Annotated in this window: 57 protein-coding genes and 1 pseudogene (2 of these 58 running past the window's edge); 27 read left to right on the top strand and 31 right to left on the bottom strand. The window is 64.7% G+C overall.

From position 1 onward, the window contains the following. Together ABIC03_RS30135 and ABIC03_RS30130 are read left to right on the top strand one after the other, a co-directional pair. A protein-coding gene (locus tag ABIC03_RS30135; RefSeq protein WP_354063458.1) for an ATP-binding protein crosses the window boundary here: on the top strand, nt 1-31 show its end. It extends 1349 nt beyond the left edge of the window; 31 of the gene's 1380 nt are visible here — the last part of the coding sequence; its start codon lies beyond the left edge, outside the window; its stop codon occupies nt 29-31. After that, nucleotides 21-554 (top strand): response regulator transcription factor, encoded by a 534-nt coding sequence (locus ABIC03_RS30130; RefSeq protein WP_007599266.1) that lies wholly within the window; start codon nt 21-23, stop codon nt 552-554. Before ABIC03_RS30135 ends, ABIC03_RS30130 begins: the two co-directional genes overlap by 11 nt. A gap of 182 nt (nt 555-736) precedes the next feature. Here ABIC03_RS30130 and ABIC03_RS30125 read toward each other — a convergent pair whose 3' ends face one another. The 5 genes from ABIC03_RS30125 to ABIC03_RS30105 all read right to left on the bottom strand — a co-directional run bounded on the left by ABIC03_RS30125 (nt 737) and on the right by ABIC03_RS30105 (nt 7549). After that, on the bottom strand, nt 737-1579 hold the full coding sequence (locus ABIC03_RS30125; RefSeq protein WP_354063456.1) for a CarD family transcriptional regulator: 843 nt from the start codon (nt 1577-1579) through the stop codon (nt 737-739). Between the two features lie 344 nt (nt 1580-1923). Continuing rightward, complete coding sequence (gene fdxA / locus ABIC03_RS30120; RefSeq protein WP_354063454.1) at nt 1924-2262, bottom strand: ferredoxin FdxA; 339 nt, start codon at nt 2260-2262, stop codon at nt 1924-1926. Nucleotides 2263-2394: 132 nt separating this feature from the next. Further along, the gene (locus ABIC03_RS30115; protein WP_354063698.1) at nt 2395-2664 is read right to left on the bottom strand and encodes an RNA-binding S4 domain-containing protein; all 270 of its coding nucleotides are present in this window, start codon (nt 2662-2664) and stop codon (nt 2395-2397) included. An 84-nt stretch (nt 2665-2748) separates the two neighbouring features. Continuing rightward, nucleotides 2749-6147, bottom strand: a complete 3399-nt coding sequence (locus ABIC03_RS30110; RefSeq protein WP_354063452.1) for a helicase-related protein — start codon at nt 6145-6147, stop codon at nt 2749-2751. A 592-nt stretch (nt 6148-6739) separates the two neighbouring features. Next, nucleotides 6740-7549 (bottom strand): DUF3108 domain-containing protein, encoded by an 810-nt coding sequence (locus ABIC03_RS30105; RefSeq protein ID WP_354063450.1) that lies wholly within the window; start codon nt 7547-7549, stop codon nt 6740-6742. Between the two features lie 709 nt (nt 7550-8258). Here ABIC03_RS30105 and rpmB point away from each other — a divergent pair. The 4 genes from rpmB to ABIC03_RS30085 all read left to right on the top strand — a co-directional run bounded on the left by rpmB (nt 8259) and on the right by ABIC03_RS30085 (nt 10107). Further along, on the top strand, nt 8259-8570 hold the full coding sequence (gene rpmB, locus ABIC03_RS30100) for a 50S ribosomal protein L28 (RefSeq protein WP_026232426.1): 312 nt from the start codon (nt 8259-8261) through the stop codon (nt 8568-8570). A 216-nt stretch (nt 8571-8786) separates the two neighbouring features. Beyond that, nucleotides 8787-9305 carry a lysozyme inhibitor LprI family protein gene (locus ABIC03_RS30095; RefSeq protein ID WP_354063448.1) on the top strand — a complete coding sequence of 173 codons (519 nt, stop codon included), beginning with the start codon at nt 8787-8789 and terminating at the stop codon, nt 9303-9305. A 26-nt stretch (nt 9306-9331) separates the two neighbouring features. Then, the gene (locus tag ABIC03_RS30090) at nt 9332-9568 is read left to right on the top strand and encodes a hypothetical protein (protein ID WP_275172746.1); all 237 of its coding nucleotides are present in this window, start codon (nt 9332-9334) and stop codon (nt 9566-9568) included. Continuing rightward, entirely contained in the window at nt 9565-10107 is a 543-nt protein-coding gene (locus tag ABIC03_RS30085; protein ID WP_354063446.1) for a hypothetical protein, read from the top strand. Before ABIC03_RS30090 ends, ABIC03_RS30085 begins: the two co-directional genes overlap by 4 nt. 26 nt (nt 10108-10133) lie before the next feature. On the opposite strand, the gene ABIC03_RS30080 is transcribed toward ABIC03_RS30085, so the two are convergent. The 3 genes from ABIC03_RS30080 to ABIC03_RS30070 all read right to left on the bottom strand — a co-directional run bounded on the left by ABIC03_RS30080 (nt 10134) and on the right by ABIC03_RS30070 (nt 11131). Continuing rightward, complete coding sequence (locus tag ABIC03_RS30080; protein WP_018452941.1) at nt 10134-10412, bottom strand: DUF1488 family protein; 279 nt, start codon at nt 10410-10412, stop codon at nt 10134-10136. A gap of 163 nt (nt 10413-10575) precedes the next feature. After that, complete coding sequence (locus tag ABIC03_RS30075) at nt 10576-10872, bottom strand: hypothetical protein (protein ID WP_007599252.1); 297 nt, start codon at nt 10870-10872, stop codon at nt 10576-10578. A 1-nt stretch (nt 10873) separates the two neighbouring features. Next, the gene (locus ABIC03_RS30070; protein WP_354063443.1) at nt 10874-11131 is read right to left on the bottom strand and encodes a hypothetical protein; all 258 of its coding nucleotides are present in this window, start codon (nt 11129-11131) and stop codon (nt 10874-10876) included. 360 nt (nt 11132-11491) lie between these two features. On the opposite strand from ABIC03_RS30070, the gene ABIC03_RS30065 reads away from it, so the two are divergent. From ABIC03_RS30065 to ABIC03_RS30055, 3 genes and pseudogenes are all read left to right on the top strand, one after another. After that, nucleotides 11492-11623 carry a hypothetical protein gene (locus ABIC03_RS30065; RefSeq protein WP_354063441.1) on the top strand — a complete coding sequence of 44 codons (132 nt, stop codon included), beginning with the start codon at nt 11492-11494 and terminating at the stop codon, nt 11621-11623. Nucleotides 11624-11928: 305 nt separating this feature from the next. Continuing rightward, nucleotides 11929-13270 (top strand): annotated as a pseudogene (locus ABIC03_RS30060) (T6SS phospholipase effector Tle1-like catalytic domain-containing protein). A gap of 304 nt (nt 13271-13574) precedes the next feature. Beyond that, nucleotides 13575-13820 carry a PilZ domain-containing protein gene (locus tag ABIC03_RS30055; protein ID WP_007599245.1) on the top strand — a complete coding sequence of 82 codons (246 nt, stop codon included), beginning with the start codon at nt 13575-13577 and terminating at the stop codon, nt 13818-13820. Between the two features lie 183 nt (nt 13821-14003). Here ABIC03_RS30055 and ABIC03_RS30050 read toward each other — a convergent pair whose 3' ends face one another. The 5 genes from ABIC03_RS30050 to cobS form a co-directional block, all read right to left on the bottom strand. Beyond that, a complete protein-coding gene (locus ABIC03_RS30050; RefSeq protein WP_275172742.1) occupies nt 14004-14411 on the bottom strand; it encodes a hypothetical protein in 408 nt (135 codons plus the stop codon). 309 nt (nt 14412-14720) lie between these two features. Continuing rightward, nucleotides 14721-15833 (bottom strand): NADH:flavin oxidoreductase/NADH oxidase, encoded by a 1113-nt coding sequence (locus tag ABIC03_RS30045; RefSeq protein WP_354063438.1) that lies wholly within the window; start codon nt 15831-15833, stop codon nt 14721-14723. 113 nt (nt 15834-15946) lie between these two features. Beyond that, nucleotides 15947-17008, bottom strand: coding sequence for an esterase-like activity of phytase family protein (locus ABIC03_RS30040; RefSeq protein WP_354063436.1), 1062 nt, complete (start codon nt 17006-17008; stop codon nt 15947-15949). Further along, on the bottom strand, nt 17005-18909 hold the full coding sequence (gene cobT, locus ABIC03_RS30035) for a cobaltochelatase subunit CobT (protein WP_027567980.1): 1905 nt from the start codon (nt 18907-18909) through the stop codon (nt 17005-17007). Before cobT ends, ABIC03_RS30040 begins: the two co-directional genes overlap by 4 nt. Nucleotides 18910-19092: 183 nt before the next feature. Further along, nucleotides 19093-20091, bottom strand: coding sequence for a cobaltochelatase subunit CobS (gene cobS / locus ABIC03_RS30030; RefSeq protein ID WP_275172738.1), 999 nt, complete (start codon nt 20089-20091; stop codon nt 19093-19095). Nucleotides 20092-20399: 308 nt separating this feature from the next. Between cobS and ABIC03_RS30025 the strand changes: the two genes are divergently transcribed. Beyond that, the gene (locus tag ABIC03_RS30025; RefSeq protein WP_354063433.1) at nt 20400-21059 is read left to right on the top strand and encodes a DedA family protein; all 660 of its coding nucleotides are present in this window, start codon (nt 20400-20402) and stop codon (nt 21057-21059) included. Between the two features lie 21 nt (nt 21060-21080). Here ABIC03_RS30025 and ABIC03_RS30020 read toward each other — a convergent pair whose 3' ends face one another. Further along, a complete protein-coding gene (locus ABIC03_RS30020) occupies nt 21081-21506 on the bottom strand; it encodes a nuclear transport factor 2 family protein (RefSeq protein WP_354063431.1) in 426 nt (141 codons plus the stop codon). Further along, nucleotides 21503-22105, bottom strand: a complete 603-nt coding sequence (locus ABIC03_RS30015; protein ID WP_354063429.1) for an NADPH-dependent F420 reductase — start codon at nt 22103-22105, stop codon at nt 21503-21505. Before ABIC03_RS30015 ends, ABIC03_RS30020 begins: the two co-directional genes overlap by 4 nt. A gap of 128 nt (nt 22106-22233) precedes the next feature. Between ABIC03_RS30015 and ABIC03_RS30010 the strand changes: the two genes are divergently transcribed. After that, entirely contained in the window at nt 22234-23163 is a 930-nt protein-coding gene (locus tag ABIC03_RS30010; RefSeq protein ID WP_275172735.1) for a LysR family transcriptional regulator, read from the top strand. Between the two features lie 22 nt (nt 23164-23185). Here ABIC03_RS30010 and ABIC03_RS30005 read toward each other — a convergent pair whose 3' ends face one another. Beyond that, nucleotides 23186-24415 (bottom strand): citrate synthase family protein, encoded by a 1230-nt coding sequence (locus tag ABIC03_RS30005; protein WP_275172734.1) that lies wholly within the window; start codon nt 24413-24415, stop codon nt 23186-23188. Between the two features lie 74 nt (nt 24416-24489). Between ABIC03_RS30005 and ABIC03_RS30000 the strand changes: the two genes are divergently transcribed. Next, nucleotides 24490-25584: a citrate synthase/methylcitrate synthase gene (locus ABIC03_RS30000; RefSeq protein WP_354063426.1), complete on the top strand. Its 1095-nt coding sequence runs from the start codon at nt 24490-24492 to the stop codon at nt 25582-25584. 198 nt (nt 25585-25782) lie between these two features. On the opposite strand, the gene ABIC03_RS29995 is transcribed toward ABIC03_RS30000, so the two are convergent. Continuing rightward, nucleotides 25783-26418 carry a J domain-containing protein gene (locus tag ABIC03_RS29995; RefSeq protein WP_007599228.1) on the bottom strand — a complete coding sequence of 212 codons (636 nt, stop codon included), beginning with the start codon at nt 26416-26418 and terminating at the stop codon, nt 25783-25785. A 159-nt stretch (nt 26419-26577) separates the two neighbouring features. Here ABIC03_RS29995 and ABIC03_RS29990 point away from each other — a divergent pair, with 159 nt between their 5' ends. Further along, nucleotides 26578-26847: a BolA family protein gene (locus ABIC03_RS29990; RefSeq protein WP_354063424.1), complete on the top strand. Its 270-nt coding sequence runs from the start codon at nt 26578-26580 to the stop codon at nt 26845-26847. Nucleotides 26848-26959: 112 nt separating this feature from the next. Here the strand turns inward: ABIC03_RS29990 and ABIC03_RS29985 are convergent, their stop codons facing one another. From ABIC03_RS29985 to ABIC03_RS29975, 3 genes are all read right to left on the bottom strand, one after another. Further along, nucleotides 26960-28264, bottom strand: a complete 1305-nt coding sequence (locus ABIC03_RS29985; RefSeq protein ID WP_275172731.1) for an HlyC/CorC family transporter — start codon at nt 28262-28264, stop codon at nt 26960-26962. A gap of 92 nt (nt 28265-28356) precedes the next feature. Beyond that, nucleotides 28357-29505, bottom strand: a complete 1149-nt coding sequence (gene aroB / locus ABIC03_RS29980) for a 3-dehydroquinate synthase (RefSeq protein WP_354063422.1) — start codon at nt 29503-29505, stop codon at nt 28357-28359. Beyond that, entirely contained in the window at nt 29502-30125 is a 624-nt protein-coding gene (locus ABIC03_RS29975; RefSeq protein ID WP_354063420.1) for a shikimate kinase, read from the bottom strand. The genes aroB and ABIC03_RS29975 overlap by 4 nt, the downstream gene beginning before the upstream one ends. A 184-nt stretch (nt 30126-30309) precedes the next feature. Between ABIC03_RS29975 and ABIC03_RS29970 the strand changes: the two genes are divergently transcribed. The 6 genes from ABIC03_RS29970 (at nt 30310) to ABIC03_RS29945 (ending at nt 35358) form a co-directional block, all read left to right on the top strand. After that, nucleotides 30310-30456 (top strand): histidine kinase, encoded by a 147-nt coding sequence (locus ABIC03_RS29970; RefSeq protein ID WP_354063696.1) that lies wholly within the window; start codon nt 30310-30312, stop codon nt 30454-30456. 17 nt (nt 30457-30473) lie between these two features. Beyond that, nucleotides 30474-31457: a site-specific tyrosine recombinase XerD gene (gene xerD, locus ABIC03_RS29965; RefSeq protein WP_354063418.1), complete on the top strand. Its 984-nt coding sequence runs from the start codon at nt 30474-30476 to the stop codon at nt 31455-31457. A 201-nt stretch (nt 31458-31658) separates the two neighbouring features. Beyond that, a complete protein-coding gene (locus ABIC03_RS29960) occupies nt 31659-32621 on the top strand; it encodes an acetyl-CoA carboxylase carboxyltransferase subunit alpha (protein WP_007599220.1) in 963 nt (320 codons plus the stop codon). Nucleotides 32622-33036: 415 nt separating this feature from the next. Continuing rightward, the gene (locus ABIC03_RS29955) at nt 33037-34569 is read left to right on the top strand and encodes a L,D-transpeptidase family protein (RefSeq protein WP_354063416.1); all 1533 of its coding nucleotides are present in this window, start codon (nt 33037-33039) and stop codon (nt 34567-34569) included. Between the two features lie 148 nt (nt 34570-34717). Further along, entirely contained in the window at nt 34718-34948 is a 231-nt protein-coding gene (locus tag ABIC03_RS29950; RefSeq protein WP_354063414.1) for an AbrB/MazE/SpoVT family DNA-binding domain-containing protein, read from the top strand. Further along, the gene (locus ABIC03_RS29945; protein ID WP_354063412.1) at nt 34945-35358 is read left to right on the top strand and encodes a PIN domain-containing protein; all 414 of its coding nucleotides are present in this window, start codon (nt 34945-34947) and stop codon (nt 35356-35358) included. The genes ABIC03_RS29950 and ABIC03_RS29945 overlap by 4 nt, the downstream gene beginning before the upstream one ends. Nucleotides 35359-35500: 142 nt before the next feature. Here ABIC03_RS29945 and ABIC03_RS29940 read toward each other — a convergent pair whose 3' ends face one another. From ABIC03_RS29940 to ABIC03_RS29910, 7 genes are all read right to left on the bottom strand, one after another. Then, a complete protein-coding gene (locus tag ABIC03_RS29940) occupies nt 35501-36196 on the bottom strand; it encodes a branched-chain amino acid ABC transporter ATP-binding protein (protein WP_354063410.1) in 696 nt (231 codons plus the stop codon). Then, nucleotides 36189-36923 carry an ABC transporter ATP-binding protein gene (locus ABIC03_RS29935; RefSeq protein ID WP_354063408.1) on the bottom strand — a complete coding sequence of 245 codons (735 nt, stop codon included), beginning with the start codon at nt 36921-36923 and terminating at the stop codon, nt 36189-36191. Before ABIC03_RS29935 ends, ABIC03_RS29940 begins: the two co-directional genes overlap by 8 nt. Beyond that, nucleotides 36910-38016 (bottom strand): branched-chain amino acid ABC transporter permease, encoded by a 1107-nt coding sequence (locus ABIC03_RS29930; protein WP_354063406.1) that lies wholly within the window; start codon nt 38014-38016, stop codon nt 36910-36912. Before ABIC03_RS29930 ends, ABIC03_RS29935 begins: the two co-directional genes overlap by 14 nt. 6 nt (nt 38017-38022) lie before the next feature. Further along, nucleotides 38023-39240, bottom strand: a complete 1218-nt coding sequence (locus ABIC03_RS29925; protein ID WP_354063404.1) for a substrate-binding protein — start codon at nt 39238-39240, stop codon at nt 38023-38025. A gap of 4 nt (nt 39241-39244) precedes the next feature. Beyond that, a complete protein-coding gene (locus ABIC03_RS29920) occupies nt 39245-40102 on the bottom strand; it encodes a branched-chain amino acid ABC transporter permease (protein WP_275172720.1) in 858 nt (285 codons plus the stop codon). Between the two features lie 96 nt (nt 40103-40198). Continuing rightward, complete coding sequence (locus tag ABIC03_RS29915; protein ID WP_354063402.1) at nt 40199-41713, bottom strand: amidase; 1515 nt, start codon at nt 41711-41713, stop codon at nt 40199-40201. Nucleotides 41714-41888: 175 nt separating this feature from the next. Beyond that, nucleotides 41889-43076 (bottom strand): substrate-binding domain-containing protein, encoded by a 1188-nt coding sequence (locus ABIC03_RS29910; protein WP_275172718.1) that lies wholly within the window; start codon nt 43074-43076, stop codon nt 41889-41891. Between the two features lie 178 nt (nt 43077-43254). On the opposite strand from ABIC03_RS29910, the gene ABIC03_RS29905 reads away from it, so the two are divergent. After that, nucleotides 43255-43689, top strand: a complete 435-nt coding sequence (locus ABIC03_RS29905) for a MarR family winged helix-turn-helix transcriptional regulator (protein ID WP_007599198.1) — start codon at nt 43255-43257, stop codon at nt 43687-43689. A gap of 214 nt (nt 43690-43903) precedes the next feature. On the opposite strand, the gene secA is transcribed toward ABIC03_RS29905, so the two are convergent. After that, a complete protein-coding gene (secA, locus tag ABIC03_RS29900) occupies nt 43904-46744 on the bottom strand; it encodes a preprotein translocase subunit SecA (RefSeq protein ID WP_354063399.1) in 2841 nt (946 codons plus the stop codon). A gap of 361 nt (nt 46745-47105) precedes the next feature. On the opposite strand from secA, the gene ABIC03_RS29895 reads away from it, so the two are divergent. Further along, nucleotides 47106-48023: a peptidylprolyl isomerase gene (locus ABIC03_RS29895; RefSeq protein ID WP_275172716.1), complete on the top strand. Its 918-nt coding sequence runs from the start codon at nt 47106-47108 to the stop codon at nt 48021-48023. Between the two features lie 104 nt (nt 48024-48127). Next, the gene (argJ, locus tag ABIC03_RS29890) at nt 48128-49369 is read left to right on the top strand and encodes a bifunctional glutamate N-acetyltransferase/amino-acid acetyltransferase ArgJ (RefSeq protein WP_354063397.1); all 1242 of its coding nucleotides are present in this window, start codon (nt 48128-48130) and stop codon (nt 49367-49369) included. Between the two features lie 93 nt (nt 49370-49462). Here argJ and ABIC03_RS29885 read toward each other — a convergent pair whose 3' ends face one another. Continuing rightward, nucleotides 49463-50818, bottom strand: coding sequence for a TadE/TadG family type IV pilus assembly protein (locus ABIC03_RS29885; RefSeq protein ID WP_275172714.1), 1356 nt, complete (start codon nt 50816-50818; stop codon nt 49463-49465). Between the two features lie 139 nt (nt 50819-50957). Between ABIC03_RS29885 and ABIC03_RS29880 the strand changes: the two genes are divergently transcribed. After that, entirely contained in the window at nt 50958-51368 is a 411-nt protein-coding gene (locus ABIC03_RS29880) for a (deoxy)nucleoside triphosphate pyrophosphohydrolase (protein ID WP_354063394.1), read from the top strand. Between the two features lie 127 nt (nt 51369-51495). Here the strand turns inward: ABIC03_RS29880 and ABIC03_RS29875 are convergent, their stop codons facing one another. After that, nucleotides 51496-52365 carry a methyltransferase domain-containing protein gene (locus tag ABIC03_RS29875; protein WP_354063392.1) on the bottom strand — a complete coding sequence of 290 codons (870 nt, stop codon included), beginning with the start codon at nt 52363-52365 and terminating at the stop codon, nt 51496-51498. 196 nt (nt 52366-52561) lie between these two features. Here ABIC03_RS29875 and ABIC03_RS29870 point away from each other — a divergent pair, with 196 nt between their 5' ends. From ABIC03_RS29870 to ABIC03_RS29855, 4 genes are read left to right on the top strand one after another with little or no spacing between them, the layout of a single operon-like run. Further along, nucleotides 52562-53359: a ComF family protein gene (locus ABIC03_RS29870; protein WP_354063390.1), complete on the top strand. Its 798-nt coding sequence runs from the start codon at nt 52562-52564 to the stop codon at nt 53357-53359. Nucleotides 53360-53406: 47 nt separating this feature from the next. Then, a complete protein-coding gene (gene grxC / locus ABIC03_RS29865; protein ID WP_354063694.1) occupies nt 53407-53682 on the top strand; it encodes a glutaredoxin 3 in 276 nt (91 codons plus the stop codon). Then, complete coding sequence (locus tag ABIC03_RS29860) at nt 53679-54557, top strand: carbon-nitrogen hydrolase family protein (protein ID WP_275172711.1); 879 nt, start codon at nt 53679-53681, stop codon at nt 54555-54557. Before grxC ends, ABIC03_RS29860 begins: the two co-directional genes overlap by 4 nt. Then, nucleotides 54554-55039 (top strand): DUF1178 family protein, encoded by a 486-nt coding sequence (locus ABIC03_RS29855; protein WP_354063388.1) that lies wholly within the window; start codon nt 54554-54556, stop codon nt 55037-55039. The genes ABIC03_RS29860 and ABIC03_RS29855 overlap by 4 nt, the downstream gene beginning before the upstream one ends. Here ABIC03_RS29855 and ABIC03_RS29850 read toward each other — a convergent pair. Then, nucleotides 55036-55353 carry the 3' end of an EamA family transporter gene (locus tag ABIC03_RS29850; RefSeq protein ID WP_354063386.1) on the bottom strand. The gene runs 582 nt beyond the window's last position, so 318 of the gene's 900 nt are visible here — the last part of the coding sequence; the start codon falls outside the window, past its right edge; it ends in the stop codon at nt 55036-55038. The genes ABIC03_RS29855 and ABIC03_RS29850 overlap by 4 nt on opposite strands.

The raw sequence follows: 55353 nt of genomic DNA, 5'->3' as shown, positions 1-55353 counted from the left end.
GCTCGCGATCGGAGGCAGTTTTGACGCCTGACCGTTCGCTCATCGTCGTCGAGGACGATGCCGGCTTCGCCCGCACCCTGAAGCGTTCGTTCGAGCGCCGCGACTACGAGGTCGTGCTCGCCGCCTCGATCGAGGACGTGCGGAAGGTCCTGGAGGAGCGATCGTTCGGCTATGCCGTCGTCGACCTCAAGCTCGGCGGCGCCTCGGGGCTGGCCTGCGTCGAGCTGTTGCACACGCACGATCCGGAGATGCTGATCGTGGTGCTGACGGGCTTTGCCAGCATCTCCACCGCCGTCGAGGCCATCAAGCTCGGCGCATGCCACTATCTGGCAAAGCCGTCGAACACCGACGACATCGAGGCCGCCTTCAACAAGGCTGCAGGCAATGCCGAGGTCGCGCTCGACGCCCGGCCGACATCGATCAAAACGCTGGAATGGGAACGCATCCACCAGACCCTGATCGAGACCGATTTCAACATCTCGGAAGCGGCAAGACGGCTCGGGATGCACCGTCGGACGCTGGCGCGGAAGCTCGAGAAGCGGCCGGTGAAGTGAGGTTGGTCAACTTTGTAGGGTGGGTTAGCGAAGCGTAACCCACCACTTCTTTGCGGCAGCATGGTGGGTTACGCCTTCGGCTAGCCCACCCTACGGACCGAGCAAGATCATCCGGCGCCCAAAACAAAAAGCCCGGCCAAGCGGCCGGGCTTTTGCTTGGTTGTGATGAACGCGCGAGACGCTTACGCGGCCTCGTCGGCGACCGTGGCGCCGCCATCGGTCTCGTCGCTATCGCCCTCGGCGTCCGCATCGGCCTCGCCTTCGGCGGCTTCAGACTTGGCGCCGGTGCGGCGCGGGCTCTTGGCGAGTTGGGCCTCGATCTCCTTGACCGCTTCGGTCTCGGTCGAGTGCTGCACCACCGCGATCTCGCGGGAGAGACGGTCGAGCGCGGCTTCATAGAGCTGGCGTTCGCTGTAGGACTGCTCGGGCTGCGACTCGGAGCGATAGAGGTCGCGCACGACTTCCGCGATCGCGACGATGTCGCCCGAATTGATCTTCGCTTCGTATTCCTGGGCGCGGCGCGACCACATGGTGCGCTTGACGCGGGCACGGCCCTTCAGTGTCTCGAGCGCACGCTTCACCAGCGCGGGCTCCGACAGCTTGCGCATGCCGACATTGGCGACCTTGGCGGTCGGCACGCGCAGCGTCATCTTGTCCTTGATGAAGTTGATGACGAACAGCTCGAGCTTCGCACCGGCGATCTCCTGCTCCTCGATGGCCAGAATCTGGCCGACGCCGTGAGCGGGATAGACGACGAATTCGTTGGCCTTGAAGCCCTGGCGCTGGGTCACGACCTTCTTTTCCTCGACCTTCGGCGCAGCAGCCGCGGGCTTCACGGCCGGCTTGGCGACAGCGACAGGAGCCTTGGCAGGAGCAGCCGCAACAGGAGCCTTCGGCGCGGCGGGCTTGGCAGCGGGAGCCTTGGCAGCGGGTGCCTTGGTTACAGCGGGCTTGGCGGCAGGCTTGGCGGCAACAGGCTTGGCAACGGTCGCTTTCGCGGCCGGCTTGGCAGTCTTGTGAGGCATTGCGCTTCTTTTGTTCTTCGAGGACTTTGCAGCCGGCGCCTTCGTCGCGGTCCGACCCTTGGATGCGCTACGGCTGGCCGCGGCGACTTTCTTGGCGTCCTTATGGGAAGCCTTCGCTGAAGTACTCTTTTTACGCGTTTTCTGTGACACAGCCTGCGCGCGGAAACTGCCACGCCCCTGTTCGACATTTGGTTTCACGGGAACCCAACGGGGCCGACGGGGCTAACCAGGGTTCGGCTCAATGTGCCCAATATAGCACATTTCCCGCAAAAATCAATGATTTAGGGGTCTTAAGGGCTGGTTTTCGGCGGTTACGCCGCTAATAGGGTTAAGTTTGACCCGAATTAGTCGCCGGAGCCGGGGTTCGGCGAGAAATACTTGTCGAACTTGCCCTCCATGCCGTCGAAATCCTTGGCGTCGACGGGTGATTCTTTCTTCTGGGTGATGTTCGGCCAGCTCTTGGCGTAGTCGGCGTTGACCGTGAGCCACTTTTCCAGGCCCGGTTCCGTGTCCGGCTTGATGGCATCGGCGGGGCATTCCGGCTCGCACACGCCGCAGTCGATGCACTCGTCAGGATGGATGACGAGCATGTTCTCGCCCTCGTAGAAACAATCGACCGGGCAGACCTCGACGCAGTCGGTGTACTTGCACTTGATGCACGCTTCAGTGACGACGTAAGTCATCCAACGCTCCGAAAAGCTCTTTTAAAAGTCGCGGCTTGCGTAGCGCGGATGGCCCGGCGCCGCAAGCTCAGGAACGGCCGATCATGACGGCTTTATGCGCTTGATCGACCAAGAAATGAATTCAAAGCGCAATTAATTGCGCTGAGAATTCGGATGGCCTTCGCTCAGCTCTTCGTAGAGCACACGAGCCGAGGCAGCATCGCCGCGGCGCTCGTTAAAGGCGACGACTCTCAAGACGCGCACGGTGCGATCGAGCGCGACGGTGAGCACGTCGCCGATCTTGATCGCATGCCCCGGCGATTTCTCGCGTGCGCCGTTGACGCGAACATGGCCGGACTCGACAAGCTCGGCAGCGGAGGTGCGCGCCTTCACCACCCGCGCGTGCCACAGCCATTTGTCGATGCGCTGCCGCTCGGTCGTGACTCTATTCCTTCTGACGCGTTTTCTTCACGCGAACCGCTCCGCACTTCGCTTGAAAACGCTACGCTACTCCTTGCGCCCGGACAGCTGTTCTTTCAGCGCGGCGAGCTTCGCGAAGGGCGAGTTCGGATCGACCGGACGATCGCGTTCGCGCGGGGTGGCGCTCGATGCGTAGGGGCGCAGCGACGGTCCGCCCTGGCGGTCGCGGCCCTTGTCGCGGTCGCGGCCGCGGTTGTCGCGGCCCTTGTCGCGATCGCCGCCGAACTTGCCCTTGTTGCGATCCTTGTTGTCGCGGTCCTTGTTGCCGCCATTCTTGCCTTCGAAGCGACGGTTCTTGTCGTCGCGCCCCTCGGGACGTGGCGCGCCTTCGGCGCCGCCTTCGCGCGGCTTGCGGAAGTCTCTGCCACCATCGCGACGATGACCGCCGCCATGGCGATGACGCTCACCGCGCTTCTCGCCGTCGGCGGCCGGCGCGGCTTCGCCTTCGGCAGGAGCAGTGCCGGCTTCCGCAGTCGCCTGCGGACGCGGCTGGTGATGGCGCTGGTTGCGATGGCGCTCGTGGCGCGGTTTGCGATCGTCGTGACGGCCGGCGGGACGCCAGACCTCGATGAGCTCGGGCTCGGCGGGCGTGGCCGCGGCCTCCACGGGTGCTGCCGCATCGGCCGATGCCGCGGCTTCGGCTGCAGCAGTCTCGGCAGATGCGGTTTCGGCGGGAGCGGCTTCAGCAGGAGCGGCAGCCTCAGCGGAGACTGCAGCTTCTTCCTCCGGTGGCGCGATGCCGGGAGCGTCTTCCGGCGTGACGGAAGCCTCAAGCACCGGCTCATCCTGCGCGGGCTCGTCGTGCTGCTCCATCCCTGGCGCATCTTCGACGGTCACAGGCTCGGCGGCGGCTTCGATCGAGGCATCCGCAGGCGCTGCGGCGTCCTCGACCGGCGTCTCTGCCGGAGCTTCGGTGCTTGCTTCCGCAGCCGGCGTTTCCGCAACAACCGGCTTCGCCGGCAGCGGCGGACGCTTGTCCATGCGATAGCCGAGCGCACGCAGCACCGAGGCAAAATCTTCGCCGGCCGAACCGGTGAGCGAGGTCATCGCCTGCGTCACCACAAAACTGCGGCCGTCGAATGCACCGGCGGGCTTTTCGCCGGACGCGTTCTCGCGCCAGGCCAGCGCCGGACGGATCAGATCGGCCAGGCGCTCCAGGATGTCGACGCGCACAGCGCGCTCGCCGGCCTGCTTGTAGCCGAGCACGCGATAGGCATCGCGCGGCAGCTGCTTGTCGACCGGGAACGAGGTGCGGCCGGAGCTTGCCAGATGCTGCGCGCCCGACAGCGCCGAGGGATCGACATTGTCCTGCTTCAGCGCCCAGAGCAGCGCGGCCAGCGCACGCCCGGCCGGCTTGAGCAGGCCGGGGAAATAGAGGTGATAGGCGCCGAAGCGGACGCCGTATTTGCGCAAGGTCGCGCGCGAGGGCTGGTCGAGGTCCTTCAGCTCGTTGGCGATCTTCGGGCGCTCCAGCACGCCGAGCGCCTCGACTAGCTGATAGGCGATGCCGCGGGCGATGCCGGTGACGTCCTCGGCCTTACTGAGCTCGAACAGCGGCCCGAGCAGCTTTTCGATATGCGTCTTGAGCCAGAGGTCGAGCCGGGCCTGCACCTTGTCGCGGGGGGCGCCCGTGAGGCGTTCGTCGGAGATGATGCGGATGCGCGGATGCAACGCGTCCTCTGCGGCAGACAGCCGCGCCACGGCGTCGCCGGTCCAGCGGATGATGCCTTCCGAGGTCAGCACGAACTGCTCGTCCGGCGCATTGCCCAGTTTTTCGGCGCGCGCATTGATCTCGCCGGCGAGCACGGCCTGCGCTGCAGCCTGCAACGCTTTCGCATCGGAGCCGGCTTCCGCCGCATCCGGTGCAAAGGTGAAGCCATCGAGGCGGCCGATGACATGGCCTTCGACGATGACTTCGCCGGTCTTGCCGATTTCCGTATTCAAGCTCGTGTTCTCCCGCAGGCGGCGCATCAATACACTGGTCCGGCGATCAACGAAACGCTCAGTCAAGCGTTCATGGAGCGCATCCGATAATTTATTTTCGACCTCGCGGGCGATCCCCTGCCAGCGTTCCGGGTCTTTCAGCCAGTCGGGACGGTTGGCGACGAAGGTCCAGGTGCGAATCTGCGCGATCCGGGCCGACAGCGTGTCGATATCGCCGTCGACGCGGTCGGCCTGGTCGATCTGGGTCCTGAACCAGGCGTCGGGGATGCATCCCTTCCGCATCAGGAAGCCGTACAGCGTCGTGACCAGCTCGGCATGGGCGGCCGGTGACAGCTTTCGATAATCCGGGACCTGGCAGGCCTCCCACAGCCGTTCCACCGCGTCCTTGCCATGCGCGACATCGCGCACCTCGGCGTCGCGGGCGGCGTGGTCGAGCACGCGCATGTCCTCGGCGATGGGCGCGCGCGTCAGCGCCTCGTGGCCCGGGGCCAGGTTCAGCGACACCTGGAGCGCGCCGAGGGAAGCAAAATCCAGCTTCGAATTGCGCCATTGCAAAACCTTCACGGGATCGAAGGTGTGGTTCTGCAGCGCATTGACGAGCTCGGGCTCGAACGGCGCGCAGCGGCCGGTGGTGCCGAAGGTGCCGTTGCGGGTGGCGCGGCCGGCGCGGCCGGCGATCTGGCCGAATTCGGACGGCGTCAGGCGGCGGAACTGGTAGCCGTCGAACTTGCGGTCGGAGGCGAAGGCGACGTGGTCGACGTCGAGATTGAGGCCCATGCCGACGGCGTCGGTGGCGACGAGGTAATCGACCTCGCCGTTCTGGAACATCGCGACCTGCGCATTGCGGGTGCGCGGCGAGAGCGAGCCCAGCACCACGGCGGCGCCGCCATGCTGGCGGCGGATCAGCTCGGCGATGGCGTAGACCTCGTCGGCCGAGAAGGCGACGATGGCGGTGCGGCGCGGCTGCCGCGTGATCTTGCGATCGCCCGCGAATTCCAGCTGCGACAGGCGCGGCCGCGTGATCATGGAGACGCCGGGCAGCAGCCGCTCGATGATCGGACGCATCGTCGCAGCGCCCAGCAGCAGCGTCTCGTCGCGGCCGCGGCGGTTGAGGATGCGGTCGGTGAAGACGTGGCCGCGTTCGAGATCAGACGCGATCTGCAGCTCGTCGACGGCGAGGAACGAGACGTCGAGATCCCGCGGCATCGCCTCGACGGTCGAGACCCAGTAGCGCGGCGATTTCGGCTTGATCTTCTCCTCGCCGGTCACAAGCGCGACGGCATCGCTGCCGACCCGCGCGGCGATCTTGTTGTAGACCTCGCGCGCCAGCAGGCGCAGCGGCAGCCCGATCATGCCGGAGGGATGCGCGAGCATCCGCTCGATGGCGAGATGGGTCTTGCCGGTGTTGGTGGGACCAAGCACCGCAGTGACGCCGGCGCCGGGAAGCCGATCGGAAGCGAAGGGGGAGGAGGAAAAAGGCATCTGGGGGATTAGGTAATGGCGATTGGGGCGAATGTCAGTGCTGTTTTGGGGCGGCGGCGCGAAGGGCTGGCCTCACACACTGCTGTCATCGCCCGGCTCGACCGGGCGATCCAGTATTCCAGAGGCGGCGCAGATCAGACCGAGAGGGCGCGGCGTACTGGATGCTCCGGTCAAGCCGGGGCATGACAGCGGAGAATGCGGCGCCCCTCCCCAGATCCCGCGCAACTGTCTCACTTTGCGACGCTTTTCCCGTTGGCTTTAAGCTTCGGAACGAGTTGAGAACGAATCGCGGCCGAATCGCTGACTCCCCCTTGAGTCCTGTTCCGTTCTCGCAAGATGTCGCGGGAGGCCTATTGGTTCGCACTAGATGGAGTTTTGGCCCGCCGCACAAGCGACGTTTCAATGGCGGAATCGTTAAAGCTGGGGACGACGCGGAGTCGAATCAGAATCGGGGAGGAGTCAAATGGATTCCCGCTCCTGGACCCCCTCCAAAACAAAAGCGCGAAAACAACCCCATGCACAGTAGGCATGTCATTGAAATCGCTTGCGTTTATTCTCACCAAAAAGGGAGGTTCAGCGCGGGACGCCAGCCCTACTGCGTCTTCGCCACCCTGGGCGGCTGGGCCGTGGTGATGAAGGAGGTCGCTTCCAGCATGGCCGGCCCGAGCGGGGTCGGCACTTTCAGCCAGAACGGGACCAGGATGCGCGTGCCGGCGATCGGCGCGAACGCGACCTCGATGTTGCGCTGGGCGGCGAGATATTTGATCACGGGACGGTCGGGGATGTAGCCGGCGATGGGGACGAAATACAGCGAGCAGACCACGACCTGGCCGTGATAGCCCTTCTCCGCCTTGACGTTCTCCATGCGCTTGAAATCGAGCTTGAGCTCGTAGCGCATGCGGCCGTCGAACACGGCGGCGCTGCCGTGGCAGGCGTCCGCCGACAGCACATCGCCGGTGCCGGATACGCGCACCAGCGAGGCCGTCATCGGGTCCCAGACGCCGCGGCGATGCGCGTCGGTGACGACGATGCGGTCGGGATCGACCGGCGGCTCCGGCAGGATGGCAAAATCCTTCACATTGCCCTTGTCGAGCGTGATGCGGATCTCTTCGGTCTTCTTCGAGGTGGTGGTGGAGGCCTGGTAGCCGGTCGCGACCAGCGCACCGTTGACCACACGGCCCTGCGAGGCGCCGGTGCCGGACCCGCCCGCGAACGATTTCAAAAGCCCCGAGGTGCCGCCGGAGGCCGCGGCCGCGAACACGTCGTCCTGGATGTCGATGTTCCAGGCGCCCTTGCCGACCGGAATGCCCGCCAGCGTCGCCTCGTATTGCGCCTCGAGCTTGCCCTGCGCCGCCGCGGGCTCCGCTGCCCACGCCAAAACCAGCCCGAAAAGGGCCGCCATGACCCAGCGGCCGGCAGAGCGCGGATCACTTGCGCGCCGCTCCGCTGAGCGCAGCTCATTTGGGCGCAGCTCATTTGGACGCAGACTTGGCGCAAGATGAGGCGTTGTGAGCACGAAACAATCCAATCGGGGCGCGAACGGTTGTTACTTAAGCCAAAAACCGCGCCAAGCAATGTGTCCGGGCCTATCCGCGTCCGGAACTCCACCTGATACTTCGGGCGCGAATACGCCCTTTATGTGATGGTAAGGCGCGATAATCATTGCCGTTTTGGTGATCGGGCCGGGTCAGAAGCCCGCACCTCACCCCGCCACCTCCACCGCCGTCATGCCCCGGCTTGACCGGGGCATCCAGCACGCCGCGGCCCCTCTGGTCAGCCGTACCGTCTCGGCGTACTGGATCGCCCGGTCCCGGCTCCGCCAAGGCTACGCCGAGGCCTACACGGGTGCTCGGCCCGCCGAAGCTTCAGCGAAGGCGGCAAGCCGGGCGATGACACCGCTTTATGCCGCTCGAGATCCCGGTTTCGCGCTCTCGCGCGCCCACATTGCGCAAGCGCGCAATGGGGGAACGACGGGCCAAAAACGGCCCGTCGCCTTGACGTCCCGCCGCTTCCCCCCTATACGTCCGCCCGCTCCCTGCAAGGACAGAGAATTTGCCCGTGGCGCCCCGAATGGCGGCCGCACATCGTTGGGAAAGATTGAGGATTTTGCCATGTCTCGCCGCTGCGAATTGACGGCCAAGGGCCCCCAGGTCGGCCACACGGTCAGCCACTCCAACATCAAGACCAAGCGCCGCTTCCTGCCGAACCTGGTCAACGTGACCTTCATCAGCGAAGCGCTGGGCCGCAACGTGCGCCTGCGCGTCTCCACCAACGCGATCAAGAGCGTCGACCACAATGGCGGCCTCGATCCCTTCCTGCTCAAGGCCAAGGCCGCCGTGCTGTCGCCGCGCGCCCTCGAGCTGAAGCGCGCCATCCAGAAGAAGGTCGGCCCGACCCCGGCGCCGGAGAAGAAGGCGAGCTAATAATTTTCGGATTGGGCGAGGGCTTGCGTCGCGAGGCGTAGCTTAGCCGGATCAAGTTTTACGTGACGGCCGGATCGGAAGATCCGGCCGTTTTGTTTTGGAGGTACGAAAGTAGGCTGTTTCGCGCCCCATCCTTTTGGATAAGGTAGAACAAACTACAAGCAAAAGTTGCTAGGCGGGGGGCGGGCTACGAGCAGACTGCGACACCACGCAATTGTGTGTTCAGTTATCGGGGGAGCGGCGCTCCTGACCGCGCTCAACACTAGTGCTATTTCGCAAGATCAAAATGCAATCGCACGTCACTGTCTAGCGATTGCAGACGTCAACCAACGTGTTGACTGCTTAGAGACCGGCATCCTTCCGGAAGTCCGATCAACAATCCCCTCACAACAGACGCCGGCGAGTCAGCCCAACCCAAGCTTTGACTGTCGAGTTGTTAAGTCACCCGTGGATCGCGCTATATGCGGCGACGTCACCTTAGCTCAATGGGATGCGTTCATGGGACGCACCTATCAACAAGCGCTGAGAATCTCGAAAGATCGCCAAGCTTTATTAGAGAGCCAGCGAAACTGGCTGACGCAACGAGAAACGACCTGCTCCTCGGTCACGGGCAATTTGACCTGGTCGTGCATTCTGGACGCGACGAGGTCGCGTAAGCGTCGAGGAAAAGCGCGTGATCAAAGCACTGATCGCAGTCCCCGACGGTCGCTGCTCAATAGTGTTGACATTTGTTAACACTTGCCTTATATTCAGGTCTCCTCATGGCTGATCGGCCGAGGCACCCGCATAAGGAGATTGAGGCCGTCGTCGCGCACGCCGAGTCGATCGGATGGCGGTGGCGCAAGATGGGGCATTGGGGGCGGCTGTTCTGCGCGCATGCCGGACGTGACGGCTGCCAGGTCGGCGTGAACGGTACGCCGAAGAATCCGGAAGACCATGCTCGGCAGGTGATGCGGGCGATCGGCCGGTGCCCGCACGGAAAGGAGGAAGACAAGTGAAGAAGTTCGAGTTCAGCATTATTGCGTCCGGCCTCGATCCTGCGGCGGAGGATTTCGAGCAGCGCTTCTACGATGCCGGCTGCGACGATGCGGCGATCGCCTTCCAGAAGGGCCACATCATCGTCGACTTCACCCGGGAGGCGAAATCAGTCAGCGAGGCCATCGTCACGGCGGTGCAAAACGTGCAGGCCGCCGGCGCCCACGTCGATCGCGTTGAGCCCGACCCGTTCGTCAGCCTCTCCGATATCGCCACCCGAACCGGAATGACGCGTGCGGCGATGACGCAATATTCCAAGGGTCAGCGCGCCAAGGATTTTCCCGCGCCGGTCGCCCGCGTGACGTCCGACAGTCCGCTGTGGGATTGGGCGACGGTCGCAAAATGGCTGTTTCATCACGACAAGCTCAGCCGCGACGAGGCGATCGAAGCGGCCGCCGTGCGAGCGGCCAATGCGGCGATAGGATCACGCACGGCCAAACTCGAAGAGACCTTGAAGGGAAGCCTGAAGGCCTACGAGAAGGAACTCGACCGGGCCGCGTGAGACGCGGGATCGCTGCTTTGCGCGCCCTACCCCCGAAAATCAATGCTCCGCAGCACGATCCCCGGCGGCGTGCCTTCGAACTCCGTCGCCTGATATTTGCGTCCGGTGCAGGCTTCGATGCGCTCGCGCAGGCGCGTGAACTGCTCTTCGCGCTCGCTGGGCCTGGCGCGCGGGCCGCGCTCGAGGTCGTCCATGGCGGAGGTCGAGATCGCGCAGGCGATCTCCTTTGCGCCGTCCTGCATCGAGAACTGGACGATGCCGCGGTCCTGGTCGTGGGCGATGAAGCGGCTGCTGGTGAGCGTCATGGGGTGTTCCTTTTGCGGCCGCGCGTCGTGCCGGGCTTGTGCGCGATGGCGCACGGGGGGAGCCGGTCAGCGAAGCACGCTGTGGCACAAGCGTACAAAACAATGCACTTCGGTGGTTATGGGTCCTGGCTTTCGCCAGGACGACGCCGGAGTTGGCTTACCGTCAGCCGTCGCCGTTGAGCCTTGCGAAATCGTCGAACAGCGCGGCCACCAGCGCGCGGTGACGGGTGTCCTCGGCGGGCAGGCTCGCGGCATAGAGGTTGAGCAGATGGCGGGCCTTCACGGCGGCCTCCGGCCAGGACGTGGCGGGCACCGACATCATGCGGTTTTCGAGCTCGGCCTCGCGCTCACGCAGCTCCCTGACCTGGGCCTCGACGTCGGCCAGCGCGCGGCGCAGATCGGTTGCCTTCTGGGCGGCCATGCCGCGGTGGCTGTCGAGATCGACCGGGATGTCAGTCATTTCAGGTACTCGCGTCGATGCGTTGGGCATCCGCAAGATCGACCGAGCCGATCGACAGCATCTCCGTCGCACCGCGCACGCCTTCGGAGGGCACCGTGATCATGGTGGCGACGCGACGATAGGACGCGAAGGACAGGCCCTCGATCATCTCCTCGTCGGTGACGACCTCATAGGCGCCGGCCGGCAATTCGCGCGCGACACCGCGGATGTGGAATGGATGCTTGAAGGTAATGGTTTCTCGCCGCGAGCGGATGGTCATGCGCGCCTGCCTTTCGCAAAGAAGGGGCCCCAACCGACGCCAGCTGTGGCGGACCATGCGCTTGTTACCCGGCAATAGCCAGCTTTATGTCAGCGCGGGCCGGGACTTAAGCGGCAAGCGCGACACGCGCGCGCGGCGTTTTAGTCCTCGCCATCGGCATGGCGCGGGCGTACGCTCGACCACGTCAGCGCAGCTCACGCAATTGCCGCGCGTCGATGTTGCGCTGCATCTTTCGCGCCTCGTGTGCGCGGCGGCGATCTTCAATGGCTCGGGTGGACGCGTCTCGTCGTCATGCCCAGCGACCGTTGCAGCGCCGATCTCGCACGCGGACGAATTCGAAACCCAGGAGGAGACGACGTCATGGCCAAGGGACAGCAACGCAGCAACCGCGAAACCAAGAAGCCGAAGAAAGACAAGATCAAGATCAGCGCCGCAGCGCCCAGCCGCAAGGATGCGGCCTGGCAGCCGGAGATTGGTCAGAAGAAGAAGTAGCGGGGCGACAACGCCGACCGCGAATGAGGTGCGCCCCCTCTCCCGCTTGCGGGGGAGGGTTGGGGTGGGGGTGTCTCCGCAAGCGAGAACCCCCAAGAGGAGAGAGCCCTCACCCGCCGCGCTCGGGACGATGCTTCGCATCGCCCGAGGCGCGTCGACCTCTCCCGCAGGCGGGAGAGGTGCAGCGGAGTCCGCGGCCCAATCACCCCAAAAACACTGGCGCCGCGCGGGAGTCACCACCATCTCCTTCTCCCCGCCCTTTTCCGCTATACTCGCCCGGGTAGCATCAGCGGGAGGGGAGTACCGTGGAGCACGAGCGCAACGCCGACCACACATCCGAGCCGAAGAATCTCGTCATCTGCTGTGACGGCACCGGCAACGAGATCTCGGAGAATATCTCCAACGTCCTGAAGCTCTATCGCTGCCTGCGCAAGACCGACAAGACGAAGCCGCGGCAGATGGTGTTCTACGATCCCGGGGTCGGCACGGTGACGGAGCCGTCGACGTGGCACCGCTGGAAAGCCAACGTCAATCTGGTGCTCGGGCTCGCCACCGGCTACGGGCTCGATGACAACGTGCTCTCGGCCTATTGCTTCCTGATCGAGCACTACGCGCCCGGCGACAAGATCTATCTGTTCGGCTTCTCGCGCGGCGCCTACACCGTGCGGGTGCTGGCAGGGCTGATCCACAAGATCGGCCTGATCTCGCCAGAGCAGGCCAACCTCGCAGGCTCCGGCCTCGTCGCCTACAAGCAATATTCCGGCACCGGACGCGGCAACGACATTGAGGACCTCAAGGACATCGCCGTCGACGATCAGGGGCCGCTGCCGAAGGACCAATTCGACCTCGCCGCGCAATTCGCGCGCATCACCTCGACGCGCTGGCCGACCATCCACTTCATCGGCGTCTGGGACACGGTGGCGAGCGTGATCGTGCCGCGGCGCGACGTCTTCTTCCTCGTCTTCAGCCTGGAGGAGCTCGCCTTCACGCTGCGCAATCCCAGCGTCAACATCTTTCGCCAGGCGATCGCGATCGACGAGCAGCGCCGCATGTTCCGCCTCAAGGCGTATGAGGAGCCGCAGGAGTATTGGCGCCATCGCTACGTGCCCGACGAAAAGAAGGAGGCGCAGGACATCCTGCAGGTGTGGTTCGCCGGCGTGCATTGCGACGTCGGCGGCGGCTATCCGGAAGCCGAGAGCGGCGAGTCCAAATATCCGCTGCTCTGGATGATCGAGGAGGCGGCCAAGGCGGGGCTGAACTTCAACCCGCGCACGGTGAACCAGCTCGCCTGGGGCATCCAGCGCAAGAACTCGCCGTTTCCAATACGTGCCGCCGGCTTACACCGGCAAGACGGGCGAGCTGCACAATTCGATGACGGCGGTGTGGCGCGTGCTGGAGTATCTGCCGAAGAGCGCGACCTACAAGGAATGGCCGGAGCGGAAGGTGTTTTTCGGGTTCTACATCCCCGATTGCGAACCGCGCCCCATCGCCGAAGGCGCGCATGTGCATGAGAGCGTGGTGAAGCGGATGGCGGTGGAGCCGGAGTACCGGCCGGTGAATCTGCCGAAGGATTATGTGACGGTGCCGATGCCGCTGCCGCCGCATGTGGGCATGGCGGCGGAGGCGGGGGAGATCGTGGTGGGGTGAGCGCCTTCCCTTCTCCCCCTGTGGGAGAAGGTGGCGCGAAGCGCCGGATGAGGGGTTGTCGCCGCGAACGCGAAAGCTTCGTATGCCGTGCGAGACCCCTCACCCGTCTCGCCACTTCGTGGCGATCCACCCTCTCCCACAAGGGGAGAGGGGAAAGCCGCCCCACCCCGCTACCGCCGCTTTCTCCATTCACCGACACATTTCATTAAAATTCTCCGCCCCGCCTTAGCCGGATCGCATCAACTCCTCTGCATCATCTCCCAAAACCACCCGCGCCATCCGCGGAAATTGGAGGAGAGTGCCAATGCATCCGCGACGACATGCCCGCGTCAAACCCGCGGGCCTCGTGTCCCGCCAGGCCAAGATCATCACCGACCCGCGCGCGCCGGTGATTCCCTGCACGCTGATCGATTATTCGCCCGGTGGCGCCTGCGTCGATCTCGGCGGGCAGGTGAAGATTCCCGATCGGTTCGAGCTGCTGCACGTCAACACCAAGAAACGCTGCCGCGTGGCGTGGAAGCGCGGCACGAAGGTGGGCGTGGTGTTTTAGAGGGAGCGAGACGTCAGCTTAATCACCCTCTCCCCTTGTGGGAGAGGGTGGCTCGCCGCAGAGCGGCGAGACGGGTGAGGGGTCTCTCTCCGCGGGTACATCTCCCACAGTTGGATCTGCGGAGAGAGACCCCTCATCCGGCGCTCCGCGCCACCTTCTCCCACAAGGGGAGAAGGAAGAAGCCTACGTCCGCATCCGCGCCTTCGCGCCCGCGACGATCTGCATCGCGACGCCTGCGATCCATCCAAACAGGGCGAACCAGCTCCAGGCGATATGCGGCTCGAGGCGGAGCACGATGATGGCGACGGAGGCAAGCGCGGTGAACGTGGCGCAGAGCGTGCCGGCGGAGCTCAACAGCTCCGCGGCGTCGATGTCACCGTGGGCCTCGTCGAACGGCAGCTGCGGCGTGTCGATGCCGAGATAGAAGCCGACGAAGCCCAGCACCATCATCAGCAGCAGGAAGCCCTCGGTGGTGAGCGCGGGTATAGCGGATCCCACATAAGCGCCGACGAACAACCCGCACGCCGCGCCCGCCATCGCAAGCCCCACGCGCTCGATGACGTGGGCAGCTTTCCGGATACGAAACCGCATGGCGGGCCTCCGTGAGGCGTTGAACGCGCGTGAGGTTAAGCCAGATTTGGCGGAGGTGGAAGCTGAGGGGATCTACGGATGCGTGAGGTGGGGTGGAGTGGGACGTGACGACCCAAGCCCCACTCTCGCGTCGTCCCGGCGAAGGCCGGGACCAATAACCCCAGGGAGATGTTTTACGAAGACTCAGAGTTTAGTTGCACACTGACAACTCCCACCACGCCTCGTCGTTAGATCACGCGGTATGGGTCCCGGCCTTCGCCGGGACGACACTGTAAATGCGGCGCGGTCCTCGCGCCACACTCGCGCCCCTCACCGCGCGCCGAACGTGGTTTTGCCGAACAGCGCCTTTTGCGTCGAGGGCTGCGAGCGCCAATATTGCGGCGGGGCTTCGACCTCGCCGCCGAGCTCCGCTGCGGCGTGCCAGCCCCAGCGGGGGTCGTAGAGCAATCCACGGGCGAGCGCGATCATGTCGGCCTTGCCGGATGCGACGATGTCTTCGGCCTGCTTCGGCTCGGTGATCAGGCCGACGGCGATGGTGGGCAAACCCGTCTCGCGCTTGATGGCCTCTGCAAACTGCACCTGGTAGCCGGGGCCGAGCGCGATCTTCTGCAGCGGCGAGACGCCGCCGGAGGAGGCATCGATCCAGTCGACACCGCGCGCCTTCAGCGCCTTGGCGAACTCAATCGTCTGCGCCAGATCCCAACCGCCCTCGACCCAGTCGGTCGACGACACCCGCATGCCGACCGGCTTGTCGTGCGGAAACACCGCGCGGACCGCGTCGTAGACCTCCAGCGGGAAGCGCATGCGGTTCTCGAGCGAGCCGCCACACTCGTCGGTGCGCTTGTTCGAGATCGGCGACAGAAACTGATGCAGGAGATAGCCGTGCGCGCCGTGCAGCTCGATGGCATCGATGCCGATCCGGTCGGCGCGTTTCGCCGCATCGACGAAGGCATCGCGGATGCGCTTGAGGCCGGCGGCGTCGAGTGCCAGCGGCGCAGCTTCGCCCTCCTTGTGCGGCAGCGCCGACGGCGCCACAGTTTGCCAGCCGCCCTCGCTCTGCGGGATCAGCTGGCCGCCGTCCCAGGGCCGCGCGCTGCTGGCTTTGCGGCCCGCATGCGCGAGCTGCATCGCGACCGCGGTCGAGGAATGTTTCCGCACCGAGGTGAGGATCTGCTTCAGCGCGGCCTCGGCGGCATCGCTGTAGAGCCCGAGGCAGCCCGGCGTGATGCGGCCGATCGCCTCGACATGGGTCGCCTCGATGCAGAACATCGCCGCGCCCGACAGGCTGAGATTGTTGATGTGGGTGAAGTGCCAGTCGGTGGGAACGCCGTCCTCGGCCGAATATTGGCACATCGGCGACACCACGATGCGGTTCTTCAAGGTCAGGCCGCGCAGCTTGATCGGGGAAAACAGGGCGCTCATGCGGGGGAGTTCCGAAAGGGATGGAGGGGCGGGAGTTGGGGAGAGTGTAGTGGGCGATGCGCCAATTGCCAGCCGCGCGGCGGGAATGGCGGCTCGCGGGGGATGCATTGCGGCTATTCCACCAGCGCGAACTGCAGCAGCAGCGTGCGCTGGAGCATCGAGAAATTGTCGTCCGACACCAGCGTCAGCACGGTCTCCCCCTCGGGCGTGACGTGGGCGTCGATGCCTTCCATGTTGTCGATCTCGTGGCCGAGATCGGCCTTGAACAGCACGGGGCCGTCGACCACTGCGCCCGGCGCGATCGATTTCAGGGGGATCGCGCGGATGCGGATATCGACGCCGGTGAACCAGGAGAATTTACGTTCGAGAATCAGGAGATCGCCCGAGGGCAGCAGCACGGCGTCGCTGATGAGCTGCTGGTCGGTGCGGCGAATGCTGAACTGGCCGGGTGTGGGGCCGCCGATCAGAAATCCGATCAGATTGCCGTCGGCATCGAAGCCGCCTTCCGACAGCGCGATCAAGGTCCCCGCGAGCGGCTGCCCCTTGGGGACGAACACCAGCGCCTCCAGCCCCTTGTTGTAGGGCAGTTTCCGCAAGCCCGGCGGCGTCGGCAGCACCTCGCCGCGGGCGCTTGTGCCGCCCTTCGAGAAATCGAACCGCATGATCTGGTTGACGCGCTCGAGCCCGACATGGACGAGGTCGCCGTCACGCGCGAGCGCCTCGGTATCGTACCACAGCCGCTTCTCCGTGATCGGCCGCCCCTGCGCATTGAGCACCGGCGCGGCCTCGACGTCGTCGAGACCCGTCATGCTCCGCCCGGAATAGCGGATGCGACCGGTGAACCAGGTGCCCTGGTCGGACATCGCGAGGAAGCGCTCGCCTTTGCTGTCGAGGAAGCGGAAGCCGGACAGGCCGCCGAAGCCGCGATGCGGCGAGGTCAGCACCAGGCCGCCGCGATAGTCCAGCGAACCAAAGCGCGTGCGCGCGCGGTCGCGCGGCTCGAAATTTGGGATCGGCCGCGCGTTGACCTCGATGCCGACGGGGGCTGCGACGGCGTGCTCGATCAGCGCCGGCTTCGGCGCGGGCTGTGCCTGCGCCAGGCGAGACAGTGCGAGAGTGGAAAATCCCGCCGCCGCGTGGCCGATAAAGCTGCGGCGGGATCGATGGTTGCTCACGAATGCAGTTTGCGTCGCGGGCGACCGGCCGGCTGCGTCGGCGCGGTATTGGTCTCGCTGAAGAGTTCGGCGAGTTTTTCGGTGATGGCGCCGCCGAGCTCTTCGGCGTCCACGATCGTCACCGCGCGGCGATAATAGCGCGTCACGTCATGGCCGATGCCGATCGCGATCAGCTCGACCGGCGAGCGGGTCTCGATCTCCTCGATGATGTGGCGCAGGTGCCGCTCGAGGTAGTTGCCGGGATTGACCGACAGCGTGGAATCGTCGACCGGCGCGCCGTCCGAGATCATCATCAGGATCTTGCGCTGCTCGGGCCGGCCGAGCAGGCGCTTGTGCGCCCAATCCAGCGCCTCGCCGTCGATGTTCTCTTTCAGCAGCCCCTCGCGCATCATCAGGCCGAGATTCTTACGCGCGCGACGCCACGGGGCATCCGCCGACTTGTAGATGATGTGGCGGAGATCGTTGAGGCGGCCGGGACTGGCCGGCTTGCCGGCGGCAAGCCACGCCTCGCGCGATTGCCCGCCCTTCCAGGCGCGCGTGGTGAAGCCGAGAATCTCGACCTTGACGCCGCAACGCTCCAGCGTGCGGGCGAGGATGTCGGCGCAGGTCGCAGCGACCGTGATCGGGCGCCCGCGCATCGAGCCGGAATTGTCGAGCAGCAGCGTCACCACGGTGTCGCGGAACGTCGCCTCCTTCTCGTGCATGAAGGACAGCGGGTGATAGGGATCGGTCACCACGCGCGACAGGCGCGCGGGGTCGAGAATGCCCTCTTCGAGATCGAACTCCCAGGCGCGGTTCTGCTGCGCCATCAAGCGCCTCTGGAGGCGGTTGGCGAGCCGGGCGACGATGCCCTGCAGATGGGCGAGCTGCTTGTCGAGATAGGCGCGCAGGCGCTCCAGCTCGTCATGATCGCAGAGGTCTTCGGCGGCGATGACCTCGTCGAATTTCGGCGCGAAGGCGTGATATTCCGGCCCGCGCGGCTCGTTCTTGCCGTGCGAATTCGGCCGCGTCGCCTCGCCCGGCGTCTCGTCGTCACCGAGCTCGCCGTCGTCGAAGGTGTCGGAGGTCGAAGCCTGCGCGCTTTCCATCGCGCTCTCGCTCATCTCCTCGCTCGATGCCTGGGCCTGGTCGGCGCTCATCTCCTGCGCGGCATCGGAATCGGGCGAGCCCTCGGCGCCGGACTGATCGTTGTCGCCGTCCTGGTTCTCGTCGTTCTCGTCATTGTCTTCGCTGTCGGCGCTGCGCTCGTCGCCAATCTCGAGCGCCGTCAGGAGATCATGCACGGCATCGCCGAACCTGGTCTGGTCCTCGACCACGGTGTCGAGCCGGTCGAGGCGCCTGCCGATCTTGTCTTCGAGGATAGGACGCCAGAGATCGACCATCTTCTTCGCGGCCGTCGGCGGCGCCATGCCGGTCAGGCGTTCGCGCACAAGCATCGCCAGCGCGTCGGCAAGCGGCGCGTCGGCGCGATCCGTGATCTCGTCGAACTTGCCGCGATGGAAATGGTCGTCGAGCATCGCGGTGAGGTTTTTCGCAACGCCCGCCATGCGCCGCGCGCCGATCGCCTCGACACGGGCCTGCTCCACCGCCTCGAATACGCCGCGCGCCTGCGGATTGCCGGGCATCAGCTTGCGATGCACTTTTGGATCATGACAGGCGAGCTTGAGCGCGATCGAGTCGGCATGGCCGCGCACGATCGCGGCGTCACGCCTGGTCATTTTTCGCGCGGGTTCGGGCAGCCGCGCCTTGCCCGGTGCGAGCCCGGGGCGCTCGGCGGCGAAGCTGACATCGAGCTCGGGCGCCTTGGCGATCGCCTTCAGGCAGGAGGCCACCGAGCGCTTGAACGGCTCGGTCGGAGCTTCCTTGGTGTTGCGGAATTTGGAGTTGGAGGTGGTGCTCATCTCGCCCTTACCCGTCGTCCCGGCCTAGTGCGCAATTGCGCATGGGGGCCGGGACCCATAACCACCGGCGATCATTGCGTCAGGAGAAATTAGCAGCGTCGCTTCACTCGAGACATCACGCGGTATGGGTCCCGGCCCCCGTGCGCAATTGCGCACTCGGCCGGGACGGCACACCGAGAGTAATCAGCTGAGCGCCACGTTCACCGCCGATTCCGGCAGCTCCGCGTTGAAGCAGCGCTGGTAGAACTCGGCGACGAGGGGACGTTCGAGCTCGTCGCACTTGTTGAGGAAGGTGACCCGGAACGCAAATCCGATGTCGCCGAAGATGTCGGCGTTCTCGGCCCAGGTGATCACCGTGCGCGGGCTCATCACCGTCGACAGATCGCCATTGGCGAAGGCGTTGCGGGTGAGATCGGCGAGGCGAACCATCTTGTTGACGATGTCGCGGCCCTCCGTGGTGCGATAGTGCTTGGCCTTGGCCAGCACGATCTCCACTTCCTCGTCATGGCTGAGATAGTTCAGCGTGGTGACGATCGACCAGCGGTCCATCTGGCCCTGGTTGATCTGCTGGGTACCATGATAGAGGCCCGAGGTGTCGCCGAGGCCGACGGTGTTGGCGGTCGAGAACATGCGGAATGCCGGATGCGGCTTGATCACCTTGTTCTGGTCGAGCAGCGTCAGGCGGCCGGAGACTTCCAGCACGCGCTGGATCACGAACATCACGTCCGGACGGCCGGCGTCGTATTCATCGAACACCAGCGCGACATTATGCTGGAGCGCCCAGGGCAGGATGCCGTCGCGGAATTCGGTGACCTGCTTGCCGTCGCGGACCACGATCGAGTCCTTGCCGACGAGGTCGATACGGCTGATGTGGCTGTCGAGGTTGACGCGCACGCAGGGCCAGTTCAGCCGCGCGGCGACCTGCTCGATATGGGTGGATTTGCCGGTGCCGTGATAGCCCGTGACCATGACGCGGCGGTTGTGGGCGAAGCCGGCCAGAATGGCGAGCGTGGTGGCGCGATCGAAGCGGTAATCGGAATCGACTTCGGGGACGTGAGGATCGACTTCGGAATAAGCGGGGACTTCGAGATCGCTGTCGATCCCGAACACCTGGCGCACCGACACCTTCATGTCGGGCAAACCGGAAACTTCCTCAACTTTGGACATCGCGGCGGTCGTCATCAATCCTCCGAGGTCCCGGGCGATCCCGAGACCAGTTATTGCACGTTGGCTGCGGCTGGGTGCTGTTGCGAACCTATCAGAGACAACGTGCGGGCAGAAGCCCGCCCCCCAATCAAAGTTCCGTTGTCTTTTCATTTAGATAGGCAAGGAACGCGATTTTTGGAAGGCTGCCCTGCGAATCACGCCTGAATTTCGTGCGGAAGGCACGTCCTGCCCACGCGGGTGGCACTTTTACCGCCGCTCGTTACTTATGTAGGGTCCGAATGCAGGGTCCGAACCCCGAGACCCAATCCCACCATAGAGACGATGTGACGTCCTTTCTCGATCCCCTCATTTCATTCGTCTCGGCCCATGCGTGGCTGGCCTATCTGACCCTGTTCCTGGCGGCCCTGCTGGAGGCGGTTCCAGTGGTGGGGTCGGTGATCCCCGGCTCGACCATCATCCTGGCGCTGAGCGCCCTGATCCCGGGCGGCGAGCTCAGGCTGCAATGGGTGTTGCTGGCGGCGGCGCTCGGCGCAGTGCTCGGCGACGGTTCGGCTTACTGGATCGGGCACCGGCAGCAACGGGAGATCCTCAACACCTGGCCGCTGACCAATTATCCGCGCGTGGTCGAACAGAGCGAGACTTTCTTCCACCGCTTCGGCACCTGGGCGGTGTTCTTCGCCCGCTTCGTGCCGCCGATCCGTGCCTTCGTCCCGGTCACGGCGGGCGCGCTGGGCATGCCCCCGGCCCGCTTCTACGCCATCAACATCCCGGCAATCCTGGTCTGGGCACCCGCGCATGTGCTGCCGGGTGTTTTGGCAGTGTCGGCCCTGCACGAATACGCCGGGCTGCCGCATCACGGGCATATCGGCAAGCACATCTGGATCCTGACCGTGATCGGCGTCGCGATCGTTCTGAGCCTGGCGGTCTGGATCTATCGCCGGCGGAACGGCAGCGCTGTCGCCGCGGCGAAGCCGCAGATCTAGCGCCAGCGTCGCGACCTTCTCTCAAGGCGTATTGAGAAGTACCCACAGCCGCGAGATTCTACCATTTTCGACTTCAGCCACGTCGGCCCCTGTCACGGTGGTCGGGCCGTGCTCGGGCCCGGCGTGCCAGGCTAGATGGCCCAAGCCGTGATGCCCGACAGCCGCGCCATCGGGCACGAACCTGAAAGTCGGCCCGAACTGCTTCAAAAGATCTCCCGCGATCCTCGATATTTCTGCCCGCCCGCGGACGATATTCATCGGCTCGTACATGACGGGCTCATCGACGAACAACTCGGCTATGGCCGCTCGCCGCTTGTCCTCGTCGCGCTCGTTGAACACGCGCTCCAGATTTGAACGAAGCAGATGGTCGAATTCGATATTGCCGGTTGTCATGTTGCAGCCTTTCTTCACATCATTTGTCGGCGAATATCCGCGACGGATGATCAATCGAACTTGACCAGGTTCAACGCGGGAAGCGGGCCACCCGGAAACTGGGTCAACGTTCCGCCGATCGCGAGCGAGCCAAGATCGATGCCGAAGAATCCGAGTTGTTCGATCAGCGCGCCGATGGCGGTCTTAGCTCCGGCATCATCTCCCGAGTAGAACAGCACGCGCTTGCCCCCATCGGTGGTCGGGTCAGCTGCGAGGAGTTCTGACAGCAGATGATTGAATGCCTTCACTACCCGCGCTCCGGGCACCAGATCGGCGAAGACCTCCGACGAGGCGCGACCACCGAGTTCAGCCGGCTTGAATAGCGGCGCCTCGATCGGATTGTTGGCATCAACCACGATGCGGCCGCCGAACGGCGGCAGGCCCGCAAGCGCGCCAGGCAGCTTCGACCAGTTGACCGCGACGAACACGATATCCTTGGCGGCCGCCTCCTCGCGAGTGCCGGCGGTCACGAGCCGACCGATGTCGGCCACAGCCGTCGCCAAGCTCTCGGGACCGCGGCTGTTAGACAAGGTCGTGGCGATGCCCTTACGCGCGAACGCCCGGGCGATGGCGCGGCCGATATTGCCCGCGCCGATAATGCCGATGGTGGACATGGAAAATGCTCCCGAGATGTATGGAGATCAGATCGACTGATCAGTGACCTCAAAATGGCGCAACCATTCCCCCTTGATTAGAGGGGACTTGGTAGTAAGATTTTCAACGATAACTTTCGAATGAGCTGATGGAAACGCTGGCTAATCTGGAATCCTTCCTCCGCAGCGCGGAATGCGGCAGCTTTTCCGAGGCAGGTCGGCGTCTCTCGGTGACGCCGGCTGCTGTCAGCCGCAATGTCGCGATGCTGGAGCGCAATCTGGGCGTCCGGCTGTTTCATCGATCCACGCGAAAGCTGACTCTGACGGAGGCCGGGGAGACGTTCCGCGCAGCGATCGCCGACAATTTGGAGGGACTGCAGGCAGCAATTACTGGGATATCGACGGGGAGCAATGAGCCGGCTGGCCTTCTCAAGGTGAGCCTGCCGCCGACATTCGGCATAGGCCATATCCTGCCGCTGCTTCCCGGTTTCCTGGCCCGTTATCCGCGGGTACGCGCCGAGTGGCACTTCGAGAATCGCCAAGTCGATCTCGTCGGTGAAGGCTACGACGCCGCAATCGGAGGCGGATTCGAGTTGTCCCCCGGTCTCGTGAGCCGAACACTTGCGCCGGCACACATCGTCGCCGTGGCGTCTCCAGCCTATATGTCGGGACGAACATTTCCGACCAAGCCGGACGAATTGGCGACACTGGACGGCATCGTCATGCGCTCGCTGCAGACCGGGCGCATTCGGCACTGGTCGATGCGCGACGTTTCAGGTCGGGAAATTCAGGCCTCGCTCTCCGAGGCGATCGTGGTCAACGATCCCGCTGCGATGCGTGAGGCGGCATTATTGGGCCTCGGGGTCGCCATGCTCGCAACCGCCGACACCCTGCCCGCGCTCGAAAATGGTTCGCTGCTGCGCCTCGTGCCGCGCTGGTACTGCGACGCCGGCGCGATCTCGATCTACCATGCCTCGCGCAAGCTGGTGCCGGCAAAGACGAGAGCCTTCGTGGACTGGGTGGCGGATGCATTCAAGAAGAACAAGCTCGCGGAGCGCTTTGCGGGGAGTCTGAGCTGACACGCATGCCCGCACGTATGATCTAGGCCTTTGCGTCCGGCCCCCCTGCCCGTCGCCCCGGTGCAGGCCCAACATAACGCGCCCTTGGCCTGATCAGCTTGCCGAACTGCAATTGCTCGCTGGCATGGGCGATCCAGCCGACGCTGCGGGCCATGGCGAACAAAGCCAGCTCGCTGCCTCCAGGCAGGCGCAGCGCGTGCACGAGCACCGCGAGCGCGTAGTCGATATTGACGAGTTCGCCGGTCGCCTCCGCGATCCGCTCCGGCACCTCCTTGGTGAATTTGCGCGGTGCGCCGGCGCGGGCCAGGGCATTCAGCAGCGACTGCGCGCGCCGATCGCCCCGCTTGTAGACGCCGTGACCGAAGCCGGCAAAGCGTTCGCCGAGCGCGACGCGTTCGCGGACCATTGGCTCGACGTCACGATCCACCAGCGTCTTGACGAGCTGCGAGGCGAGCACGCCGGCGCCGCCGTGCTTCGGCCCCTTCAGGGCGGCGAGGCCGGCGATGACGGAGTCATAAAGATTGAGGCCGGTCGAGGCTGCGCAGCGCGCGGTGAAGGTGGACGCGTTCAATTCATGCTCGGCGAGCAGAACCAGCGCGCGGCGGATGAGATCTGCCGCGTGCTTGTTGTCGGGCGCCCAGGCCCTCGCGATCTGCTGGTGCAGCGGCTCGGCGGACGGCTCCGTATTGAGCATGGTCGCGACCAGGAGCCGGACGATGCGCGCACCGACCATCGCGCGTCCGTCATGCGCGCGGGTGAAGGCGCGGGGATCGGCGCTCGATGCGAGCGCCAGCACGGCAATGGCGCGATCGATCGGCGCGGCGCGGTGCGCCGCCTGCGCGATCAGGCGCATCTCATCGGACACCGCGGGCTGATTATCCGGCGCAAAGGGATCGACGCCGGAGACGTCCCACAGAAGCGTTGCGGTGTGCTCCAGCGTGTCGTGCTCGGCGAGATCGACGCAATTGACGCCGCGATAGATCGCGCCGTCCTCGGTGATGGTGGAGATCTCCGTGTCCATAACCGGCAGATCGGCATCGAAGCTGCGCAGACCGCGCGGCTCCGGCGACGGCACCCGGCGCTCCTTCAGCGCCCGGACGTCCTCGGCGCGATAGCGGTTCTTGCGCGAGTCCGGCGTCGGCTCGGAGCGAACCAGGCCGCGACTGACATAGGCGTAGAGCGTGGCCGGCGAGATCGCGAGCTCGGCGGCGGCTTCCCTGGCCGACAGGTAGAGCTCCTCGGAATTTTTCATATTGATTTATGTAATCAAGATTGATCAATCTGTCGAGAGGCCTGACCTTGGCTGGTGCAAAGGAGATTTGGGCCATGAACATCCACCTCACCAAAAGCCAGATCGGGCTGGACGGCGTTCCCGCGGCCGAAACCGTGCTGAGCCATGTCGACGGCGAGCGCGGCGAGTTGATCATCGCAGGCGAGCATGTTGGCCGACTGGCGAGCCAGTCGAGCTTTGAGGGCGTCACCGCCCGGCTCTGGAACGGCGCCAGCACGACCACGCTGAACGAAGCCAATGTGCGCGCGAGCCTGGGCGCCGCACGCGAGCGCGCCTTCGCGCGGCTGGATGAGTTGCTGCCGGCAACGCGCGGCATGGGCATTATCGACGGGTTTCGCGCGGCGGTCGCGGGACTTCGCGCCGAGCACGGCCTCGCTCATGAGGCGACGATCGTCGGCGCATTCCCGGTGATTGCGGGCGCGCTCGTCCGCCGCGCTAGGGGTCTCGATCCCGTGGCGCCCGATCCGAACGTGAGCCATGCTGCCGATACGCTTCGCATGCTGCACGGGCGCGCGCCTGAACCACGCGAGGTCACGGCGCTGGACGCCTACCTCGTCACCGCGAGCGACCACGGCATGAACGCCTCGACCTTCACCGCCCGCGTGGTGGCCTCAACGCAGGCAGATCTGTTTGCCGCCGTCACCGCCGGCTATTGCGCGCTGACGGGTCCGCTGCATGGCGGCGCGCCGGAGCCGGTGCTGGAAATGCTCGACGCGATCGGCTCGCGCGAGCGCATCCAGCCCTGGGTGGACGCGGCACTCGCCCGCGGCGAGCGGATGATGGGTTTCGGCCACCGCGTCTATCGCGTGCGCGATCCCCGCGCCGACGTGCTCAAGACCGCGATCGAGGCGCTGGCCTCGGACGGCGCCGACCTGCCGTTTGCCGGCGAGGTCGAAGCCTATATCCGCAGCGCGCTGCGCAAGAAGAACCCGGACCGGCCGCTGGAGACCAATGTGGAGTTCTTCACCGCGATCCTGCTCGATGCGCTGGCGATCCCGAGGCAGGCCTTCACGCCGATCTTCGCGGTGGCGCGCGCAGCCGGGTGGACGGCGCATGCGCGCGAGCAGCAGCGGACGGGACGGCTGATCCGGCCGAGCTCGTCATATGTGGGGGCGATGCCGGAGGCGTGATGAAACGTAGCCTGGATGGAACGGCGTTCTTTCCCTCTCCCCTTGTGGGAGAGGGTGGCTCGCCGCGCAGCGGCGAGACGGGTGAGGGGTTCTCTCCCCGCACAATCCCTTGCATTGGAATTTGAGGAAGCAACCCCTCATCCGGCGCTTCGCGCCACCTTCTCCCACAAGGGGAGAAGGGAAGACAGTGGCGCGGCCTCAGGCCTCGCGCACCACGGTCTTCAGGTAATTATACGCCTTGATGATCTCGATCAGGCGGTCCTCGGTGGAGCGGTCGCCGCCGTTGGCGTCGGGGTGGTGCTGCTTCACCAGCGCCTTGTACTTGGACTTGACGTCGGCGAGCGTGGACTCGGGGCCGAGGCCCATCACCTGGAGCGCCTTGCGCTCGGCATTCATGATCTTGCGCGTCTCGGCCTTGGGCGCGGCCTGCGGCCCGGCGCGCCAGCCGGTGCGGCCGTTGAGCTCCTGGAACATGCTGAACGGATCGAAGGCGCCGTCGATCTCGGCTTCCGCGCCTTTCTTGACGCCGCCATTGGCGCCCATCTTCCAGGTCGGACGATGACCGGTCAGTGCATCCTTCTGATAGCGCGCGACAGCGTCGGCATTCATGCCGGAAAAGAAATTGTAGTTCTGGTTGTACTCGCGCACGTGGTTCAGGCAGAAGTGCCAGTACTCACGCTGATTGTCGCGACCCTTGGGCGCACGATGCGCGCCCTTGTTCTGACACCCGGTCCATTCGCAATTGACCACGGCGTCGCGCGGCTTCACTTCCGGCTGCTTGCCTTTCGGCTTGACCCGGATGGAGTCGAAGAACTTTGATGAATCAATCGGCATGGCTGACTTTGACTACGCAATGCAAAAACCTTCAAGTCTTGACATTGCAATTAGCTGAAAACACATAGCCGAAGCTTCGCCTCGGCGTCCTGAAGAACGGCTACCCAAGGGCAGCCTACGCAATTGACGGAGTGCGGTCGCGCACCTTAAGGCACACCCATGGCTATGAGAGACACTATCAGCAACAAGTTGCAGGAAGCTTTCACGCCGGAAAGCCTGCAAGTCGTCGACGAGTCACATTTGCATGAGGGCCACGCCGGCCATCGGCCGAGCGGCGAGACGCACTTCCGCGTATATATCGTGTCTCAGGGCTTCAAAGGGAAGAGCCGGGTCGATCGCCACCGCATGATAAATTCGGCACTGGCCGCGGAACTCGCAGGCAGCGTGCACGCGCTGGCGATCCACGCGCAAGCGCCGGGAGAAAATTAGCTTGGTCATTCCGGGGCGGCTCGAAGAGCCGAACCCGGAATCTCGAGATTCTCAGGTGCGCAATTGCGCACCATAGTTCGATGCTTCGCATCGCCCCGGAATGACCGAGGAATCAAAACGACGTCCCGGCCCGCCGCCGCTTGGCTTCTTCCATTTCCGTCTCGCGCGGCACCGGTGAAATACGGAGTGCGGTGATGCGGTTGCGTTCACGGCGGAGGACGCGGAAGCGGAAGCCGTGGAAGGTGAAACTCTGGCCGCGGTCGGGGATCGAGCGCGCCTCGTGAATGACGAGGCCGGCGACCGTCGTTGCCTCTTCGTCAGGCAGGTGCCAGTCCATGGCGCGGTTGAGGTCGCGGATCGGCACCGAGCCGTCGACGACGACCGAGCCGTCCGGCTGGGCGCGCACGCCCGCGACCACGACGTCATGCTCGTCGGAAATGTCGCCAACGATCTCTTCCAGAATGTCTTCCAGCGTCACGAGACCTTCCACTTCGCCGTACTCGTCGACGACCAGGGCGAAATGGGTCTTGCGGCGGCGGAACGCCTTGAGCTGCTCGGAGACGGGCCGCATCTCCGGCACGAACCAGGGCGGTAGCGCGATGGTGGAGACGTCGATGCGCGAGGTCTCGCCGTCGGCCGCGCGGATCGCGCGCAGCAGATCCTTGGCGTGGAGCACGCCGATGATGTTTTCCGGCTTCTCGCGCCACAGCGGGATGCGGGTGTATTCGGCCGCCAGCACCTCGCGCACCAGATCCTCCGGCGGCAGATCGGCGTTGATCATCGTCATCTCGGTGCGATGGATCATGACGTCGGAGACCTGGAGCTCGCGCAGATCGAGCAGCCCGCCGAGCATGTCGCGGTCCAGCTTCTCGAACTTGCCTTCATGATGCAGCAGGTCGACCGCGCCGCGGAGGCGCTCGGTCGGCGACAGGATCGCCTGGTGCTCGCCGGCAAGGCCAAACAGGCGCATCAACAGCCGCACGATGACTTCCACGATCCGCAGCAACGGCCCCAGCACGTACATCGTCAGCCGCATCGGGCGCGCGACCGCGAGCGCCATGCGGTCGGGCGCGTTGATTGCGATGGTCTTGGGCAGCACCTCGGCGAAGATCACGACCAGTGCGGTCATCAAGCCGGTGGCATAGAGCACGCCGACGTCGCCGAACCAGGCCGTGAAGATGCTGGTGGCCAGCGCGGATGCACTGATATTGGCGATGTTGTTGCCGAGCAGCAGCGCACCGATCAGGCGCTCGCGCATGTCGAGCAGCTGCGAGACCACGTCGGCGTCGCGATTACCCTGCTTGGAGAGCCGCAGCATGCTGGCGCGCGAGGCGCCGGTCAGTGCGGTCTCGCTCGCGGCGAAGAAGCCGGAGACGAGCAGGCAGAGAATGACGATGGTGAATCCGAGCCAATCCATGAACCACTCTGGTTTCTTGTTTTGACGCGTTTTCTTGACGCGAACCGGTACCCACTTCGCTCGAAAACGCTTTAACGCCGTTCAGCCGCGTGTCACGCCTTCTGGGCGAGCTTGTCCTTGAGGAAGTCGCGCACCGGAGCCGGCTCGACGTTCTTCACGACGATTGCGCGCCCCACCGCCTCCAGCAGGATGAAGGTGAGCCTGCCGCGCTCGACCTTCTTGTCCTGCGCCATCAGCGCCATCAGCGCGTCGGCATCGGCAAGCCCCTCCTGCGCGAAACCGGCGATGTCCTGCAAGCGCGTCGGCAAGCCGGCTTCAATGAGGTGACGCTCGACTCGCGTCGCATCGGCTTCGCCGATCATGCCGAGCCTGGCCGAGAGCTGCGCCGCCAGCGTCATGCCGATCGAAACGCCCTCGCCGTGGAACAGGCGGTCGGAAAAACCGGTCGCGGCTTCCAGCGCATGGCCAAACGTATGGCCGAGATTGAGCAGCGCGCGCTCGCCGGTCTCGCGCTCGTCGCGCGAGACGACGCCGGCCTTGGCGCGGCAGGAGGTCGCGATCGCATGCTCGCGCGCCGAACCGCCTTTGGAGATGTCGGAATGGTTCTTCTCGAGCCAAGCGAAGAAGGCCTCGTCGCCGAGCACGCCGTATTTGGCGACCTCGGCATAGCCGGCGCGGAATTGCCGCGGCGACAGCGTGTCGAGCACGGCGGTGTCGGCGATCACCAGCACCGGCTGATGGAAGGCGCCGAGCAGATTCTTGCCCTGCGGCGAGTTGATGCCGGTCTTGCCGCCGACGGAGGAATCGACCTGCGCCAGCAGCGAGGTCGGCACCTGCACGAAGTCGACACCGCGGCGCAGGATGGCCGCCGCAAAGCCGGCGAGATCGCCGACCACGCCGCCGCCGAGCGCGATGACCAGATCGTTGCGCTCGATCTTCGCGGCGATCAGGGCCTCGCTGACCTTTTCGAGGCCGTCATAGGTCTTGGAGATCTCGCCTTCCTCGATGACGATGCGCGATGTCGGGATGCCCGCGGCTGCGAGCGATGCCTCGGCGGGCTCGAGCCAGTATTTCGCGACCGTGCGATCCGTCACGATCGCGGTGCGCACGCCGGGACGCAGACGCGCGACCCGTTCGCCGAGCGAGGCCAGCACGCCGCGGCCGATGACGATGTCATAGGCGCGATTCTCCAGCGCGACCTCGACATTGACAGGATCGGAATGTTTCAAGGGCGCGGTCATCGTGCGGCACTCGCGACGTCGGCTGGTGGCGGGGACGCCTGTTCGCCGCAAAGATGCGCGCGCAGCGTCTCGATGGTCTCATCGACGATCTTGTCGTGCGGCACGTCGCGCGAGGCGACGGTGAGGTCGGCATGGCCGTAAACCGGCTCGCGCTCGGTGAGCAGGCGCGTCACGGTTCCTTCGGGATCGGCGGTCTGGAGCAGCGGACGGTCGGCGCGCCGGCGCACGCGGCGCATGATGACGTCATGATCGGCCTTGAGCCAGATCGAGATCGCCTTTGCCGCGATACGGCCCCGGGTCTCCTCGCGCATGAAGGCGCCGCCGCCGGTCGCCAGCACGATGGGACCGCCATCGAGCAGACGCGAGATCACGCGGGCCTCGCCGTCGCGGAAATGCGGCTCGCCGTGGCGTTCGAAGATTTCCGGTATGGTCATGCCGGCCGCCGCCTCGATCTCGGTGTCGGCATCGACGAAGGGCAGCTTGAGCCGGAGAGCCATGCGGCGGCCGATGGTGGATTTGCCCACCCCCATCATGCCAACGAGCACGATCGAGCGCGTCCCCAGCGCCGACAGGATGTCGGCCTCGGGCGAAGCTTGGATCGGCAACGCGGCGTCGGGCATTTGTCTCGCTCGATTGGGTCTCGCTCGATCTGCCGCCAAAGGCGGCATCCTTCGGCCACCTATACGACCCCGCAGGGGGCCTCGCCAGAGGACTCTTGCCACGAAACGGCGAACGTGTTGGATGATTTCATTGGTTAATTTGCCCGCCGAGCCCCTGACCGAGACCCTCTCCGAGATCCTGCCGATGCCCAGCCTGTTCCGCCTCCTGACGGTCGTCGCCGTGATCGCCGGCATCGTCTATGGCGTGGTCTTCGCGCTGGCGAACTTCGTCAATCCGAAGCCGCGGGAAATGACGGTGACGATCCCGCCGGATAAGTTTCTCAAGAAATAGCAGCTAGGCTGCCGGGCATGCGTGCCAGATCTTCCGAAAACAAGCCCTCAGACGCCAAGCTCACCGGCCTGTTCCTCGACATGCTCGCGGCGGAACAGGGCGCCGGCCCCAACACGCTCGATGCCTACCGCCGCGACCTCACCGACTTCTCTGAGTTTCTCGGCCGCGTCGGCCATGCATTTGCGGATGCGGAAACACAGACGCTGCGCGACTATCTCGCCGATCTCGACACGCGCGGCTTCAAGTCCACCAGCGTCGCGCGGCGGCTGTCGGCGATGCGGCATCTCTATCGCTTCCTCCTGAACGAACGAATCAGAACCGATGATCCCGCGGCGATCCTGTCCGGCCCGAAGCGCGGCCGCGGGCTGCCGAAGGTGCTGTCGATCGCGGATGTCGACCGCATGCTCCGCCGCGCCAAGGAATTGAGCGAGGCGGAGGATGCCTCGCCGTCGAAACGGCTGCGCGCCCTGAGGCTCTATTGCCTGCTCGAGGTGCTCTACGCCACCGGCCTGCGCGTCTCCGAGCTGGTGGCGCTGCCGCGCACGGCCGCGAAGCGCGACGCCCGCATGATCGTGGTGCGCGGCAAGGGCAACAAGGAACGGCTGGTGCCGCTCAACGAGGCCTCGCGCCAGGCGATGGCCGATTATCTCGCGGCGACGGAGGCGGCCAAGGACAACAACAAGACCGAGAAGAAGAACAGCGTGGCTGCCTCGAAATGGTTGTTCCCCTCGTTCGGCGAGAGCGGGCATCTGACGCGGCAGCATTTTGCCCGCGACTTGAAGGAGCTCGCGGTCGCTTCGGGCCTCCAGGCCCGGCTGGTTTCCCCCCACGTGCTGCGCCACGCCTTTGCCAGCCACCTGCTGCACAACGGGGCCGATTTGCGCATCGTACAGACGCTGCTCGGCCACACCGACATCTCGACGACTCAGATCTACACCCACGTGGTCGAGGAGCGGCTGAAGAGCCTGGTCCGCGACCTGCACCCGCTGGCGGAGAAATGAGTCTCCGGTAGCCCGGCTACAGGCCACAGCCCGAAACCGCCTTGACTTCGGCCACATCTCCGCAGAAAGAGCCGGGGCCTCACGATGATTTGGCCGCCGCTCCCTGCGAGCACACAGGCCAACTCATTGACGAACCTACATTTCTTTCCGTGACATCGAATCCGCTTCGCCGCCTCGCCCCGTCGTCCCTATATTGAGTTGATGCCAGACCAGATGCGCAGCTATCTCGATTTCGAAAAGCCCGTCGCCGAGCTCGATTCCAAGCTCGACGAATTGCGGACGCTTGCGGCCTCCGGCAGCGACATCGCCGAGGAGATCGGGCGGATCGAGGACAAGGCGGCGCAGGCGATGGCCGACCTCTATCTGAACCTGACGCCGTGGCAGAAGACGCTGGTCGCGCGACATCCGCAGCGGCCGCATTTCAACGACTTCATCAAGGGCCTGATCACCGAGTTCACCCCGCTCGCCGGCGATCGCAAGTTCGGCGAGGATGAGGCGCTGGTGGCAGGCTTCGGCCGTTTCCGCGGCGAGGCCATCTGCGTGATGGGCCAGGAAAAGGGCGATTCCACCGAGAGCCGCATCAAGCATAATTTCGGCATGGCGCGGCCCGAGGGCTATCGCAAATGCGTACGGCTGATGGAGATGGCGGAGCGGTTCGGCCTGCCGGTGCTGTCGCTCGCCGATTCCGCCGGCGCCTATCCCGGCATCGGCGCGGAAGAGCGCGGCCAGGCCGAGGCGATCGCGCGTTCGACCGATGCCTGCATGGCTTTGACCGTGCCGAACGTCGCCATCATCACCGGCGAGGGCATGTCCGGCGGCGCCATCGCCATCACCACCGCCAACAAGGTCCTGATGCTGGAGCACGCGATCTACAGCGTGATCTCGCCCGAGGCAGCGTCCTCGATCCTCTGGCGCGACGGCTCCAAGGCGCAGGAAGCCGCCAACAACATGAAGATCACAGCCCAGGACATGCTCCGCTTCGGCGTGATCGACAGCATTCTGAAGGAGCCGGTCGGCGGCGCCCATCGCGACCCCGCCGCCATGATCGCCACCACGGGCGATGCCATCGCCAAGGCCTTCGACGAACTCCGGGGCCTCGACGGCGACGCCATCCGCAAGCATCGGCGGCAGAAATTCCTCGATATTGGCCGGAAACTGGGCTGATTCGGGCGGGTTTGGGGCCCGTCGGCCGCGTCACCCTCCCTGGGGTAATGGGTCCTGGCTTTCGCCAGGACGACACTGAGTTTGAGGCCGGCCAAACCGCGCCGTAGGCCCCGGTAACCCCGCGTTAACCCTTTTTTTGCCCAAATCAGCGATCTCTGTACCGGTTTGGCCGCGAGGCCCAAGTTACGGCCCAGTTTAAGTCTTCGTTGACCACGCCTTTGGGCCAACGGGCTCGTGATCCCCGTTCGGGTTGCGACCACATGACCCAGAGGTTAGAATTTTAATCAATGGCTTCAGGGCATAAGCGCTGGAGCGTGATTGCGAAAAGCCCGTCGCGACGGGTCCGGGTCTCCGGTCGGATCATGCTTCAAGATTGGGGTTTGCGCGCGATGCCCTGGACGGTGTGGGGTCCATCTTGATTTCTCGTTCGCTTGCTCGCGCGTTTTTGGTTTCGGTGGCGCTTGCCGCCAGCTTTGTGCTGGCCGGCTGCGACACCGACCAGGTTTCGCTTGCGACCAATGCCAAGGCCAACCAGCCGGTGCCGCCAAAGCTTCTCGCCGCGATGGTCGAGAAGAACATGGATCTGCAATCGCCGATCCTGGTGCGCCTGTTCAAGCAGGAGGCCGAGCTCGAGGTCTGGAAGCAGACCCGCAACGGCCAGTTCGCGCTGCTCAAGACCTATCCGATCTGTCGCTGGTCGGGCGACCTCGGTCCGAAGGTGCGCGAAGGCGACCGCCAGGCGCCGGAAGGATTCTACTCGATCAATCCGGGCCAGATGAATCCGCAATCGGCGTACTATTTGTCGTTCAACACGGGCTATCCGAACGCGTTCGACAAGGCTTTGGGCCGCAGCGGCTCGCAGCTGATGGTGCATGGCGATTGTTCGTCGCGCGGTTGCTACGCGATGACGGACGAGCAGATCGCCGAGATCTATTCGCTCGGGCGCGAGTCCTTCTTCGGCGGCCAGAAGGCGTTTCAGCTGCAGGCCTATCCGTTCAAGATGACGCCGGTGAACATGGCCAAGCACCGGAACAATCCGAACATGCCGTTCTGGAAGATGATCAAGGAAGGCTATGATCATTTCGAGGTGACGCGACAGGAGCCGAAGGTCGATTTCTGCGAGAAGAAGTACGTCTTCGACGCCGCCAAGCCGCCCGACGCCAAGCGCGATCCGGTGTTCGACGCGTCCGCAAAGTGCCCGGCCTATGTGATCCCCGACGAGATCGCCAGCGCCGTGCGCGAGAAGGATGCGCGCGACCAGGCGGAGTACAGCAAGCTGGTTTCGCGCGGCACGCCCGTTGCGCGCATGAACACCGGCATCGACGGCGGCATGAACAAGATCTTCGCCGCGAAGATTCCGGAAGGCTCGACCGGCCTGTCGGAGGGCGCCGAAGGCACCACCTTGCAGATGCTGGCGATGGCGAAGGCGCCGGGCACGATTCCTGGACACGTCAATCCGCCGAAGCCCAATCTCGATGCAGCCGCGTCCTCGCCGCAGGAAGAGCCGGTCGTCGCCGTCAGCGCGCCCGCCGCCAACACCCGCGTCGCCACCGCAGCTGCACCTGAGAAATCCGGCTTCTTCTCGAATCTCGGCCGCAAGATGGGCATGGGCAACGCCGACGCCACGGCAACCACGCCTCCGCCGCAGGCCACGGCATCTGTCGCTCCGGCGGCGACGACGACGACGCCACCGACCGCAGCGTCCCGGCTGAAGGCCGCGGTAACCCGGTTCGTGCCGGGTCGCGACACGTCCAAGGACGCGCCGAAGCCAGCGATTGCCGCCGCCAAGCCTGCCGAACCTGCGAAGCCCGACACCCGTCTCGCCGCAACCCGCCCTGCGCTCAAGCCGTCGGTGTCGGATGGCGCGGGTGAAGCAACCCAGATCATGGGAGCCGCGCCAGTGGTGCAGTCGAATTCGTTCGACAGCCGGTTTGGGGCGGTGAAGTAAACGGGCGGGAACCTCTTGCCCCTTCCCGATTCTTACCAAGCTGACGGCCGTCCTGGATGATCAGCGGCATTCCAGGACCTGAAGCCCTTGAATTGCGATGATATCCTATCCATGATATACAGTAATCTTGTATATCATGGAGCATTCCATGCTGGTCTCCAAATGGGGTAACTGCCTCGCAGTCCGTCTGCCTAAGGCACTCGTTGAGGCCTTGAACCTCTCCCCCGGTGACGAGCTCAACGTCGTAGAGGCTTCGACAGGCCAGATCGCCGTAGAGAAGGTCGACAGACGAGCGGAATTTCTCAAGCAAGCCGAGCAGTTCCGGATTCCCCTGCCCGAGGGTTACAAATTCGACCGCGACGAAGCGAACGAGAGATGAGTTCGTTCTTCGACAGCAACATCTTGGTCTATGCCTTTTCGGCCGACATCCGGCGCGAGCGCGCGCTGACCACAATTGCTGGCGGCGGCGTCATCAGTGCGCAGGTGCTGAACGAGTTCACCAACGTACTGCGCAAGAAGCAAAGACAGGACTGGTCCGTTATCGAGGCCGCGGTGCAAGCCATCCGATTTCGGTTTCCGGATATCGCACCGCTCACCGCCGACACGCACGCTACGGCGCTTGCGCTTGCGCGCGACCATACGCTTGCCTTCTACGATGCTCTGATCGTAGCGGCCGCAATCGAGGCTGGCTGCGAGACGCTGTATAGCGAGGACATGCAGCACGGCCGCAGCATCGGTGGGCTGTCCATCGTCAATCCATTTTTCGGAAGCACTTCGCCGTCACCCTGAGGTGGCCGCTTCTTCAGCCGCCCTCGAAGGGCGACGGCCCCGCTGATAGCCCGGCCGTGCATCCTTCGAGGCTCGCTACGCGAGTGCCTCCAGCGACAATGGCTTCGCCATTGCGCGGGGATGACGGACTGCCAGGGCTCTCCTACGGCGCCAGATACCGCAGCAGCTCCGGATTGCCCCTCACCTCGGCTGCCTCGCCTTGCAGCGCGACGCGGCCGCGGTCGAGCACGTAGGCGTAATCGGCGACGCGGAGCGCGAGGTCGAGGTGCTGCTCGACGATGATGACGGCGATGGTTTTCGCGAGCTCGATCAGGCGCTCGGTGATTTCCTCGATCACACCGATCCAGACGCCTTCGGTCGGCTCGTCGAGCAGAAGCAGCTTGGGATCGCCCAGCATGGCGCGGCCGATGGCGAGCATCTTGCGCTCGCCGCCGGAAAGCGTGCCGGCAGGCTGGTCGAGGCGCTGACCGAGCTTTGGGAAGATGGTCAGCACGTGGTCGACCGCGTCGGCCTTCCTGCTCGCGAGCGAGCCGACCGCGAGATTGTCGCGCACCGACAGGCGCGCGAACACCGAATGCTCCTGCGGCACGTAGCCGATGCCGGCGCGCACGCGCTCCTGGGTCGCGCGGCGGCTGATGTCGCGCCCATCGAAGGCGACTTCGCCCTTCCACGCCGGCAGCTCGCCGACGATGGTCTTCATCAGCGTGGTCTTGCCGGCGCCGTTGCGGCCGAGCACGGCAACACCGCCGCGCCAGGGAATGCCGAGGTTGACGTCGAACAGGACCTGGCTGCGGCCATAGCCGGCGTTGAGATGCTTGATGTCCAAAAATTCAGGCACGGCGCAAATAGATCTCCTGGACGGCCTTGTTGGCCTGGATCTCCGACACCGTGCCAGATGCCAGCACCTTGCCCTGGTCGAGCACGGTGAGGCGATCGCAGATGTCGCGGATGAAATCGAGATCGTGCTCGACGATGACCAGAGAGCAATGTTTTTTGATCGGCTGCAGCAATTCGCCGGTGACGCGGCGCTCCTCAAGGCTCATGCCGCCCGTCGGCTCGTCCAGCAGCAGCAGCTTCGGCTTGCCGGCAAGCGCCATTGCGATCTCCAGCCATTGCTGCTGACCGTGCGACAGCGCCGCCGCCGCGTCGAACGCGCGATCAGCGAGGCGGAACTGCGTCAGCATGGTCATGACCTGATCGTGCAGGAGCCCGCGCGTGCGCGAGAACACGAGGTCGAACAGCGAGGACTGCGCCTGCAGCGCGAGCAGGATGTTGTCGTAGAGCGTCAGCGTCGGCAGCACGCTGGTGATCTGGAATTTCAGGCTCATGCCGGCGCGGGCACGCTCGGTCGGCGTGAACGCGGTGATGTCGGTGTTGACGAAGGAGACCTTGCCCTGCGTCGGCACCTCGGCGCCGGCAATGCACTTCATCAGCGTGCTCTTGCCGGAGCCGTTCGGGCCGATCAGGCCGTGGAACTCGTTCTCGCCGACAGTGAGCGCGGCGCCATCGAGCGCGGTGAGCTTCCCGAAGATTTTCTTGACGTCGGTGGCTTCAAGGAGCGGCATCGCGCTTCTCCTTCCCGGTCTTCCTGGATCTGCCACCAAAGCTGCCGACCCGCTCGCGTTCGCCGAGCACGAAGCTGATCAGGCCGAGCGGCCGGAACAGGATCACGAGCAACAGCAGCACGCCGAGGATGATCGGCCAGACCTCGCGATAATTGTCCGAGAGCCAGAAGCTGACGCCCTCGACGATGACAGCGCCGATGACGGCGCCGATCAGCGTCCCGGAGCCGCCGAACAGCACGTAGAGCACGACTTGCGTCGAGACCACGACGCCGACCATGTTGGGCCAGACGAAACCTTCGTGGAAGGCGTAGAGGCTGCCGGCAAGACCCGCCACCGCGCCGCCGATCGCGAAGATGATCGCCTTCAGGTGCTGTGCCTTGTAGCCGAAGAAGGCGATGCGCTGCTCGTTCTCGCGCAGGCCGGCCAGCGCCAACCCGAACTGCGAGCGCACCAGAAAACGGCAAAGCAGATAGACCACGACGAGAAGGCCAAGCACGAGATAATAGAACGGCGGCCCTTCCGAGAATTCGTAACTGCCGAGCGTCATCGGCGCGATCGAAGGGATGCCGTTCTGGCCACCGAGATAGTACCAGCCGCGCGCCAGCCGGTCGGCGGCGTAGGAGCCGGTCAGCGTGCCCAGCGAGACGAAGATCACGCTGGAGGGATGCCGTCCCAGCAGCAGGAAGCCGCCGAGCAGCAGCGCGAAGGTGAGGCCGATGATGGTGCCCGCAGGCAGCACCAGGAAGATATTGGTGATGTCGAGGTCGCGCGCGAGCAGCGCCACGCCATAGCCGGCCGAGCCGAAAAACAGCGCCTGGCCGAAGCTCATGATGCCGGCATAGCCCCACACCAGGTCGAACGACAGCGCGAACAGCGCGAGAATGATCACCCGCGTTGCGAACACCGTGAGGTAGTCCTGCAGCACCAGCGGTGCGAGGAGCGCCGCGACCAGCACGATACCCTCCACGATCGGCAGGACCTTTCGTCCCGGAGCGGCTTGCTTCGTTGGTCCGTGCTCAGTCATCGCGACGACCGCCTCCCCGCCGATGTCGGCGGGGATCGCCTGTTTCACTGCGCCCATCGACTTCAGCATTCCGCCTTAACACTCCTTGGGATCGACGAGCCCGTCGCTGCGTCCGACGATCTCGTAATTCCCGCCCTTGGCGACCGCGGTATACATCTTCATCTTGCAGTGCCGCTTGCCCGGCACCATCTCGGCCGGTCCGCCCGGACCCTCGGCGATCTTGGCGTGATCGAGCGCAGCGGCGACCGACTCCCGGTCGATCTTGCCGGCTTCCTTGACGGCGGCTTCCCACAGCTTTAGGCCGCGATAGGTGCCCGTGGCGGCGCTGCCGGCGGCAAACAGGAAGTTGCCCGGGAAATCCTTCTCATAGGCCGCCTGGATTTTCGCGTCGAACGGGTTCTCCTTGGTCAGCACCTTGAAATAATCGAGACAGCTGGCGAGACCCTCGATCTCGGCCGCCTGGTTGATGTTGAGCGTGTTCTCGTCATAGTAGACGCAGGCCAGCCGCCCGCCGTTCTTGAGGAAGCCGGCTTCATAGAGCTGCTTGAAGAACGGGCCGACGCCGGGCGGGATGACGGTGTTGAAGACGACGTCGACCTTGTTGGAGATGATGCGGTTGACGGTCGAGGAGAAGTCGACCTGGTCGAGCGGATAATATTCCTCGAACACGACCTCGCCGCCGTTGGCCTCGATCACCTTGCGGGCGTAGACGTTGAGCGTGTGCGGCCAGACGTAGTTGGCGCTCGGCAGCGCGAACTTCTTGCCGCCGTTCTTGATCAGCCAGGGAATGAACTCGTCGCATTGCTGCGCGGGCGTCGGCCCAGTGCAGAACAGATAGGGCGTGCACTCCTTGCCTTCGTAGAGCTGCGGATAGATGTAGAGCGTCTTGCCGCGCGCGACGATCGGGTCCTTGATCGCGTTGCGCATCGACGAGGTGATGCCGCCCAGCACCATATCGACCTTGTCGCGCTGGATCAGCTTGCGGACATTGCCAACCGCGACGGATTCGTTCGAGGCGGTGTCCTCGATATAGAGCTCGAGCGGGCGGCCGAGCAGACCGCCGCCGGCGTTGATCTCCTTGATCACCATCTTCGCGACGTTGGCGTCGGCATTGCCGGCGTAGGCGATCGGCCCGGTGAGGTCGGTGGCGATGCCGACCTTGATCGGGGCTTCGGCCGCATTGGCCCAGGGCGCCGGAATCACCCAACTGCCGACGCCGGTTGCGACCGCCCCGGAGGCAAAGGCGAAATTCGAGAGGAAGCGGCGACGAGAGAGCTGAGTGCGATCGGACATGTGACTAAACCCCTTTTCCAGCGATGAGGCCCTGCGGCCGGAATTTGATGAAGACGATGGCGAGAACGAAAACGAGGACATCGGCCACGACGGGCGCCATCACCCAGGGCAGCGCGGCACTGAGCGTGCCGATGAGCCCGGCGCCCGCGACCGGCCCGATGAAGGAGCCAACGCCGCCGACCATGACCGCGACAAAGCCCTGGATCAGGAAGCGCAGGCCGAGATCGGCGAACAGGCTGAACACCGGCACGATCAGAGCGCCGGCAAGGCCGGCAAGTGCCGCACCGAACGCAAAGGTGGCGCCGTAGATCAGCGGGGTGGAGATTCCGGAGGCGCGCGCCAGCGAGGGATTCTCGAGCGTGGCGCGCACGCGCAGGCCGAAGCTGGTGCGCGCCAGCAGCAGATAGCAGCCGCCCATCACCAGTGCCGTGATGACGATGATGGTGAAGCGCCAGGCCGAAATGTGCATGGCGCCGATGTCGATCGAGCCGCCGATCGGCTCCGGCACGGTGAGATAGAAGCCGCCGATCAGGCCGCGCACGGATTCGCGGATGATCAGGCCGAGCGCGTAGGTGCCGAGCATGGCAACGATGGGGGCTGCGTAGAAGCGTCGGATGATCAGCGCCTCCAGTACGAAGCCGAGGGCGCCGACGACGAAGGGCGCGGCGACCATGCCGGCCCAGATCGGCAGGCCCTTGGCGTAGGCGAGATAGGTAATGTAGGCCCCGAGCAGGACGAACTCGCCCTGCGCGAAGTTGAAGATGCCCATCATGCTGGCGATGATCCCGAGCCCCAGCACGATCAGGACGATGATCGCGCCAAAGCTCAGGATTTCGAACGCCGCGACGAACGCGTTAGCCATATGATGGGTTCTTGTTTTGACGCGTTTTCTTGACGCGAACCGGTATCCACTTAGCTTGAAAACGCTCTGGTCCGTCCGTCTGCATAAGTCCCTCGCTCACATCTTCTTCCAGTCGCCGATCTGCTCGAACGCATGCGCGGCGCGGTAGATGGTGGTTTCCTCGAACATGCGTCCGACCAGCATCAGACCGACGGGCAGGCCGTCGACCATGCCGCAGGGCAGCGACATCGCGGGATGATGGGTGATGTCGAACGGCGCGGTGTTGGAGATCATTTCCAGCGCACGCGCGACATAGTCCTCGCGGCTGGCCGTGGGCTCCGGCAGCTTCGTCGCCTTCATCGGCGTGGTCGGCAGCAGCAGCAGATCGTAATCTTTGAAGGCCTTGTCGTAGGCCGCGGTCAGGCGGCGGGAGATGTTGAGCGCCTTGCCGTAATAACGGGGACCGAAAGTATTGTTGATGTAGGTGCCGAGCAGCAGGAACAGCTTTGTGGTCTCGGACAGTGAATCCGCCTGCCGCCGCCAGCCGCGATGGAAGTCCATCAGCGTGGTCGAATAGAGGTCGGAGCGGGACAGGCCATAGCCGTCGCCATACATCATGGTCTGGGTCATGCCCTCGGTGCCGATCGGCGTCCAGATCGCGGGGCCCATGAGATGCATCGGGATCGAAACCGTCTCGACCGTGGCGCCGAGATCCCTAAAACGCTTTGCGGCCTCCCGCACGCTCTCGTTCACGGCGGCTTCCGCATTCGCCTGCTCAAAACCTTCCTTGAGGATGCCGACCTTCATGCCCTTGACGCCCTGGCCGAGCGCCTTGGTGTACTCCTCGACCTTGGGCGCCTTGATGCGGGGATCGTAGCCGTCGTCGCCGGCGAGCACTTCGAGCAGCAGCGCGTTGTCGGCGACAGTCGCCGTCATCGGGCCGGTGTGATCGACGAACACCTCGATCGGCATGATGCCGGTGTAGGGCACGAGGCCCCAGGTCGGCTTCATGCCGTAGGTGCCGCAGAACGAGGAGGGCATGCGGATCGAACCGCCCTGGTCGCCGCCGATCGCCATGTCGACCTCGCCGAGCGCGACGACGACGCCTGAGCCTGACGAGGAGCCGCCGGCCGAATAGCCCATCTTGTGCGGATTGTGGACGGCGCCGACCGCATTGGTGTGGCTGCCGCCGGACATGCAGAAGGATTCGCAATGGACTTTGCCGGCGATCTCGGCGCCGGCATCGAGCATGCGCGTGACGATGGTGGCGTCGAAATCGGGGACGTAGCCTTCCAGCGTCGCCGAGCCGTTCATCATGGGAACGCCGGCGAGCATGATGTTGTCTTTGAGAGCGACCGTCTTGCCCTTGAGCTTGCCGCTCGCCGCACCCTTGACGGTCGACTTGCGATACCAGGCGTTGCGCGGGTTCTCTTCCGGCGAGGGCCGATAGCCCGGCGTGCGCGGATATTTGACCTCCGGCACCTCGTCCGGCATGGCGCCGACGAGATTGTAGGCTTCGATCGAGCCCTGCATCAGGCCGCGGAACGAGGCGACATCGTCGTCGGATAGCGAAAGGCCGCACTGGTCGGCGACACTGCGAAGTTGGGCTGGCGTGGGAAGGACAACTGTCACGGCGCTCTCCTCAAAGGCTTCTTGATCCCTGGAATTGGAATCCCTGGCATTGGAGCCTCATAGGCGCACGTGTGCGGCGCGCGCCAATCGGCTTCACTTCGATATTACAGACGGAAATATTTTCCTTTTCAAGTATTATTTTGGACTCGGGCGTTTGCAGATGGCCGCGCCGGCATCAGATCGGTTTGATCAGCTTGAAGTCTAGGCCATCCGCCCCGGCCAGATACATTTGCATCCGGGTGTGACCGTTCCTGACGGTGACGGGGCCGCGCGCGCCGCCATAGACGATGTTGCGGCCGGCCGCGAGCATCGGGCCCATCGCCAACGTGCCCGCCTTGTTCGCGACGGCTTCGAGGAAGCGCAGTCCCTCATAGCTGGATTGACCGAGCGAGCCGATCGGAGGCCCGTTCGGCCCGAACATCGCGCGATAGCGGCTCTGGAAGTCATCATTGGCCCGCGATCCGATGCCGGGGAAATAGCCGGAGGCGCAGAACAGGTTCTCGCTGTTGTCGGCGCCGATTCCGAGCAACACGGTCTCGTCCATCGCCCCGGCCAGCCGCAGCGTCGTGGCGCCCAGGCCGCATTCGCCGAACGCGCGATTGAACGTGATGCTGTCGGTGCCGATCAACGAGATCAGCACGACGTCCGGCCTCGCGGCACGGATGCGCTCCAGATGCGGCTCATGGTTGTCTTCGCCGAGGGGAACGAACTCTTCGCCGACGACATGGCCGCCGGCCTCCTTGATGTAGCGCTTCACCGCGCGGTGCGACTGCCATGGCCAGACATAGTCGCTGCCGATCAGGTACCAGCGCGCCGCCTTCTTGACGTCGGCGAGCCAGTGAATGGAAGGACGGCTCTGCCAGCGCGGCGTCTCGCCGATCGCCATGACGCCCGGTGTCTGCTCGCCGCCCTCGTAGACGGGCGTGTAGATATAGGGGATGCGGTGGCGGGTGGTGACCTTGCGCAGCGCCACGCGCACCGCGCTGGTATGCAGTCCGACGATGAGGTCGATCTCATCCGAAGCGATCGCCTGCTCAGCGCGGCTCAGAATCTCGTCGAGTGGACCGCCGGCGTCATAGATCGAAAGCTCGATCTCGCGCCCGAGGATGCCGCCGCGCTTGTTGATCTCGGCGACCGCGAGCTGCGCGCTGCTCGTCGCGCACGGGCCCCAAACGCCGGGCGAGCCGGTGCAGCACATGAAGCCGCCGATGCGGAGCTTGTTGTGTGCACCGCGGCGCTTCATGAAATGCGCATCAACCGGCGACAGGTCGAAATCCGCTGCCGCGGGCGACAGATTCCTGAACAGCAAGGACGGCGGCAAGGCCGGACCGCCGTGAGCCGGGAAGTTTACCGTCGCGCGCACGCCAACTCCTGTCTGACACCAGACTTGAAAGCTCATTCAGCAGGCGGCCGCGGCACCCGCCCTATTGTTGGGCAATATCCTATTTTGAAAATATTGAATATTCAAGAATTGAAGTGCATATAGATGCAGCATCGATTGCAAGACATTCACTCATTTGGGTCAAGACAAAGTCTTAGCCGTGGCAAAACCGAACACCCCGATCACCGAACACCTCGCCTACCTGCTCGCGCAAGCCAACCGGGAGATCAACCGGCAGCTCGAACTGCGGTTGAGCAAGGAAGGCGTCCCCGTCGAGCAGTGGCGCATCCTGAAAGTGCTGTCGGATGGCAACGGCCATTCGATGGGCGAGCTCGCGGACGCCGTGCTGCTCAACCACCCAACGCTGACCAAGATGATCGACCGCATGGTCTCTGACACGCTGGTCTACCGCGTGCAGGACCCGAACGATCGCCGCAAAGTCCTGATGTTCATCTCCGACCGCGGCAAGGTGCTGAGCAAGAAGCTCAACTCGCTCGCGGTCGACCAGGAGGAACACATCCTGGAGAGCTACGGCGACAAGTCGACGAGCGAATTGAAGCGGCTGCTGGAGAGCTTGATCGACAGTTCGAATTGAGGATGCGTTTAGCGCGCTCCCTTAACACGGTCGTCCCGGCGATGGAGATGGAGCTGCGCGCCACATACTCGCTGTCATCGCCCGATTTAATCGGGCGATCCAGTATTCCAGAGACTGATTTTTGGATCGAGAAGCCGCGGCGTACTGGGTCGCCCGGCTAAACCGGGCGACGACAGCGGAATGTGAGACGCGATCGTCGCGCCTCACCACGTCCCTACGCATACCGCCCGTGGCAGTGCTTGTACTTCTTGCCTGAGCCGCACGGACAATCCTCGTTGCGGCCGATCTTGCCCCAGCTTGCCGGGTTCTTGGGATCGCGCAACGCGGCGTCGGTGGCCTGCGCTCCGAGGGTGACGCTGGCGAGCGCCATTTCGTCCTCGCCGGTGTTCGGGTCGAACTTGTGGGCTTCCATCGGCGGCAGCACCGGGGCTTCCTGCTCCGGCGGCACGATCTCGACCCGCATCAGCTGCGCCGTGACGGCCTCGCGCAGATGCGCGCTCATCTCCTGGAAGAGGTTGAACGCTTCGGTCTTGTACTCCTGCAACGGATCACGCTGGCCGTAGCCGCGCAGGCCGATGACCTGGCGCAGATGGTCGAGCATGATCAGATGCTCGCGCCAGAGATGGTCGAGAGTCTGCAGCAGAATGGTCTTCTCGACGTAACGCATCACGTCGGGACCCCATTGCGCGACCTTTGCGGCCATGTGCTCGTCGGCGCGGGTCTCGATCCGCGTGAGCAGCTCCTCGTCGGCGATGCCTTCTTCCTTGGCCCAGTCCTCAACCGGCAAGTCGAGATCGAGCACGCGCTTGAGCTCTTCCTTCAGCCCCGCGACGTCCCACTGCTCGGCATAGGCATGCTCGGGCACGTGCTTGGCGACGAGGTCGTCGATGAAGGCGTGGCGCATGTCGGCGACGGTCTCGGCGACGCCGTCGTCCTTCATCAGGTCGACGCGCTGGTCGAAGATCACCTTGCGCTGGTCGTTCTGGACGTTGTCGAACTTGAGCAAATTCTTGCGGATGTCGAAGTTGCGCGCCTCGACCTTCTGCTGCGCCTTCTCGAGCGCCTTGTTGATCCAGGGATGGATGATGGCCTCGCCCTCCTGCAGGCCGAGACGCTGCAGCATGCTGTCGAGGCGATCCGAGCCGAAGATGCGCATCAGATCGTCTTCCAGCGACAGGAAGAATTTCGAGCGGCCGGGGTCGCCCTGACGGCCGGAACGGCCGCGGAGCTGGTTGTCGATGCGGCGGGATTCGTGGCGTTCCGAGCCCATGATGTAGAGGCCGCCGGGCTTCTTCACGGTCTTGGCGGGCTTCGAACCCTTCGCCGGCTCGATCTCGACCTCTTCCTCGGCCTTCAGCACGATGTCGCGGAAGTGCTCGATGTCGGCCTTGATCTGCTCGATCTTCCTGGCCTTCTCGGCCTCGTCCTCGATCGAAGCGGCCTCCTGCTGGATGCGCATTTCCAGCGAGCCGCCTAGCTTGATGTCGGTGCCGCGGCCGGCCATGTTGGTCGCGATCGTGATCGCGCCGGGGACGCCGGCTTCCGCGACGATGTAGGCTTCCTGCTCGTGGAAGCGCGCGTTCAGCACCGCGAACAGCTTTGCCGGCTTGCCGGCGCGGGCCGCGGCGTACAGCTTCTGCATCGAATGTTCGCTGCCGAAATCGATCTGCCGATAGCCGTGCTTCTTGAGATATTCGGCGATCACTTCCGATTTTTCGATCGAGGCGGTGCCGACCAGCACCGGCTGCAGCCGCGCATTGGCGCGCTCGATCTCGGCCAGGATCGCGGCGTATTTCTCGTTCTGGGTGCGATAGACCTCGTCGTCCTCGTCGAGACGGGCGACCGGCAAATTGGTCGGGATTTCCACGACCTCGAGCTTGTAGATGTCGAACAGTTCGTCGGCTTCGGTCAGCGCCGTGCCGGTCATGCCGGCGAGCTTTTCGTACATCCGGAAATAGTTCTGGAAGGTGATCGAGGCCAGCGTCTGGTTTTCCGGCTGGACCTGCACGTGCTCCTTGGCTTCCAGCGCCTGATGCAGGCCTTCCGAATAGCGGCGGCCCTGCATCATGCGACCGGTGAACTCGTCGATGATGACGACCTCGTCGTCGCGGACGATGTAGTCCTTATCGCGCGTGAACAGCGTGTGGGCGCGCAGCGCCTGGTTGATGTGGTGCACGACGGAGACGTTCTCGACGTCGTAGAGCGACTCGCCCTTGAGCTGGCCGGCATCGCGCAGCAGCGTCTCGATCTTCTCCATGCCGGCTTCGGTCAGCGTCACCGTGCGCTGCTTCTCGTCGACGTCGTAGTCGGACTTGTCGAGCTTGGGCAGGAAACCGTCGATGGTGTTGTAGAAGTCGGAGCGGTCGTCGAGAGGGCCGGAGATGATCAGCGGCGTGCGCGCTTCGTCGATCAGGATGGAGTCGACTTCGTCGACGATGGCGTAGAAGTGCGGCCGCTGGACCATGTCCTCGAGCCGGTACTTCATGTTGTCGCGCAGATAGTCGAAGCCGTATTCGTTGTTGGTGCCGTAGGTGATGTCGCAGGCATAGGCCGTCTTGCGCTCGGAATCGTCGAGGCCGTGCACGATCACGCCGGTGGTCAGGCCGAGGAAGCCGTAGATCTGGCCCATCCAGCCGGAGTCGCGGCGGGCGAGGTAGTCGTTGACGGTGACGACGTGGACGCCCTTGCCGGCGAGCGCGTTGAGGTAGACCGCAAGCGTTGCGACCAGGGTCTTGCCTTCGCCGGTCTTCATCTCGGCGATGTCGCCCTCGTGCAGCACCATGCCACCGATCAGCTGGACATCGAAATGGCGCTGGCCGAGCGTGCGCTTGGCGGCTTCGCGGACCGTGGCGAAAGCGGGGACCAGCAGGTCGTCCAGGGTCTTGCCCTCGGCGAGCTGCTTCCTGAATTCGACAGTGCGGGCCTTGAGGGCCTCGTCGGAGAGTTTCGAGACCTCGGGCTCCAGCGCGTTGATCGCGTTGACGCGGGACTGATATCCCTTCACCCGCCGGTCGTTGGCGGAGCCGAAAAACTTGCGGGCGAGCGCGCCGATCATGCTTAGTTCCTGTGTTCGCGATTCAACCGCGTTCGCGTTGCAGCCAAAAGGTTGTCACCCGCCTGCCTATCAACTCACCGTGACGCCTGCTGGGCGCCGGAGCCCGGACTGCGGGGGGTCCATCCGCCATATGGGTGGGAGTTGGGCAAGTCTGGGTTCAACGGCCAAAAACGCAGCAAAATAAACGCCATCGCATGGACGCGACCGGGCAGAGATATGGCCCGGTCAGGGCCTTGTCAACGGCGGGTGCATTGCGGCTAATTCATCATTTTGACAGACTTTTCGCGTTGCCAAGGCCCCCTGAATTGGGCGAGTGTCCGCCCCGCTCGAGCAGCCCCCTGCTTCAACAAAAGGATTTTCCATGACCACCTCGTTCCCGGTAACCAAAACCGGCCTGCGCTTCGGCCTCGCCACCGCCCTGGTGGGCTGCCTTGCGCTGGCGCTGATCGCGGGTCCCGGCCGGGCTGCCGACGATCCGGTGCTGGCGAAGGTCAATGGCGCTGAAATCAAGAAGAGCGACGTCGCCATGGCCGAAGAGGAACTCGGGCCGAGCCTCGCCCAGATGGACCCGGCGACCAAGGACGAGAACGTCCTGTCCTTCCTGATCGACATGAAGATCGTCGGCAAGGCCGCCGAGGACAAGAAGCTCGCCGACGGCGAGGAGTTCAAAAAGCGCCTGGCGTTCGCCCGCAACCGCCTCCTGATGGACAGCCTGCTTGCAGGCGAGGGCAAGGCCGCCACCACCCCGGATGCCATGAAGAAGGTCTATGAGGAGGCCTCCAAGCAGATCACCGGCGAGCAGGAAGTCCACGCCCGCCACATCCTGGTCGAGACCGAGGACGAGGCCAAGGCGGTGAAGGCCGAGCTCGACAAGGGCGCCGATTTCGCCGAGCTCGCCAAGAAGAAGTCCAAGGATCCGGGCTCGGCCGACGGCGGCGACCTCGGCTTCTTCACCAAGGAGCAGATGGTGCCGGAATTCTCGGCAATCGCCTTCGCGCTCGAGCCGGGCAAGATTTCCGACCCCGTGAAGTCGCAGTTCGGCTGGCACATCATCAAGGTCGAGGAAAAGCGCAGCCGCAAGGCGCCGGACTTCGAGCAGGTCAAGGCGCAGATCGAGCAGTATGTCACCCGCAAGGCCCAGGCCGATTATGTCGCCAAGCTGCGCGCGGAAGCCAAGGTCGAGCGGATGGACCAGCCGGCGGACGCGGCAAAGGACGCCAAGCCGGCCGATGCGGCCAAGCCTTCTGACAGCAAGATGGCGCCGCCCGCGAAGAAGTAAGAATTCGCTGTCACTTCGGTGACGTGAAGAGTATCTAAGCCTCTGTGATGCCCGGCCCCCGCGCCGGGCATCTGCATATCCAGACCCCACCAAGGCGCGCCACGATGTCCTCCACCGTCTCTCCCCTCGCACCGAAATCCGTCCCCGACATGCCCACCATTGCGGGGGTCCGTCTCGCGACGGCCGAGGCCGGCATCCGCTATAAGAACCGCACCGACGTGCTGCTGGCAGTGATGGACAAGGGCACCGCGGTCGCCGGCGTCTTCACCAAGTCGAAATGCCCCTCCGCGCCGGTGGAATGGTGCCGCGCCAAGCTCAAGGGCGGCAAGGCGCGCGCGCTGGTGGTCAATTCCGGCAACGCCAATGCCTTCACCGGCAAGACCGGTCGCAGCTCCACCGCGCTGACCGCCAAGATCGCGGCCAAGGCCGTCGGATGCACCGAGGGTGAGATCTTCCTGGCCTCGACCGGCGTGATCGGCGAGCCGCTGGATGCGACCAAGTTCGACGGCGTGCTCGGTCGGCTCGCGCAAACCGCCGAGGCCGGCGATTATCTGGCCGCCGCCAAGGCGATCATGACCACCGACACCTTCCCGAAGGTCGCGACCGCGACCGTGAAGCTCGGCAAGGCCAAGGTCACCATCAACGGCATGGCCAAGGGTGCCGGCATGATCGCGCCCGATATGGCGACGATGCTGTCCTTCATCTTCACCGACGCACCGATCGCGCCTGCCGCGCTGCAGGCTTTGCTCAAGAGCGGCGTCGAGGACACGTTCAACGCGGTCACGATCGACGGCGACACCTCGACCTCGGATACGCTGCTGGCCTTTGCCACCGGCGCTGCTGCAGAGCACGGTGCGCCAAGGATCAGCCGCGCCAGCGACCCGCGCCTGAAAGCCTTCGTCAAGGCCTTCAACCAGGTGCTCGCCAATCTTTCCGAGCAGGTGGCCCGCGACGGCGAAGGCGCGCGCAAGCTGGTCGAGATCACCGTCGAGGGCGCCAAGACCAAGGCCTCGGCGCGCAAGATCGCGATGTCGATCGCGAACTCGCCGCTGGTGAAGACCGCAATCGCCGGCGAGGACGCCAATTGGGGCCGCGTGGTGATGGCGGTCGGCAAGGCCGGCGAGCCGGCTGACCGCGACAAGCTCTCGATCTCGTTCAACGGCATCCGCGTCGCCAAGAGCGGCGCGCGCGACCCGTCCTATGACGAGGCGCAGGTGTCGGAGGCGATGAAGGCGCCGGAGATCGCGATCAAGGTCTCGCTCGGCCTCGGCAAGGGCCGCGACCGCGTGCTGACCTGCGACCTCACCAAGGAGTATGTCGCGATCAACGGGGACTACAGGTCGTAGTGTTTAGGACCACCGATAGCCGGGCCGCCGGCCTTCGAGGGCCGCTGAAGAAGCGGCCCCCTCAGGGTGACGGTGAAAGAGCTTTGGTCCAACTCAACCCGCAATCCGCGCGTCCGCGATTGCCTTCTTGAACAGCGCGTTCATCGCTTCCGAAATGCCCTGGGTGGGGCTCACCTCGAAATAGAATCCCGGCGAAGCGCAGCTCTGCATGTTCTGCGCGATCTTGCTGTTCGGAGACGGCCCCCACGGCCCGGGGTTAAAGGGCGATATCCATGTGTTGTACCAGCCGTCAGTAGGCGGCTGGTATGTCGTGTACAGCACCGCGATCTTGATCCCGCGGTTCTTGATGGTCGTGCAGAGCGCCGGATTGATCGGCGACTGACAGCGGTTCGATGACGCGAGAGGATACGAGGAAGACGAGACACTACACATCGTCATGCCCGAGTTGGCTTCGTCAGCGACTCCATCGGATACAAAGAACAGATACTTCAGCGGTGACGCGGACGTACCTGCTCCAGGCGCGGCGATTGCGGTATTGATTGCGGGAAAAATAGTGGTGAAGGGAGTATCTTTGTCGATAGTATACACGTCATTCTGACCGGCAACCGCCATCAGGTCGATGTTTCCCGCCGCCGTCTTGGCGGAGCTCAAGCTCGACGAGAGCGCGAACAGATTTCTCAATCCGATCGTCGCTGACGAAGCGCCGAAATCGTAGATCGCCATTCTGAACTGGTTCGAATAGGTCTGCGTGCTCTGGGCTGTGTCCATCAAGTTCGCGCTCGCCTGGCGCACCACGTCAATTCGGGTCGTGATGCCATTTGCTTTGGCGATGTCGTAGTTGCTTGTGCCGGCCGCCTTGGTGGTGTCGTGACAGGCGAATGCACATCCACCCGTCTTTCCCTGCAAACTCGTTATGTCGGCCGGTGTCGCTGCGACACCCATCGACGGAGAATTGTCCAGCAGGAGATAGAAGTCGACATAGAGCGGCATGTTGGCCGTCGACGCCGACGTGCCGCTCATGGTCAGTGTGGTCTTGCCGATCAGGCCGAGAAACATGGTGTTGATGGTGGCGGTGAACGAGACGGTCGAGTTGATGGTCGAGCCGGTCTTGACGACTGTCGGGGTGACGCTGTTGAGCGTATAGCCGGTCAGGTTGGCGCGATTGGCATCGAAGATTTTCTGGGCATCGGTGACGCCCACCGTGATCGAACCATCCGTGGTCATCGAGCCCGCGGCAGCAAACCCCGGCGAGGCTTTGGCGATCGCACCGACGCTGGCCGCGTCGGCCGCGCCCTGAAGCTTCGCCCGGACCTGCGTCGCGCGGGAGTAGTCGATCGCACTGCCGACAAACGTGATCAGGGGAACGCAGCAGATTGCGAAGATCACCGCAACATTGCCGCGCCGGTCGCGACGGAAGCGGCGGAAGACGGTACGAAACTCAGCGCGCATGGATCTGGCCCGGAATGGTTTCAGCGTTTCCACCCTAGGATCCGTGGATTAAATATGACTTATGGTGACCTCGGAAACACGAGCCCTAACAGGGTTAACCAACCGTTGCGGATGATCTTTCAGCGAGCGACATTCAGACATGGCTGATCTCAAACTGACGCTCGTGGTGGCCTGCGCGCTGGTCGACGCCGACAAGCGCGTCTTGATCGCGCAGCGCCCCGAGGGCAAGACGCTGGCCGGCCTCTGGGAATTTCCCGGCGGCAAGTGTGAGCCCGGAGAGCGGCCGGAGCAAAGCCTGATCCGCGAACTTCACGAAGAACTCGGCATCACCGTCGCCGAGCCGTGCCTGGCGCCGCTGACGTTCGCGAGCTACGGCTACGAGACCTTTCACCTCCTGATGCCGCTCTACATCTGCCGGCGCTGGGAGGGACAGGTCATGCCGCGCGAAGGCCAGACCCTGGCCTGGGTCCGCGCCAACAAGCTGCGCGACTACCCCATGCCGCCCGCGGACATTCCGCTGATCCCGCATTTGATTGATTTGTTGATGTGAGTTGCGCGTGCCCCGGACGCAGCGCAGCGCTCTTGCGGTGCGCTGCAGAGCCGGGGCCCAGAGGCCACAGAGCTGGGTCCCAGCTCTGCGCAGCAGCGCAAGGGCGCTGCAGCGCGTCCGGGACACGTCACTCTTTGCGCGCCTTCTGCACCGCCTCCGCCAAACTGGCTTTTGCCGACCCCGGCTTCAGCGGCTGCTGCTGGCTCGCATGCGGGGCCCAACCGGAGAGCCAGATGATATCGAATGTCGCACGGATGCGGCCGTCGGCATCGGCAAAGCGTTCCGCGTAGATTTCAGCCATCCGCAGCAGCGTCGATCGCCGGCTCGGCGTGCGCCGCCGTTCGGTCAGCACATTGGCGGCACCCATGCGCCTGATATCCTGCATCAGCGCGAACGCGTTGGCGTAGCGCACCACGACGCGGTCGACATCGGTGACCGGCAGCGCAAATCCTGCTCGCTGCAACAGCGCGCCAACGTCGCGCAGATCGGCAAACGGTGCGACGCGCGGCGAAACACCGCCCTCGCATTCGGCCTCCGCCGCGGCAAAGGCCTGGCGCAGCTCGGTCAGGCTGTCGCCGCCGATCATCGCCGCCAGCAGCAGGCCGTCCGGCCTCAGCGCGCGACGGATTTGCGCAAGCACCCCCGGCAGATCGTTGACGAATTGCAGCGCCAGCGCCGAAACCACGAGGTCGAGGCTTTCGGGCGCAAAGGGCAGCTTCTCCGCACCGGACGCATCGAGCTCAATGCGCTTGATCGAGGGCAGTCGCGCGCGCAGCACCGCGAGACCCTCGCCGGGCGTCCAGAGATCGGCCGCTGTGTGAAACTCCCGCATCACCGCGGCCAGCCGGTCGGACATGTCCTCGGTGACCCGATCCAGCAGGAAGCTCACGGCACCTTGCGCCTGCGCACGGCGCTGTCGCCCGTGCAGCAAAGCACGATCGAACAAAGCGGGCGGGGTTTGCGGGTGTTGAGCCATGCCGCTGGTTACGCCGATCATGTTGGTTATTGCAATCTCCTCTCTCGTGTCCCGGACGCGGTGCGGCACGCAGTGACGCTCCGCAGGGCCGGGATCAATGCTTCTGCGAACACAGCTCCTGGGCCCCGGCTCAGCAGCGCACCGCTACGCGCTCCGCTGCGTCCGGGGCACGAGAGTCCTGCTTGAGCCGACAATCGCGGAACGCTAGCCTCGTCCCATGGAAGCCGGCAACGTCCCTCCTCGTTCCTTCGCCGCCCCCCTGCGTGCCGCATGGACGGCTGGCCGCCATGTGCTGTCACGTGCGGCACGGCTCGCGCTCGACATCGCGCTGCCGACGCTGTGCGTGTCCTGCCGCGAGCCGGTCGACGGCGAGGGCGTGTGCGCGGCGTGCTGGGCGCGGCTGTCGTTCATCGAACGGCCCTACTGCCCGCGGCTCGGCATTCCTTTTGTGTACGATCCCGGCCCCGACATGCTGTCGATGGAGGCGATCGCGAGCCCGCCGGCCTACCAGCGGGCGCGGGCCGCAGTGCGTTATGACGACGTCGCGCGCACCCTGGTGCATGCGCTGAAATACCAGGACCGCACGGATTTGGCGCCCGCCATGGGTCGCTGGATGGCGCGCGCGGGCGGCGAGCTGCTCACCGAGGCCGACATGCTGGTGCCCGTTCCCCTGCACTGGCGAAGGGCCTGGCGCCGCCGCTACAACCAGTCTGGGGCGCTGGCGCGGGTCATCGAGCGGCAGAGCGGGGTGAAAGTGAAGGCTGAGGCGCTGCGCCGGGTACGCGCGACCGAGCAGCAGATCGGCCTGTCGCGGGCCCAGCGCGCCACCAATGTGCAGGGCGTATTCCAGGTATCCCCGGACCGTCAGGCGGACGTCCAGGGTCGGCGCATTGTCCTCATCGACGACGTCCTGACGTCGGGTGCGACGCTGGATGCCTGTGCGCGGGCCCTGCTCCGGGCCAAGGCGGCGCAAGTGGACGTGCTGGTGTTTGCCCGGGTTGTCGAGAGCCGGTGAAGTCCCATATAATTCAATGAATTCATGACATGAAAGCGCCAGGCAAGATGACCGCTGCTGTCGAGATCTACACGAGGCCGGGCTGCGGCTATTGTTCCGCCGCCAAGTCGCTGCTGACCCGCAAGAAGGCGACCTTCACGGAGTTCGATATCGCGAAGAACCCGTCCTGGCGCCAGGAGATGTACGATCGCGCCGGCGACGGCTCGACCTTCCCGCAGATCTGGATCGGCGGAACCCATGTCGGGGGCTGCGACGAGCTCTACGCACTCGATCGCGAAGGCAAGCTCGACGGCATGCTCGAAAGCGTCAAGGCGGAGTCATGAGCGACACCAGGACCTTCACTGCGGCGATGGTGCAGATGCGCACCGGCCTGATGCCCGAGCCGAGCCTCGAGCAGGCCACCAGGCTGATCCGCCAGGCTGCGGCCAATGGCGCCGACTACGTGCAGACGCCCGAAGTCAGCAACATGATGCAGCTCAACCGCAAGGCTCTGTTCGAGCACCTCCAGAGCCAGGACGACGACAACTCGCTGAGGGCGTACCGGGCGCTCGCGGCCGAACTGAAGATCCACATCCATGTCGGCTCGCTGGCGCTGCGCTTTTCGGACGAGAAAGCGGTCAACCGCTCGTTCCTGATCGGGCCCGAGGGCAATGTGCTCGCCAGCTACGACAAGATCCACATGTTCGACATCGAGCTGCCGGACGGCGAGAGCTATCGCGAATCCGCCAATTACCAGCCGGGCGAGACGGCCGTGATCTCCGACCTGCCCTGGGGCCGCGTCGGGCTGACGATCTGCTATGACGTGCGCTTCCCTGCACTCTACCGCGCGCTGGCCGAAAGCGGCGCGTACTTTATCACGGTGCCCTCGGCTTTCACCCGCAAGACCGGCGAGGCACATTGGCACGTGCTGTTGCGTGCGCGCGCGATCGAGACCGGTTGCTTCATCTTCGCCGCGGCGCAGGCAGGCCTGCATGAGAACAAGCGCGAGACCTATGGCCATTCGCTGATCATCGATCCCTGGGGCGAGATCCTCGCCGAAGGCGATGTCGAGCCGGGGATCATCATGGCCAAGATCGATCCAGCCAAGGTCGAGACCGCGCGCCGCGCGATCCCCTCGCTCCAGCACGGCCGGCGCTTCGGCGTCGCCGACCCCAAGGCGGGGCCGGACCACCTGCACCTGGTGCGGGGATCGGCATGATCCGCTACGCGCTCCGCTGCGACCGGAGCCACGACTTCGAAAGTTGGTTCCAGAGCTCGGCCGCGTACGACCAGCAGGTGAAGCGCAAGCTGGTGACCTGTCCGATCTGCGGCTCGGCCAAGGTCGACAAGGCGATCATGGCGCCGCGCATCGTCGGCAAGAAGGGCCGCGGACGCGCCACGCCGCCGCCCGAGCCCACCGCCACGACGACCGCACCCGAGGCTGCACAATCCGCACCGACATCGCTGTTGATGGCGCAGGAGCGGGAGCTGCGCGCCAAGCTCAAAGAGCTGCGCGACCACATCGTGAAGAACGCCGACAATGTCGGTGAGCGATTCGCCAATGAAGCCCGCGCGATGCATTACGGCGACAAGGAGCACCGTCCGATCTACGGCGAGGCCTCGCCCGACGAGGCCAAGTCGCTGATCGACGAAGGCATCGAAGTGTCTCCGCTCCCGACGCTGCCGGAAGATCGGAATTAAACTCCCACCAGCACCGCCACGCCGATCACGATCAGCGCGATGCCAATAATCTCTCGCGGCGCGATCGGCTGCTTGAACGAGTAATACGCCACGCCTTGCGCGAACAGCACCTCGATCAAGGCGAGCGTGCGGACATTGGCGGCGGCCGTCAGCGCGAACGCCAGGAACCAGAACTGCGAGGCGAAGGCGCCCATGAAGCCGGCGAGCAGCGATGGCTTCCAAAGGCCCAGGATCGCCTGAAGCACCTTCGGCGCGCGCCAGAGCAGATAGATCGTCAGGATCAGCGTCTGCACGAACAGGCCGAGCACCAGCGT

Source organism: Bradyrhizobium sp. RT6a (genome assembly GCF_040547675.1).
Taxonomy (GTDB): Bacteria; Pseudomonadota; Alphaproteobacteria; order Rhizobiales; family Xanthobacteraceae; genus Bradyrhizobium.
The sequence above is the reverse complement of the archived record's forward strand: the minus strand, read 5'-3'. Positions and strand labels throughout refer to the sequence as shown.

Coding starts and splice junctions, on each gene's coding strand:
- ABIC03_RS30125 (WP_354063456.1), bottom strand. CDS start 1,579: ATGCCTCACAAGACTGCCAAGCCGGCCGCGAAAGCGACCGTTGCCAAG.
- fdxA (WP_354063454.1), bottom strand. CDS start 2,262: ATGACTTACGTCGTCACTGAAGCGTGCATCAAGTGCAAGTACACCGAC.
- ABIC03_RS30110 (WP_354063452.1), bottom strand. CDS start 6,147: ATGCCTTTTTCCTCCTCCCCCTTCGCTTCCGATCGGCTTCCCGGCGCC.
- ABIC03_RS30105 (WP_354063450.1), bottom strand. CDS start 7,549: ATGGCGGCCCTTTTCGGGCTGGTTTTGGCGTGGGCAGCGGAGCCCGCG.
- rpmB (WP_026232426.1), top strand. CDS start 8,259: ATGTCTCGCCGCTGCGAATTGACGGCCAAGGGCCCCCAGGTCGGCCAC.
- ABIC03_RS30090 (WP_275172746.1), top strand. CDS start 9,332: ATGGCTGATCGGCCGAGGCACCCGCATAAGGAGATTGAGGCCGTCGTC.
- ABIC03_RS30080 (WP_018452941.1), bottom strand. CDS start 10,412: ATGACGCTCACCAGCAGCCGCTTCATCGCCCACGACCAGGACCGCGGC.
- ABIC03_RS30075 (WP_007599252.1), bottom strand. CDS start 10,872: ATGACTGACATCCCGGTCGATCTCGACAGCCACCGCGGCATGGCCGCC.
- ABIC03_RS30070 (WP_354063443.1), bottom strand. CDS start 11,131: ATGACCATCCGCTCGCGGCGAGAAACCATTACCTTCAAGCATCCATTC.
- ABIC03_RS30065 (WP_354063441.1), top strand. CDS start 11,492: ATGGCCAAGGGACAGCAACGCAGCAACCGCGAAACCAAGAAGCCGAAG.
- ABIC03_RS30055 (WP_007599245.1), top strand. CDS start 13,575: ATGCATCCGCGACGACATGCCCGCGTCAAACCCGCGGGCCTCGTGTCC.
- ABIC03_RS30050 (WP_275172742.1), bottom strand. CDS start 14,411: ATGCGGTTTCGTATCCGGAAAGCTGCCCACGTCATCGAGCGCGTGGGG.
- ABIC03_RS30045 (WP_354063438.1), bottom strand. CDS start 15,833: ATGAGCGCCCTGTTTTCCCCGATCAAGCTGCGCGGCCTGACCTTGAAG.
- cobT (WP_027567980.1), bottom strand. CDS start 18,909: ATGAGCACCACCTCCAACTCCAAATTCCGCAACACCAAGGAAGCTCCG.
- cobS (WP_275172738.1), bottom strand. CDS start 20,091: ATGACGACCGCCGCGATGTCCAAAGTTGAGGAAGTTTCCGGTTTGCCC.
- ABIC03_RS30015 (WP_354063429.1), bottom strand. CDS start 22,105: ATGTCCACCATCGGCATTATCGGCGCGGGCAATATCGGCCGCGCCATC.
- ABIC03_RS30010 (WP_275172735.1), top strand. CDS start 22,234: ATGGAAACGCTGGCTAATCTGGAATCCTTCCTCCGCAGCGCGGAATGC.
- ABIC03_RS30005 (WP_275172734.1), bottom strand. CDS start 24,415: ATGAAAAATTCCGAGGAGCTCTACCTGTCGGCCAGGGAAGCCGCCGCC.
- ABIC03_RS30000 (WP_354063426.1), top strand. CDS start 24,490: ATGAACATCCACCTCACCAAAAGCCAGATCGGGCTGGACGGCGTTCCC.
- ABIC03_RS29995 (WP_007599228.1), bottom strand. CDS start 26,418: ATGCCGATTGATTCATCAAAGTTCTTCGACTCCATCCGGGTCAAGCCG.
- ABIC03_RS29990 (WP_354063424.1), top strand. CDS start 26,578: ATGGCTATGAGAGACACTATCAGCAACAAGTTGCAGGAAGCTTTCACG.
- ABIC03_RS29985 (WP_275172731.1), bottom strand. CDS start 28,264: ATGGATTGGCTCGGATTCACCATCGTCATTCTCTGCCTGCTCGTCTCC.
- aroB (WP_354063422.1), bottom strand. CDS start 29,505: ATGACCGCGCCCTTGAAACATTCCGATCCTGTCAATGTCGAGGTCGCG.
- ABIC03_RS29975 (WP_354063420.1), bottom strand. CDS start 30,125: ATGCCCGACGCCGCGTTGCCGATCCAAGCTTCGCCCGAGGCCGACATC.
- ABIC03_RS29970 (WP_354063696.1), top strand. CDS start 30,310: ATGCCCAGCCTGTTCCGCCTCCTGACGGTCGTCGCCGTGATCGCCGGC.
- xerD (WP_354063418.1), top strand. CDS start 30,474: ATGCGTGCCAGATCTTCCGAAAACAAGCCCTCAGACGCCAAGCTCACC.
- ABIC03_RS29960 (WP_007599220.1), top strand. CDS start 31,659: ATGCCAGACCAGATGCGCAGCTATCTCGATTTCGAAAAGCCCGTCGCC.
- ABIC03_RS29950 (WP_354063414.1), top strand. CDS start 34,718: ATGCTGGTCTCCAAATGGGGTAACTGCCTCGCAGTCCGTCTGCCTAAG.
- ABIC03_RS29945 (WP_354063412.1), top strand. CDS start 34,945: ATGAGTTCGTTCTTCGACAGCAACATCTTGGTCTATGCCTTTTCGGCC.
- ABIC03_RS29935 (WP_354063408.1), bottom strand. CDS start 36,923: ATGCCGCTCCTTGAAGCCACCGACGTCAAGAAAATCTTCGGGAAGCTC.
- ABIC03_RS29930 (WP_354063406.1), bottom strand. CDS start 38,016: ATGCTGAAGTCGATGGGCGCAGTGAAACAGGCGATCCCCGCCGACATC.
- ABIC03_RS29925 (WP_354063404.1), bottom strand. CDS start 39,240: ATGTCCGATCGCACTCAGCTCTCTCGTCGCCGCTTCCTCTCGAATTTC.
- ABIC03_RS29920 (WP_275172720.1), bottom strand. CDS start 40,102: ATGGCTAACGCGTTCGTCGCGGCGTTCGAAATCCTGAGCTTTGGCGCG.
- secA (WP_354063399.1), bottom strand. CDS start 46,744: ATGATCGGCGCGCTCGCCCGCAAGTTTTTCGGCTCCGCCAACGACCGG.
- ABIC03_RS29895 (WP_275172716.1), top strand. CDS start 47,106: ATGACCACCTCGTTCCCGGTAACCAAAACCGGCCTGCGCTTCGGCCTC.
- argJ (WP_354063397.1), top strand. CDS start 48,128: ATGTCCTCCACCGTCTCTCCCCTCGCACCGAAATCCGTCCCCGACATG.
- ABIC03_RS29885 (WP_275172714.1), bottom strand. CDS start 50,818: ATGCGCGCTGAGTTTCGTACCGTCTTCCGCCGCTTCCGTCGCGACCGG.
- ABIC03_RS29880 (WP_354063394.1), top strand. CDS start 50,958: ATGGCTGATCTCAAACTGACGCTCGTGGTGGCCTGCGCGCTGGTCGAC.
- ABIC03_RS29875 (WP_354063392.1), bottom strand. CDS start 52,365: ATGATCGGCGTAACCAGCGGCATGGCTCAACACCCGCAAACCCCGCCC.
- ABIC03_RS29870 (WP_354063390.1), top strand. CDS start 52,562: ATGGAAGCCGGCAACGTCCCTCCTCGTTCCTTCGCCGCCCCCCTGCGT.
- grxC (WP_354063694.1), top strand. CDS start 53,407: ATGACCGCTGCTGTCGAGATCTACACGAGGCCGGGCTGCGGCTATTGT.
- ABIC03_RS29860 (WP_275172711.1), top strand. CDS start 53,679: ATGAGCGACACCAGGACCTTCACTGCGGCGATGGTGCAGATGCGCACC.
- ABIC03_RS29855 (WP_354063388.1), top strand. CDS start 54,554: ATGATCCGCTACGCGCTCCGCTGCGACCGGAGCCACGACTTCGAAAGT.